The organism is Paenibacillus caseinilyticus, assembly GCF_027533645.1.
Lineage (GTDB): Bacteria > Bacillota > Bacilli > Paenibacillales > NBRC-103111 > Paenibacillus_G > Paenibacillus_G caseinilyticus.
The window spans coordinates 285,804-342,645 of the sequence record NZ_JAQAGY010000005.1 but is presented as its reverse complement, the minus strand read 5'-3'; the positions used below and the strand labels follow the sequence as shown (position 1 = coordinate 342,645).

Below are 56,842 nucleotides of genomic sequence, written 5' to 3'. Positions count from 1 at the left end.
AAGCTCCGGTCGGCCCGCTTCAGCATGGACGGGATGTCGTCGCGATCTCCGTTCCATACCGTGATGCCGAGCGAGACCGTCACGCGGATCGGCCCGCCCGCTCCCGCTTCGAACGCGTGGCCCGCAATGCGGGAGCGCAGTCGCTCCGCGAAGGCGGCTCCATCCTCCAGCCCGGTATCGGGCTGCAGTACGATGAATTCTTCTCCGCCGAAGCGGCCTGCGAGATCCGAAGGCCCGGCCGTATCGCGAAGGATCCGGCTCACCTCGGTGAGTACGATATCTCCGGTATCGTGGCCGTACGTATCGTTGATCTTTTTGAAATGATCGATGTCGAGCAGCACCACGGCGAGCTTCCTCTGGGCTGCCGCATGCCGGTACATCCACTCGTTGATGCTCCGGCGGTTGTTCAGTCCCGTCAAAAAATCCGTGCGCGCCTCCGCTTCCTTCATTGCATTGAGCTCGCCGAGCTGCCGGATCGTCCGCTCCAGCTCTTCCTTGTGGTACAGGTTCTCCCGGTGCAGCCGTTCGAGCTCCTGGTTCGAACGGGACACGATGCCGAGCAGCTTCTCATAATCCAGAATCGCCAGCACTTGACGGGCCAGGACGAGCAGCGTGGTCGCAATCATCCCAAGCCACAGCGGCGTGCGAACCATCTCCGTGAGGAGCATGCAGCCGATCAGCACACAAGCCGCAAGGTACGGCATCAGCGTCTGTACGCGGTGCTCGATCCGCACTCCCCCTTGCGGCGGCGGGACACCTGCGGGGGCAGCGGCCGGAAGCACCGAGGCCATTGCCATCAAGTGCAGCGCCAGCATCCAGATCGGATCGATCAAGTCTCCGGAGGCATAAGTGCCTGCAATATTCCGGATAAAATACAAATGGTTAGCAAGCGACCACAGCCCGACGGCCGCGATGCTGCACAGTTCGCCGAACTCCCTGCGGCCGCGCTCGCGGTAGCGGAGGTAGAACAGCAGACTCCCGGTCCATCCTCCTGCAGACAGGACCGGATACAGGAGGGAGATCACCTTGGCCCCGAGCTCGCCGTCCGGGGAATACGTCAAATGGGGAGAAAGCAGAAAATGCCATTCCAGGGTGCTCGCCACCGTCATGATGATCACCAAATCGAAGAGCACACGAAGCGTAGCCGCCTTATTCGTATGATTCTGAGAATAGACAATAGCGATAAAATAGAAGATCGGCACAGCCAGATAGAACGCATCGCCGAGCGACAGCATCGGATTATGGCCCTGCCAAGCCAAGAGGTCGCTGCCCCGCCAGATCGTCTCGGCTGCGAAGTAGAAGCAGCTTCCAATGAAGAAGAAGGTCCAGCGCCGCCGCTCTCCCTTCTCCTTGGAACGCAGCCCCTTCCAAAGGATCCACAGCGCTGCGGCCATACCGAGCGGGGAGACAATATCCGAGACCGTCCCCTTCCAGCCGGCCGGCACGGCCAGCAGCAATCCATAGTATAGCGGCGTGTATGCCGCAATAAACGTCACAACGGCTCGCAGAAAAAACGGTGACAATCTTCGGGCGTATTGAGCTTCCTTATCCATGTAGTCATCATGCCCTTCGGGTGGTCGGAATGGTCGTGTCGTCTCCATAATACTACTGTCCTTCCATACTACTGCCCTTCGTCCCGGAAAGCAATGAAAACATAGGCCATTGTACCCACTCGCCTCCATTGTAATGTCTTCCATTCCTTCAGCAGAGCCGTATGCCAAGATAAACGGCTTCGCCGTCTTTTAAGGACGATGCGCGTTTATAAGATATATAAGATGGCAGGATCGAGCCCTGGCGAGATAAATTCTTATATATCAAAAAAGCCGCAGCCCGAAAAATCCGGATTGCAGCTTGTACGGAAGGGGGGTGCCGGGATCGGCCCTAGCGCTTTTTCATACCGAAAAACTCGCAGGTTCCCCGCGGGTGGTAAGCTAATTCGGAGACGCCCGACTGGATGACGACCGTCGTCTCATCGAACCGGATGACGCATCCTCCCGCATCGATAATATGATCGTCCTTGAATACCCGGATCGGCACGCGGCGGTCCAATGCTTCCTGAAAATCCTCATCCGTCTCTAGACGGCGGTTATAGGCCATGGCTGGAATTCTCCTTATTGGGATAAAAATGGTGTGTCCCCCGCTGTCGCCGGAGGTCCCTTCACCAAAATACCATGTCCCGCCCCAAATGCCAAGCCGCGGAGGCCGCCGCATTCCCATTCCGGGTACGGAGCTGACGCAGCCTTTTTTTGGGATAGAGCTCTTGCAAATAATACGAATTCGTAGTATCCTGACAGTAGAATATATTACCATATCGTAGCAATTGGAGGATCTCATCATGGAACAGCTGTTGGAGCTATTCTTAAGGAACGGACTGCGTCCGCTGAGCCTGTTCGCCGATGCCGCCGACCTTGAGAAGAAAGTGACCCGCTCCGAGCTGACCGCGCTGCTGCTCATTCTTCTTCGGGGGGAGCTCACGATGTCCGAGCTGGCCGTTCAGCTCGGCGCCCCGCTCAGCACCTTGACCTCGCTCGCGAAGCGTCTTGAGAAGAAGGGCCTGATCGCCCGCAGGCCCTCGCCCGTCGACCAGCGGATTACGCTGGTGGACCTGACGGCGGAAGGCCGGGACATGGCTTCCCGGGCGAAGGGGATGATGGCTGCTTACCTGAAGCGCATCGAGGACATCCTGACCCCCCAGGAGATGAACCAATTCTTCACCCTCTTCATTAAGGTGGCCAAGGCAATGCAGGAAGGAGGCAGCACCGAGCACGCTGCCGACGCGAAGCCGGCCGTTCGGAAGATCTTCATAGAAGACTGATGAACCTGAAGAGGACTGAGACTTGGAGAGAAACGAACATGCTGGGAGAGGACGGAAGGGCGGCCTCTTTTTTTGCCCAATTAGTACGAAATCGTAATAATCAAAGGAGCGGATGATCATGCGCATTCTCATCTATACAGGTAAAGGCGGCGTCGGCAAGACGAGTACGGCCGCAGCCACCGCAGTGAAGCTGGCTGCCGAAGGCTGCCGCACGCTCATCATGAGCACGGACGCCGCGCACAGCCTCTCCGATTCGTTCGGGATTCCGCTCGGCAGCGAGCCCGTTCCTGTGGCGGAGAACCTCTGGGCACAGGAGATCGACTCCCTCCGGGAGACCGAGAAGCGCTGGGGTTCGGTCCAAAGCTGGCTGCAGGGCATGATGCAATGGGCGAAGCTCAGCGACATCACGACAGAGGAGATGCTCGTCTTCCCGGGACTCGAAGAGCTCTTCAGCCTCCTGCGGATCAAGGAGCATGCGGCCAGCGGCCGGTACGACTGCCTCATCGTCGACTGTGCGCCTACCGGGGAGACGATCCGGCTGCTCAGCTACCCGCAGCTCCTCGGCTGGTGGGTCGAGAAGATCTTCCCTTACGAGCGCAAGCTCGTCAAGCTCGCAAGGCCTCTCGCCAAAGCCGTGACCCGGGGCGGGCTGGAGCTGCCGAGCGACCAGGTGCTGGACTCCATCGAATCCTTCGTCCGTGAGCTGGAAGAGCTGCAGGGACTGCTCTTGGATCCGGATACCACCACGGTCCGGATCGTCATCAACCCCGAGAAGATGGTCGTTGCGGAAGCCCGGCGCACCTTCACGTACCTGAACCTGTTCGGCTTCCGCACCGATGCCGTCATCGTGAACCGCGTGCTGCCCGAAGAGGCCGGTACGGGCTACTGGGCAGCATGGCGCGAGGTCCACGGGAAGTACGAGGAGGAGATCCGCCACTGCTTCGCCCCTCTGCCCATCCTCCGTGTTCCGCTGATGCCTTCGGAGGTGCATGGACTGGAGATGCTGCGGCGGGTCGGTGAAGCGGCCTTCGCAGGTCACGACCCCCGCGGGGTGCTCTACCAGGGGCGGATTCAGGAACTGCGCACCGAGAACGGGGAGCGGTTCCTCGATATTGCCCTGCCCTTCGCCGCCAAGGAAGAGCTGCAGCTCAGCCAGAAGGGCGATGAGCTGACGATACAGGCGGGTCCGTACAAACGCAAAGTGCTGCTGCCCCGCATGCTGCTTGGCTGCCCGATCGCCGGTGCGCGGTTTGCAGGCGAGAAGCTCTCGATCCGCTTCGGCGAGAGAGCCGCCGACCATTAAGACAAGGAGGTGATACTTATGCGCCGAACACCGATATCCGCCCGCCTGCTGGATAAGCTGATGGATGTTCAGGAGGAGTTGTTCCATGAAGCTCTTCCCGAGAAGGCCCGCTCCCACTTTCGCTCCGCGAGGCGGGAAGCCCTGCTCGGCCTCCGGGCCCTGCTCGACGAAGCCATCGAACAGACGCAGGAAACGACCGATTCTAAAAATGCGCCCGAGAACCGCGGCGGGAGCAGCAAGATTGCGATAGACGAGTGAGTAAGAGCCCTGACTTAGAAACTTGAGAGAGACGGTGATCTTATGTTGACGACCGCTTCACCCGCCCGGCCTGCCCGAGGGACGCTTCGCTATTATTCCTTTGCCTCCTGGCTGTTCGTGCTGCTCGGCCTGCTGCACAATGTCGTATTCGTTCTCCGCTCCTCGATGAATCCCGCGGTCCGGGTACAGAATCCGGTCATCCAAAGCATGGAGGATTATAAGATCGAATTGTTCGGCACGCACACCATGCTGCAGTTCTATGAGGGCTTCAGCCTGACCATGGGCTGCCTCTTCCTTCTGCTGGGCTTCATGAACGTGCTCGTCTCCCGCTCCCTTCCGCTTCCTGCCCTGAGAAGCGCCGCCCTGTTCAACGCATTCGCCTGCCTCGTCCTTACCGCGCTGTCCCTGGTCTATTTTCACCTACTCGCCACCTCCTTCCTTCTGCTGTCCCTGCTGGGGTATGCGCTGTTCTATATAATGACGCGTGGCAGGGCGGCCCGCAGCTGAAGAAGGCTGCGCGCTGGAGAGCGGGCCTGGGCACCGAAGGAATGGACATCGAGGCCAAGAGGCTGCGGTTCCGCATCCTGAGCCCCAAGAGAGACTGAACCCGCTTCAAACAGCAGCAAGCCCGTCCTGCCGGGGTGGCGGAACGGGCTTGTTTGCTTGTCATATGGACTTCAGGCTATATGGCGGCAGGCAGCGCCTAACTTTCGTTCATTAGGCAGCGGGCGCAATCAACCTTCCCAGCCCGTACGGGTAACCTCCGCATAGAAGCGGTGGAACTCCTCGATGTTCAACTGCTGGGCGGCATCGGACAGGGCGGTAGCCGGGTCCGGGTGAACTTCCACCATGATACCGTCGGCGCCGGCAGCTATCGCGGCTTTGGCGCATGGGGCAAGGATGTCTTTGCGCCCCGTGGAATGGGTCACATCGACGAGCACCGGCAGGTGGCTCTCCTGCTTGAGGATCGGCACCGCCGAGATATCGAGCGTATTGCGCGTCGCTCTCTCGTAGGTACGGATGCCCCGCTCGATGAGCATGACCTGCGTGTTCCCGCCGGCGACGATGTATTCCGCCGCATGCAGGAACTCGTCGATCGTAGCCGCCAGGCCGCGCTTCAGCAGGATCGGGATGCGCACCTCGCCCGCCGCTTTCAGCAGCTCGAAGTTCTGCATGTTCCGTGCTCCGATCTGGATGACGTCGATGTATTCGGAAGCAATCCCGATATGGGCCGGGTCGACGATCTCGCTGATCGTCTTCAGGCCGAACTCGCTTGCGACTTCCTTGAGGATCTTGAGCCCTTCGATCCCTAGCCCCTGAAAATCATACGGCGACGTCCGAGGCTTGAACGCGCCTCCGCGCATCACCGATACCCCTGCTTCCTTCAGCGCGGCCGCCACCTGGCGCACCTGTTCGTAGCTCTCGACCGAGCATGGGCCCGCTACCATCACCGGGCGGCCGCCCCCTACCGCCGCATCGCCCAGCTGGACGATGGTGCTTTCCTGCTGCTTCTTGCGCGACACGAGAAGCTGCTTCTTATGACCCGTCTGCTGCAGGTCCAGCGAAGCCTGGAAGATCTGCTTGAACAGATGGCGGACCGTCTCATGGGTGAACGGTCCCTTATTGCGGGAGACGAGCTCCTCCAGCATCGCTTTCTCCCGGACGGGATCGAACTTCGGTACGCCCTGCTTTTCCTTCTCCTGGCCGATCTCCTGGACGATCCTCGCCCGTTCCGACAGCAGCTCCAGCATGACCCCGTTGATCTCGTCCAGTCTTCCTCTTAGCTCATCCAGCCTCGTTTGTCCCATTGTACCTGAACACTCCTTCGCTCTCTACTCGGATTTTTATGAAAACACAAAAACTCCCCGCCGCAAGGGACGAGGAGCCGTGGTACCACCCTTATTAGAAAGAGCCTTCTGCCGCCCGCCGGACGGAAAGAGCTTCCTTCTCACTTTCAGCCCTTTAACGCAGGGATACGGAGTAACCTAGACGCTTGCCGCAGAGGGCGCACGCTTCAGAAACCGGCTCGGGAGTGAACTTCGGCGGATGGCTGTCGATCGGGTGCTCTCAGTCTCCGGCACGCCGTCCCTGTCATGAACCCATTCCGCTTACTCTTTCCTTCATTGCCTGTAGGATTATTCGCTGTTGACATCGTTCGTGTTGATTTGATCGAATTGTAACCCGGACTCAGACAGCGCGCAAGAACTTGGTTTAACGCAGGTTTGCTTCATAGCAGTGAAGGATTATAGGAATACATGGATATCGGAGAGCGATGAACCGCGGTGCGGCTGGGTTCCGCCCCGGAGCAGTGGTATACTGGAGGCAGCATCGATTACGCGGAAAGCAGGAATGAAGTTATTATGAACGACTCACTCGTCTGGCTGGCCTTTGCCGCCGCATGTATCGTCTTCTATCTCATCAACCGGATCTACCGCCGGAGCGGGCGGCTCGGGCAGGCGGTCAGGGAACTGCAGCGGCTGACTGGCCGCGTGCGGCAGGAAGAAGCCTCCTCGGAGGACCTGGCCGAGTGGAACCGGTGGCTGCAGGCCCTCGAAGCATACCCGTCGGATTATAACCGGCTCAATCAGGACATCGATTTTACCGGAGCGTTCACCGCCTATCTGCAGGCGCATGCTCCCCACGATCCGCGACTTCCTGCCCTGGAAGAAGCGGCGCGGCATCCGAAGGACACGATCTGGGGCATCCGCATTCCGGGGGACAAACGATGAAGCTCAGCGTATTGGATCTGGTCCCCCTTGCACCCGGCGCAGGCAGCGCGGAAGCACTCGGACAAGCCTTGCGGCTCGCGCAGACCGCCGAGCAGCTGGGCTATCACCGCTATTGGGCGGCCGAGCACCATGACCTGCCGAACCTGGCCTGCACCGCGCCGGAAGTGCTCCTTGCGCATATCGGCGCACAGACAAGCTCCATCCGACTCGGCACCGGCGCCCTGCTGCTGCCGCACTATAAGGCAATGAAGGTGGCCGAGACGTTCCACCTGCTCGCCTCCCTCTACCCCGGGCGCATCGACCTCGGCCTCGGCCGGGCCCCGGGCGGGTCCGCCCACGCGGCGATCGCGCTCAGCGGCAATTTCCTGGAGGGTGTCCGTCAGCTGCCGGACACCCTCCGCAGCCTGCTCCAACTGCTCGAAGGCCGCTTCCGGGTGGAGAACGAGCCGGTCACCGCCCGTCCGGTGCCGGACCTCCCTCCCGAAGTCTGGCTGCTCGGCACGAACAGCAAGAGCGCGGCCTTGGCGGCCGAACACGGGACCGGCTATGTGTTCGGCCAGTTCATGAGCGACCAGGATGCCGCTCCGGCGCTGGCCGCCTACCGCCAGGCTTACCGGCCTTCGAAGCTAGCTCCGGCTCCACGGGCGATCGTGGCGGTGGGCGTCGTCTGCGCTGAGACCGAAGCGCAGGCGCTGCGCCTTGCGGCCGAGGGCCGCACAGCTCTCCAGCCGCAGGGGCCCGGCGAAGGCGGTGCGGAAGAAGCCGAGGCGGACCCGGCAGCCGGGCGCAAGCTGATCGCCGGCACCCCCGCGCAGGTCAAAGCCCGCCTGCAGGCCCTGGCAGAGCAGAGCGGAGCAGACGAGCTGATCATCGTCACGCATGTGGCGGATTACGAGCAGCGGCTCCGTTCTTATGCGCTGCTGGCCCAGGCGGTGTGGGGGTAAGCCCCGGCACAGCTTACATCAAGCCGGCCCACGCCGGTTCGCGCACATCCTGCCAGCGCTGGCGGATCTCACGCATCTCCGCTTCGGGGAGCGGGCCCTTCGCGGCCATCTCCGCATTGCTGCGCAGATGCTCTTCTTTCGTCGTCCCGACGATGGCCGTGTGCACACCCGGCACCGATAGCGTGAAGCTCAGCGCGGTCTCGAGAATCGCTTCCGGCCCGCGCTCCAGGAACGGATAATTCAGCTTGTCCAGCCGCTCTCTGTACTCGCCCGGATTGTTCGGCTCGTCCTCCGCCCGGTTCCAGGCCACATTCGCCACCGGTCGCTTCGCGATCACGCCGAGTCCGTTCCTCGCTGCGCGTCCAAGCGTCAACTCGATCGCCTCTTGATCGGCGAAGTTGACCGACGTCTCGATGGCATCGAACAGGCCGAGGTCCAGCGCATACAGCATATCTGTGCTGTCCCCGCTGTAACCGATGTAGCGGACGAGCCCGTCGCGCTTGAGCTTTTTGACCTCCTCCACGAGGCCTCCCTGACGGAGCACCGCTTCCGTACAGCTGTGGATCAGGATCAGATCGAGATAATCCGTCTGCAGCCGCTTCAAGCTCCTCTCCACACTGGGCCGTACATTCCTCGGATCCCAGTCCGGATACTGCAGGCCGACCGAGGTGCCCTCGCCGCATTTGCTGAACAGATAATAGTCCGGCCTCCGGTGGGAGACTGCCTGCCCGATCAGCTCCTCGCTGCTCTTGTAACTCGCCGAAGTATCGATGACGTTGATCCCAAGCTCGAGGGCCGCGTTCAACAGCTTCTGCGCTTCTTCGAGCGGGGTGTTCTCCAGCCCGATCATCGCTCCGCCGAAGCCGAGCACCGACACGTTCATATCCGTTTTGCCGAATGTTCGCTGTTCCATGGGTTAGCTCCTCCTCCAATGGGTTGTCCCTACTTACTTACCCGTCCGGAAGCCATTGGAAGCTGAACGAACGTCCTCCGCCAGGCAGACAGAGCATCGGTCCCGTTGAACTCCGGGGCATATCGGCCCGATGACCATCCGTTTACACGCCCCCACCAGCGGTGTAATCCTAAGCATAAACCCTAGTGGGAGGCGGTATGCTTATGAAAACGAAGGACGAACGCGCCCGAAAGATCATCCTCCTGATCGCCATCCTGATCCTCTTGTACATCCATGAAGTATTGTATCCGCGGCAGATCGAGGAGAGAAAAGCCGGCATCCCTCCGGTGATCGAGGCCCGTGGCGGTCAAGTGGTCCGGATTGATCGGGTTACGAAGAAGTTCAGCCCGTTCCAGACGCTCAGCGGAACCGAGAGGGGCAACGTATACTTTGAAGTCTTCTACACCAAGAACGGGAAGCTCTACACCGCTTACTACCGTGCCAAGGGGATCAAGAGGCGCGGTAACGCACAGCCCGAACAATGGGTCTTCCCCCAAGACGATACGGACAGCGCGTCCCTGCCGCCCGTTACGGCGCCGCCCCATTCTTCCCCCTAAGGAGATGTTCAACCGATGCTGACCCTGTTCTTCTGGCCGCTCGTCATTCTCTCCGTCCTCCTGTCTCTGTCCGGTCTGATCCGGCGCTCTCCCGCCCTGCTGTACACCGCCGCGCTATGCATTGTTCCCACCTGTCTTTATCTGGCCGCTACCCCGAGATTCTTCGCGTGGGGCCTGCTGTTCCCCCTCGGTTATGCGGGAGCCGCCCGAATACTCCGCTCTGCAGCGGCCCGCCGGGTAGTCGCCGTGCTGTTCGTTCTTCCCGTCTATGGCCTGTTCGGCTGGCTCGGTTATGTAGTCACACATCCGTGATCCGCCAACATGTCATGCCCAGTCCTGCTCTATCGTACAGAAAGGCTATAAACGAATCTCTCCCCTGCCCCACCGGCCGTTGGACCGGTCGACTTTTTTAGCAGAAACGTGTCTCCTGTTTTATTCGTACTTCCCGCGGCTTGAAGCACGCCTTCTTCTCTGATCCCGCGGGGGCTGAACGTCTTACCATATTTTCCTATGCAAAATAGGCTGGAGCTGAAACATTTCCACCCTTACTCCCGTTTACTTATATGGAATTAAATGGCTAACTATTTCATTGTAAATGGAGGTACCTGCATGAGAACTGGTTTGTTGAAGAGCCGGCTGCTGCGTTACTCTGCTGTAGTAACAGCCGCTGCCATATTGGCCATCCCTGCGGGGACGTCCTCTTACGTCCAAGCCGCCGCCCGTGTCGAAGCGGCACAACCCAAGATTGTCCAAGCCATTGCCGCTCCCCTAGCACTCGATGACCAAGGGAATGTGTGGGGTAAGGCCCTTCGATCCGTCTCGGTCAAAGACGGATTTCATCGTTCCCTGTTAATGAGAGGTAAAGGATTGGATCAGGTGAAGAGCGTAGCTTACGGAAGAGGAAATACAGTGGCTTTGAGGGAAGACGGAACCGTCTGGACCATCGAAACCGAGGACCCGAACGTTTCGAAAGAGCCTGTCTACGTATCACTTGGAGATCAGGTGTCCGGACTGCATGGAATCGAGAAGGTCATTCTCTATGGAATGCTCGGTCTGGCGGTGGATCAAGAGGGGAAGGTGTGGATGTTTGAGTCGGCTCCTCGGTGGGTCCGAAACAGTATCCCTTTAATGAAAGCCCAACAGCTTCAAGGCCTGGATTCGATCAAGGACCTCGCCTTCGGATCCACGGGAGTGTCCTTCTTGCGTGAGGATGGAAACGTATGGATCATCGAATACCCCAAGAGTCAGTACGGCTTCATTTTGAATGAAAATGCGATTCTCTCGACCGCCCCCAAGCAAATAAAAGAACTGAAAGGGATCGTGAAGCTTGATACCGACTCCGCCCTGGCCAAGGATGGCACCGTATGGGTATGGGGAACCGGCGTGCTCGCGACCAAACAAAAAAACAGTTTTGACACCGCGGTTTCCCCATATCAGCTGCCCGGTTTATCGGAAGTGACGGATTTCGATAACGGAGGCAAGCATGCCCTGTTCGTAAAGAAGGATGGTTCCGTCTGGGGGCTTGGCTATTTCACCCTAAGGATGGGAGCCCTGGGCGGGGAACATCCGGAAGTATGGAAGGACCTCGCCCGAATAGAGGGATTGACGGATGTCGTGTCCGTGTCCGTCAACGATGAACGCGACGGAGTCGAGGTGGATGCTGCCGTCAAGAAAGACGGCACGCTGTGGTTATGGGGTATCGACGATTCTGCGACCTTTCACCCCAAACCGCTCCAGGTCGACTTTCGAACAAATTAAACTCTCAAAAGCCTGCTCCCTTAACGGGGCGGGCTTATGTTGATCTTGATATTACGGCTCCAGCTCTTCTTTGATAATGAATAATTCAACAGATAACTCCTTGAAAGCACCTCGTTTGGGGTTGTATTCTAAATCCATGATACGTTTTTTTATTGACTCACCATCTTCATCAAATTCGCTTTCATAGAAGCCATCAATTAATTTTCTTTTTGTTTTTAGGCTCGATTCCACATTCGCTCTCCTCCCTCATAATAAGGGTCATTAAATTGGACCATATCATCTTCCTCATAGCAGATATCGCAAATATCGTACGAACCAGGCGGCTCCTAATCTAATGTTTTATATTCCACAACATGGACAATAATACTTTTCCTTCATATAACATTCCCCTAGTCAGCCAGGTTCAGTTTAACTTGGAGCTGCTGCCGGAAGCCGCGGCCGCAGTTCATATCCTCTTTCAGATCCGGCCCGGCCTCCCAGGATGGATCACTCCGGAAAGTCGGCGCTTCACGAACCGAAGAGCCCCTTCACCAAGTGGTGAAGGGGCTCGGTCCATTCTATTCTATGAAGCTGAGGCTACAGCGACTTGCGGTAGATCGCCAGCACATCGTCGCGGTCCAGCTTCTGGAAGAAGCCGAACGGTCCGTAGACCATCGCTTTGTCCGCCATCTCCTCGAGCCGGTCGTCGCCGATCTCGTAGTCGGCCAGACGGCTCGGCGCGCCGATGGACGTCCAGAACGTGCGGAGCGCCGCGATGCCTTCCAGCGCGGTCTCCCGGTCGGACTTGCCGGCGGGGTCGACGCCGAACACATTCACAGCCATCTGCTTGAACCGGCTTACGCCGCTGTCCAGCACATGCTCCATCCAGTTCGGGAATAGGATCGCGAGACCGCCGCCGTGCGGAATGTCGTAGACCGCGCTGACCGCATGCTCGATGTTGTGCGTAGCCCAGTCGCCGCGCACCCCCATCGCCAGGACGCCGTTCAGCGCCATCGTGCCGCTGTAGAGAATCGTCTCCCGGTGCTCGAAGCTCGACAGATCCTGGAGCAGCTTCGGCGCCGTCCCGATCACCGTGCGGAGGATCGTCTCGCAGAAGCCGTCCTGTACCGGCGTGTTGCCCGTGTGGTTGAAGTAGGTCTCGAACACGTGGGACATGATGTCCACCATACCGTAGACCGTCTGGTCCCGCGGCACGGAGAAGGTGAACTCCGGATCGAGGATCGAGAAGCGCGGGAAGGCATGCGGGGAACCCCAGCCGAACTTCTCCTTCGTCTCCCAGTTCGTGATGACCGAGCCCGAGTTCATCTCGGAACCGGTCGCCGCCAGCGTCAGCACGGTGCCGAACGGCAGCGCATCCTGGGCCGCCGCCTTGCGCGTGATGATCTCCCACACGTCGCCCGCGTACTTCGCCCCGACCGCGATCGCCTTCGTGCAGTCGATTACGCTGCCTCCGCCTACGGCGAGAATGAAGCTCACGCCTTCGCTGCGGCAGATCTCGACGCCCTTGTGCACCGTAGTCAGCCGCGGATTCGGCTCGACGCCGCTCAGCTCGTGCACCTTCGCGCCGATCTCCTTCAGATGTCCGATGACCTTGTCGTACAGGCCGCTGCGCTTAATGCTGCCCCCGCCATACACGACGAGAACCGTGCTGCCTTGCGGGATTTGCGTGCGGAGCTGCTCCAGTGTGTCTTTGCCGAAGATCAGCTTCGTAGGGTTGTGGAATGTGAATGTGTTCATGATGATCTCTCCCTATTCTTCAAATTGTATGGCAGTGCCTGTGACTTCCAGTCCGTACCGCCGGAGCACCTCTTCGGTCAAGCCTTCGCCTCCGAAGGAGTCCAGCGGGGAGATCTCGATCTCCCGGCCTTCGAGCGCTGCCGGGTCGACTCCTGCCGCCAGGAGCCACCGCTTATGCAGACCCAGCACCAGCTCCCTCGCTGTGGCCGGGCTGTCCGCGCCCTCCTTGTTCTTGACCGGAGCGAATTCCCTCTCCCGCTCCATGCGCAGCACGGTCATCTCCTCCATCAGAGGGAAGAAGTCAAAGATAAACCGTTCGAACTTATACGCGTTAGGTTCCTGAGGAGTGTACGGTTCTCCGGCCTCATCCAAGGTTCTTATCTTCTTGTGGGCCGCATGGTACGGCAGGTCCGTCTCCGCATGCTTCTCGATGAAATCCGTGCGGAACAAGTGGATCGAGATATTGCCGAGGCCGTACACATACCGGCTGCGGCTGTCCCGCTCGTACATCAGATCAGGCGGCACGTCGGTGTATTCCACTACGGCGGGCCGCCCGTTCCTCCGGCATAGAATGCCCACCTTCTCCTCCGGGTACGACTTCTCGACGACTTTCGTCGCGACCGGATGATTGTAATGCGCAGCCACGCCGACGAACGCCGGGTCTGCGATCGCGATCAGCGCATTGTCTACGTTGTAGTAGAACAGCCACTCTACGCCGCGGCGCTTCAGGTCCTCCAGGGCGCCCGACTGCTTCAGGGAGGCGAACACTTCGCCGTTGCCGCTCGGCGCGAAGGAGATCTCGTCCTTCGCGGAGAGGAGCACGCGGCCCTCTTCATCCAGCGCAGGCAGAACCCCCTGCCGGAAGAACACGATATCCTCTCTGGGATAACCAAAATAGCTGTGCGACTCGAAGAATCGTACCGTATCCCCGTGATTCTCGGGGCTGGTCATGATATACCACGGCAGGGTACGCTCCGCCAGGCGGGAGAGCCGCAGCATCCGCTCCGCCTGAAGCTGGAACAAGGACTTGCCCGACGGCAGCCCGATATCGTACGTGCCTTTGGGGCCTTCGTGGCCCAGCCGGCTTCCCTGCCCGCCCGCGACGACGAGCGCCCCTACCTGGCCTTGGCGCAGCGCCTCCCAGCCGGCGGCTTCGAACTGACGCTGCTGTGCCTCGCTGTAGTCCACCCAGTGGACTGCTTCGATGGGCTCCATCGTTCCTGTCAGCTCCGGGGGCTGTCCCACTCCGGCGAACAGACGGGCCATCCGGTCCATATCCAAGCGGGAGATCTGCTCCAGCAGCTTCGCCTTCCCCTCTTCGGGCAGCTCGGCATAATAACGGAGCAGATGCTCCTGCCCGGCAGCCTCCGCCCGCGCCTTCAATGCTTCATAGCTTGTACTCATGCGTCCTTCCTCCTATCAGTGCCCGGAATAGGCCTTGGCGTGAAACCCGCCCATTAGCCGGAACAGCGTCTCCCCGTCCCGGCGGAGCAGCTCCGCCGAGGAATCGAAGGCGTACACCATCGCCTGATACGGCTCCGGCACCCATATATATTGATGAACATAGTCCCCTACCCGCTGAAACCCGTTCTTCTCCCAAAAAGAGGAACGTCTGCGGTTCACCGGGGTCTCTTCGCATTCAATCTCAATGACAATGCCCTCGAGTCCCTGATCCTGGGCCCATGCCTTGATTTCATTCAAGAACCGGTGCCCCATACCTCCGCTGCGCACCGCTTCCCCTACCGCTATATAATCGATGAGCAGAGCCCGGATCTCCGCCAGCTTGCCGGTGAGGGCCATGGCTGCTACCGCCTCCCGCTCCCTCCCCGCATGAAGGAAGCCTCCGCCTTTCTCGACGGCACTCCGTATAACACGGACCGGCTTGCGGCCATGCGGCGGGAAGCCTTCGTGGTACACCGGCTCCATCTGGTCCCACAGCTTCTGGTCCCATTGCCCTCGCGTGATGAATTCCATTGAGCAGCCCCCTCCCCTGTCATCATACCAGAATTGCGGGACGGAACCCAAACCGGCGGAGGATCCGCCCAAGGCTTGCAGGCTTATCTCCTTCCCGGCCAGCCTTCCGGGAAGCCGCCATCTTCATTCGTTCTTCATGAAATGTTCATGATCGGGTCATGACGCGGAAGAAGGGCATCGGTATAATGAGAACATAGTCACTTTTTGTACACCTGGATATTCAACAGAGCCACACCAAACCATGCACCCTTAGGAGGAACTTGTTATGTATAAATCCATCGTCATCGGCACCGGCCCCTCCGGCCTGACTGCCGCGATCTATCTTGCCCGCGCCAACCTGAGCCCGCTTGTCATCGAAGGACCGGAGCCGGGCGGCCAGCTCACGACCACGACCGAAGTAGAGAACTTCCCGGGCTTCCCGGACGGCATCATGGGCCCAGAGCTCATGGCCAACATGCGCAAGCAGGCTGAACGCTTCGGCGCCGAGTTCAAGACCGGCTGGGTCAACTCCGTCGACATGTCCCAGCGTCCGTTCAAGCTTCAAGTGGAAGGCATCGGCGAGCTCGTTTCCGAGACGATCATCATCTCTACCGGCGCATCCGCGAAGCTGCTCGGCATCACCAACGAGAAGGAAAGCATCGGACGCGGCGTATCCACGTGCGCTACCTGTGACGGATTCTTCTTCCGCAACAAAAAGATTATCGTGGTCGGCGGCGGCGACTCCGCCATGGAAGAAGCGGATTTCCTGACCCGCTTCGCATCCGAAGTTACGCTGGTCAACCGCCGTACGGAGCTCCGCGCTTCGAAGATTATGCAGGACCGTGCGCGCAAGAACCCGAAGATCTCCTGGGCGCTGAACAACACGCCGCTTGAAGTCATCTCCGGCGACAGAGGCGTAACGGGACTCAAGGTCAAGAACAACGAGACCGGTGCGGAAGAGATCCTGGAGACCGACGGCATCTTCGTCGCGATCGGCCACACGCCGAACACCGGCTTCCTGAACGGCCAGATCACGACCGACGAGATCGGCTACATCCAGGTAACACCGGGCACCACGATGACCAACGTACCGGGCGTATTCGCCTGCGGCGACGTGCAGGACAACAAGTACCGCCAGGCGATCACCGCGGCGGGCAGCGGCTGCATGGCGGCCCTCGAGTGCGAGAAATTCCTCGAAGGCCACATGGTGCATGACTGGAGCCAGACGCTGAACGCATAAGAAGGGTTTATCATCTCTGATGAGAATCCGTGCTGGAACGACAAAGGGAGACTGCCGGGAGGCAGTCTCTCTTTGTCGTTCCTGGCTGAGCGGAGAAGGCCTAGCTTGCTGCATGGCCAGGGAGGGCAGCAAGCAGCCCGGCCGGCTGCGGCCTCGTGCAATACTCCTCCGGTCACTGGAGCACAGCACCCATAGGGGAGAAGCTGTTCACCCTCATCCCCGGCTGGAGGAAGGTGAACGATCAGACCTGAGTCCCCCCCCCCCCCCCGGCTCGGCCCGCCGCAGGCTTACTCGGCTCCCCGGAAGTACCCGGTCCACTCCGCCCGGGCAAGCGCGTGCTCTTTCAATGCCGGGTCGAGGTCTTCAAAGAATACGGGAGCGGCAGGGAGCTCCACCTTCTCCGTATCGAGCGCGTACACCACGATCCGGTACGGATGGTCTCCCGAATGCGGAGGCGGCCCCATGCCGAAGTAAGGGTTGGTCTCCTCTCCTTCCCGGATCGCACCTGCGACGCCCTCTTCCAGGCCCCGGGAGGACGCCGGCAGATTCAGCACGCTCCAGTGAATCCAGTTGTCCGCAATGGGATGCAGATCGTACATCACGACGGCAAAGGACTTCGTGCCCTGCGGCGCTCCCTCCCACTGCAGTGGAGGATTCACGTCCCGCCCGTCCGCCGATGCCCCGTGCGCAAACCGTGCGGGCATATCGCCATAGGCGCCGAAGGCCGGCGATCCCGCCGTGAAGCCGCTGCGGCCCGGCGGTACGGACTCCAGTGTCAGCGTCCGGCTGGCCAGGTCCCACCCGAACCCGGTGCCGAGGGCGGCGGGGATAGCGCGCACAGGCACCAGCAGGCTTCCGCCGCGGTTCACCGCCGGAATATCGTATGTATACGCGATTCCGTCGATCCCGATCTCCTCTTCGCCCGGCCGAACCACAACCGTGCGCGTCCCCCCGCCGGCCTCTGCCGATGCCGATGCCGTCCCTGAGGCCCCGTCCCAGGTCACCTTGGCCCCGAGCGCCTCGAAGACGGTCCGGAACGGGACAAGAATCCTCGAGTCCACCATCTCACCCTGTACGGGCAGTTCCTTGCCGTCCAGCTTCACCGTAACAGGCGAATTCCACTGCAGATAGCTGCCGACATTCTTCATAACATCCCGCTCCTTGGCGGGGGCGGCGGCATTCGCCGCGCCAGCGGTCAACATCAGGGACATGGCGGCCGCAGCAGCAGCCCACCGGCAGATCATAACACTTCTTCTCATCTTCTTCGCTCCTCCATCCCGGAATGTTCAAGCGGCACCTCTTCCGGTATAATAAGAGCAGCATACCGGATGACGGCCGAGTCATCTTTAGGATTGTAATTAAATTTAATACGTTCGTTGTATTTTATGTTACAACCAATTGTTGCCTTTGTCAATAGGAGGTGGGCTTTTTTTGCTGTCGATCGAGAAACAAATCCTGTTCCTGCTCTCCCGGTCCGCATCCATGGACACGCAGGAGCTCATCCGGATCTATGAACGCCGGGACTATTCCGCCCCTGTCATACGCAACGCCCTGTCGCACCTGAAGAAGAACGGCTATGCCGTATCGCCCTCCCGCTCCGTGTACGGGATTACGGAAGCCGGCCGGGCCTTCATCCGGTCCATTAACCGCAAGCCGCTGCTCTACGACAAGCCCTGGGACGGCCAGTGGCACCTCGTGATGCTCGAAATTCCCGAAGCGGAGCGGCGCAAGCGGGACGCCTTCCGCGCCGATATCCGCCAGACCGGCTTCGGCCTGCTGTACCACAGCGTCTATATCTCACCCTGGGATTATGGTGAAGAGGTGCAGGAGCTGCTCGTCAAGCACGGCGTGACGGACCAAGCCGCGCTGTTCCACGGCGAGATGCAGGGAAGGGCCGTCACCCCCGCGGATGCCTCGGGGATCTGGGAGCTGACGGCGGCGGACCGCGAATACCGGGAGAAGGGCGCCTGGTACGCGGAAGAAGGCCGGCCGGCCGCCGACCGGCTGCTCGCACAGGGAGAAGCTGCGGATCCGCTGGATCTCTTCACGTTCTTCCTGAAGCTCGGCGAAGTCCTAAGCGGCCTGTATCTCGCCGATCCGATGCTGCCGCCGGCCCTGCTGCCGCCGGACTGGCTGGGCCGACGCGTGCTGCAGGAGATGCGCGGCACACTGCAGCGGATTACCGAAGCCATTCCCGCCGACTCCTCCTACGCCCGGTTTTTGTAGGGACAGAGCTCTTACCGGCCTGCGGCATGTTCCCCTGCATGCAGGCAGGAGCGAAGCGGCACGGTTTCCGCAGCGGATAGAAGCCATACCCGCCTTGTCCTGACATTATTTTGGCAAAAATTAGATTAGACGACAAATTCAGAGGGATTTGTAACCGAATTGAAATGTTCCGTTCATGTTCCCATAATATTGTTGTTCTATACTAAATCTCGACCCCCTTTTTAATATATAAACCCTTTAGACCCGCAGCCCGTTGCTGTGGGTCTCTTTTTTTGCCGGGGCAGCGGTGCGTTTCGGAGGAAAGCCCCTTGTCCAAATAACCGTATAACTTATCACTTGAAAAGGAGAATCTCCCTCCCATGGATACCCTCATCTATACGGCTCTCGCCTGCGCCTATCTCCTGCTGATCGCCTCCGGTCTGCAGCGCCTTCGGGAACGGGGAGGATTATCTTACTCCTCCATCCCCCTTCTCGTCACTCTCGGGCTCTTCTACGATAACGGCATCATCGCGGCAGGAGAGTGGATCGGCGAAGGACGCCCTCTCCGGTTCCTTAGCGAATTCCGCTACTGGACGCATGCCCTGTTCACTCCCTCCTTGGTGCTGTTCGCTTGGGATACGCTCCGACGTGCGGGCATCTCCCGGGCCCATACCCTGTGGAGTGAAGCCACCGCCTGGCTCGTGACCTTGGGACTGGCCGCTTACCAAACCATAACGGCGGTGCTGCCAGAGGTGGCGAGCCTGGCCCCGCTGCGCGAGTACGGGATACTGCGCTATGTGCCGCAGGCCGAGGGCGGCGGCCCGCTGATGGTCATCGCCGTGGCAGGATTACTGCTCGCTGCCGGCATGATCCTTGCCTTCCGGCAGCGGTGGGTCTGGATGGCGGCCGGGACCGCCGTCTTGTTCGCCGGCCGCCTGATCCCGATGCCGCTGGAGAGCTCAGCGCTGACGAACGTATTCGAGCTCATCCTCATCATAGCGCTGTGGGCAACGGCAAGGCATCAGGACCGCTGCCCGGGACGGACGGCCTGGTAATCCCGCCCCTTCCTATCCCGCTTCTCAACATATCCCCGCCGGGTGATCCGAGGCCGGCTTCGGGCAAGGCTGGTTAACCCATCCTCTCTGCGAGCACACCAAAAAGCCCGTAAGCTCATATGCCGCCGGCATGAACTTACGGGCTGATGTTCTGTTATAGATAAGGCTCGACGATCTTCCGGATCCGCTCCAGTCCTTCCCACATATCACCGGGGCCGTCGTAGATCAGAACGATAGCACCGTTATAGCCGGAAGCCTTCACCGTATCCAGACAGCGGAGATACTCTTCCAGGTCGGGCCGGCCCTCGCCGTCATACTGCGCTTTGGCATGCACAGAGACACTGCCGGGGATGGTCGCAGCCAGTTCTTCGTATTTGGCCGGCAGCTTGAAGTTCCCGAAGTCGGAGATGAGGCCGACCTCCCCGCCGGCCTCGGCGAGCAGCTTCTGGCAGCTCTCCGCCGTAGAAGTCAGGGCCTTGAAGTTCTCCGTCACGACGCGTACGCCATGCTCCGAGCCATACGCCGCCAGGCTCTTCAGCGTCCGCGCCGAGAGTCGGATCGCCTCTTCGTCGGCAGGGGGCGCTTCCCCCGCGATGATACGGATCTGCTTCGCCCCGGCGAGGGAAGCGATGCCGATCCAGTGGCGGATGAACCCGAGATCGGCCTCGCGCCGCTTCTCGTCCTCCGCCGTCAGGTCGCCGTAATCGAGCAGGAGCGTATCGAACGAGATGCCCGCAGCGGCGAACGCTTCCCGCAGCCGGCCGAGATAGGCCGGGTCCGTCGCAGGGAAGTGGAAGTGGCACACCTCCAGCGCCTCATACCCCCTTCTCGCGGCTTCCCGCGGCAATTCGAGGAGGCTCAGCACTTCGGGCTGTTCCTCCTCGTGCGTAACATGCGTGCCGGATTGCTCCTCCCACTGCGTCCAGCGCAGCGGTCCAAGCAGGCGGTGCAGACTCCAGGTGCTTACAGACAGATAAGACATCGTCAAAGGCCTCCCTATGCGAATCATACGTTGGGTTCATCATCCTAGTTATTCCACGTACGCCTGGGATTTCCTGCCGGACTTGTCAGCTCCCCGGGCAGGCCATTGTTTTCCATTCTTTGGTTTTTCTCCGCTGGGCATTGTGGTACGATGGGGACAAGGAGGGAGATCTGACCATGAAAGCACTCGTACTGCCGGCACCCGGCAAGCCGGACACGCTGCAGATCGCCGAGCTGCTGCTGCCGCTGCCAGCACCGGGACGCCGGGTCTCGAAGACGTGCCCGATGCGCTCACACGGATGCCAGAGCACCCTATCCCTGGAGAGATGGCCGCGGACTTATCCCCCTCATTCCGAAACTTGCGACCCAAAGGAGGAAAATGCCATGAAAGAGATTACCTTAGGACCCCTTGAAGAGTTCTCCCGCTTCCCCGCCGAGGTGGAAGTCGAATCGAAAGCCTATTATGTGCTGCAAGAGTTCGATAAGTACCATCTCGTCTCCCGTACCTGTCCGCATGCAGGTGCCCAGGTCGAAGCCGAGGATGGCGAACTGGTCTGTCCGCTGCACGGCTGGACCTTCAGCGAGCATAACGGCGCCTGTCTGAATGTGCCGGTCAAGCCCCTGGCCTCGTACCCCGTTACTGTACGGAACGGGCAGCTCATCGCCCGGATGGAAGAATAACCTGCGGGGGCCCGGCATCCCAGCGGCAGCCGGGTTCCTTGTTCCCCCAAGCCAACCTCACCGTACAGGAGGAAGCCGTATATGAGCCAGCCTATCGCAGTCTTGGTCGTCCACGGGATGGGACAGGAACGCAACCCCTTCGCCGAAGAAATGAAAGCGCTGCTCGCCGAAAGGTATGGCCTGCAGGCAGACCGTCCAGATGCCGCCTCCCACCTCTGTATCGAACCCGTACAGTGGTCCCATGTCTTCGAATCCAGGGAGCAGAAGCTCTTCGACCAGCTTGTCGCCGCAGAGAACCTCCGGTATCAAGGATTACGGCGGTTCGTTATCCACTATCTCGCGGACGCGATCGCCTATCAACCGGTGGAGACGGCCGAGCATAATTATGACGCCGTCCATCACACGATTACCGAGGCGCTCCGGCGGCTGGCCGACACCTGCGGGCCGACTGCTCCGCTCTGCGTGATCGCCCACAGCCTCGGGGCTGTGATTGCGAGCAACTATTTCTACGATCTGCAGTACGAAGTGAGACAGCCGGAGGCGGCGGCTTCTCAGCTGGAGAGAGGCCGCACGCTGGCCCTCTTCTATTCCATGGGCACGACACTCCCCTTATGGAGCCTGAGGTACCGGGATTTCAACCGGCCGATCTCCGTTCCGTCCCAGGGACTGCGCGGCCTGCACCCTGGCGTGAAGGGCGAATGGGTGAATTTCTATGATAAGGACGACATCCTCGGCTATCCGCTGCGTGCCATAGACCCCGCCTACCGGGAGGCCGTGGCCGAAGATGTCGAGGTTCGGATCAGCGACTGGCTGAGGGGCTGGAATCCCCTGTGCCACAGCGAATACCGCAAAAGCCCCGAGGTCCTCGGACGCATCGCCTTGGGGCTGGCACGAACCTGGCGCGAGGCGAACGGCCTGGGCGAATAACTAGGAGAAGGGAAGTAGAGATCCGTCCCGGCCCCCACTCCCCTTCTCTGCTGCGGCGCGGATGGCAGCGCCCCGCGACTGCCTGTCATTCGCGCCGCAGCGCAGCAAAGCTGCCCTCCCTAGCGGGAGAGGCAGCTTTGCTGCGCTTGCAGGCTCTATGCGGATGCAGCAGCGTGGTCAGCGGGCATACCGTTACTACCCCCGCCTAAGCCCTAGACTTCTCCGCAACCGGGAGATATCCAGGGGTTGAACTTGGAGGCCGGGTATGGATTAGTCTTCTTCGCGCTTCTTCAAACGGCGCGGATCCACATCGTTATCCACATCCAGGTCGTCATCGAACTTATCTTCGAATGCATCCGAGATCAGATCCCACTTCACGATCTTAAAGTTCTGGTTGATCACGGCACCATCCTGCATGTTCTCATCGTCTTGGGCGATGAAGATACCGTTCGGATACTTGCTTCCCAGACCAAAGCTAAGCACATCGATACCGTCTGTACCGCTCGTTCCATCTACCGTTGTCCCGTCCCCGATCGCGAAGCTTCCTTCATATTCGTTATCATCATCCCGGTCATAGACCGCATACGTGCTGTTTCCTTGGGAGGAAGCAATCAGGTATCCGTCCCCGTCCTTACCGTAGTACATCGTCAGCCCTTCGATATCCGCCGTCAGGTTGCCTCCATCCGCTGCAGCGATCATGCGGGGAGCTTGATCGCTGTTCGGTTCGGCGCTGTATTTCCAGATCCCTACATCTTCTTCGCCGATATAGAGGTTGCCATATTCATCATCGGCTGCCATACCTTCCGCCTGGGAGCTCAGTTTGAACTCGCGGACTTTCTTGCCGTTTACTTTGCCGCTGCCGTTATCGTACAGTTCATACTGCTCGAATTCGCCTTCTTTCCCTACCACCAACGCATAGAATTTACCGGTACGCAGGCTGTGGTAGAGGCTGAAGCCATATACCTCGCTCATGTCCGAATGGATCGGCGTTCCGATAATGGACGTCAATGCTCCGGTCTCACGGTCGATTGCGAAGATGTCCAGCGTGTTGGCAGTGCGGTTCGAAGCGCCGGCAATATCAATCTTTTTCCCGGCTAGAGGAAAATCGTACCTGACATCAATATTGTTCATTTGGCCCAGCTCATAGGAGTACAGCTGCTTGCCGTTCAGGTCGTATACAAGAATGCCATTATCCTTGTTGGTTGCAATGATCCGGCTCTTGCTGCGGTCCGTCGGATGAACCCAGATCGACGGGTCATCGGCTGCATCGCTTCCGGAAGACACGGCTTGCGTTTCGACAGAAGCTTTCACGACGGCGGCCGGGGCCGCTGCCAAGCTGGCCATCGGGCTCCAGGCCAGTACAGCGACCGAAGAAAGGGCTACCGACAAGGGGAGTTTAGTCCATATTTTCATTAATTATTTCTCTCCTATCTATCTCTATTTAACAACTTGTAGATCATAACGCGATTATGTAAAGGGAAGATCAATGGAATATGGAGTTTTAGTAAAGATGGGATAATTATACATCTGGGTTTCTGTAAAAACAGCCGTGAAATCAACGAAGCCGCTCCGGGCACACCGGAACGGCTCATGAGTATTCATCTTAAACTAACATTCGCCGCTACGCAGCAAAGCTGCCCTCCCTACCGGGAGCGGCAGCTTCGTCTTGTCCGAAGGCCTATGGAGCCTGCCCCGACCGCATTGCCGGTCAAGATCAGCTATGTTCATGTGCAGGGGAATCGCTCCGTTGATCAAGCAGCGCCGCAAGCTTCTTCGAAACCATACTGCGCCACGCTTTGGTCAGCAGCAGGTGCATCTCCTGCGGCTCGACCAGGCTCCTGGGCGGTCATTCTCAAGCGAATCCCCCTCCACCGGCCTTACTTGAACTGCCGCCTTACTTCAAGAGCTTCAAGAACTCGCGCATGAACCCTGGCAGATCGGGCCACGCATGGCCGGTCACGAGTTTCCCGTCCACATGCAGCGGATCCTTGGCGTATGTGGCGCCAAGCTGCTCCACATCCAGGCGGCAGGCCGTATAAGCGGTCAGCGTCCGGCCCTCGAAGAAGCTCGTATCCTTCAGCGCGGAGAACACCTGCGCCGCATGGCAGATCGCGCCGACCGGCTTGTCCGCTTCGAAGAAGTGGCGCAGGATGCGCGGCAGGTTCTCATCCGAGCGGATGTACTCCGGCGCCCGGCCTCCCGGAATGATCAGCCCGTCGTAATCCTCCGGATTCACATCCGCGAAGCCGATATTCGACGGCAGCAGATGCCCCGGCTTCTCCGTGTAGGTGTCCCACCCTTCCACAAAATCATGGACGACCGTATGCAGTACCTTTTTGGTCGGCGAGGCAATCACCGGCTCGTAGCCTTCCTCCTGGATCCGAAAGTACGGGTAATACACTTCCAGCACTTCGCACGCATCGCCGGTCACAATCAGGATCTTCTTGGACATGGGATCACTCCTCAGTATGGTTATGGAAAAGTCTGGAGTACGTTCCTCTCCATTATGAGGAACCCGCCTAGCGTTGTAAATAGGTGGAAAATGTCGAAGGACTGAGCTTACCGTGCAGAGGCATGCCCGCCAGTCCTAGTAGTACTGGCAGATGTTTCGAAATTCCCGAATAAAGCACGGATAGTTCGGTCAAGTATGTTGGCGATTATCTTCCCGGCATTAATGAACCTGGCTCTATACCTATGTAGACCTACACCTTTTATTACGGTTACCTAGTTTATATTAATGGTTATAGGATTCATCCTAACCTTGTACGTTATCCGGTCTCCGTCTTTCCCGTAAGTGCCGTCTCCAAGCTGTCCATAAGTAGCATCTCCCCAAGCATAAATCAATCCACTGTCATCAACTGCAAATGAATGGTAAGCACCGGTCTCTATGTTTATTATATTCCTCCCCACATTATTTCTAAGAGGAACCTTGGAATCCTTCGTTGAACCATTTCCAAGCTGGCCATACTCATTCCATCCCCATGCATACACCTCACCATTTTCCGTCAAGGCTGTAGAATGTTTAAATCCGGCTGAGACAAGCTTCACTTTTCCATACAACCCATTTAACTTCACTGGCTCAGTCCGATTTCGATTTTCCTTTAATTGACCGTCTTTTTCATACTCATTACTACTCCCATCACCAATCTGACCATTAGAATTGTAACCCCAAGCCCAAATGGCCCCATCACGGTCTAAAGCTAAAGAGTGATTATCACCAGCTGCAATGTTTGTAATGTTGTCCAAGTTTTTTACGAGATTTGGTATATTGCTTTTTACTATCTTCCCGTTTCCTAACTGGCCAAATTCATCTCTCCCCCAAGCCCATACCTTACCGTCCTTAGCTAGAGCCAATGAATGATGCCCCCCAGCTTTAATGGCAACTATATTATTCAAAGACTCAACCTTCATCGGTATGGAACGATCCTGGTTCGTGCCATCCCCGAGCTGCCCATATATATTTTCTCCCCAGGACCATACTGCCCCTGATTGGTCTAGGGCAAGTGAATGGTACTCGCCTGTGCTGACCTGAGTAATACCCTGCAACCCATTAATCTGGACGGGTTTAGTAATGTTCTTTTCACCTTCGGTAATTTGACCCTTTGCATTATATCCCCAGCCCCATACAGTCCCTTCTTGAGTAATAGCCAAGGAGTGGTCCGAATCACTGGCTAAAGAAACAATATCATGTAGTTCATTTACTTTAGCGAAAAACGAGCTGTCCTTCCCGGTACCATTTCCAAGTTGTCCAATATTATTTCGTCCAGTTGTCCAAACCGTTCCGTCCGATTTTAAAATAGTGGATACGTAACCCCCGGCATTGACTTTTACCACATCATGACTTCCACTTTTGGGGGATAATGCATCATCTTGAACTGCCTGCTGGCTGCATCCTGTTAAGATAAACAAGATCATTGACCACTTTATCCTTTTCATATTTAGCGCCCTCTTTGGTGTGGAATATATAAATATTGTCTGCACTATATTACCATGTTGTGCCGGACCTGCGAAGATACTGCTAATTGGATTCCATTAAAATAAATGCCAAAGAGGACCCTCCTTGTATGGGAGGATCCTGAAAAGTACGGGGACGTGCTGCGGGGAGGAAATGCGAGGGAATCCTATCGACCGTTGTTCAATATACGCCCTGCCGTATGCTACACGCCGCCGGCCATGGCGACGGGAAGCTCTTCGCGAAGCCACTGCATCTCTTCGGCGAGCACCCGGGCCGGGTCGGGGCCGAACCATTCGAGAGAGGCGTAGTGATCCGTCTCGCGGATCGCCTCCAGGATCGGCCGGTAGTCGACCACTCCTTCACGGAGCGGAACCATGCCGGTCCGGCTGCCGCTCGGGGCATACACATTATGCGGAGCGAAGACGCCGAGACGGCTCCGGTCGGCGATGTTTTTCATATGATAGTGCATCACCCAAGGCTCCAGCCTCTTCAGGCCCTCGAGCGGATCGGTCCCCCCCTCCCAGACATGTAGGAAGTCGAGGTTGATCTTCAGCGCCGGATGGTTCACCATGCGCAGCAAGTCCAGCGCCGAATCGACGGTGTCGGTGAGGGTGCCCGGATGCGTCTCGAGCAGCAGGTACACTCCCTGCTCCTGGCACAGTTCGCATAAGCGGTGCAGGTTCTCCGCATAGAGCGGGCGCTCTTCAGCCGGAACGTCAAGGCTGCCGAGCTGTCCGGCGAACGTACGGATGCGCGGGGTACCGAACCACCGGGCGAGGGAGATGAGGCGCTGGCACTTGTCCAGCACGGCCTTGTGATCCGCCTGGGGCGAGATGTCCAGATAGTCGCTGACCATCGAGATCCCCATGCCGGAGGCATGCAGCCGCTGCAGGTGATCCCACGCCGTGACGCGTTCGTTCTCGTAGAGCTGGTGGGCATGGGTTCCCCACAGCTCGATCCCGTCGAACTGCAAGCGGGAGGCCAGACGGACCAGATCGCCGAAGGAGACGAGCTGGTGGCGGAATGAAATCGTGCAGAGGGAGGTTTTCATAAAGTCACACCTTTCCTGTAGTAAGCTCCGCTCCGGCCGCCGGGGCGGCGAAGTGTGCGATGAACGGCCGGCACAGCGGCATCCATGCTTCGTAAGGCGTGTCGCCCGGCATGGCCAGGAGCGACAGCGGCGTATGCGAGGCGAAGACGCCGGAGCGCACGGCCGGCGTGTACAGCGCCGGCGAGCCGGCAAGCGGCCGCTGGAACACGGCGGTGTCGGTGGTGTCCGCAGGTCCTTCGCCCGCTTGGCTAACCGGCCCGTCCGACGCTTGGCCGCTTGGCCCCGCGTCTGAAGCTGGCCCGCCCGCAGGTACGCCTGCCGGGCCTAAGCCCGCGCTACTGCCGTCAGCCAGTCCTGCGGCTGTCGGCACGGCGGCATGGCCTGGCGCGACCGTTCCACGCGCCGCTGCCGGCAAGACGCTCCCGCGCAGCAGGCTCTCCCGCTCCGCCAGCCTTGCCGCCAGCTGCGGCATGACCTGCGCCGGGGCATAACGCCCGAGCCCGGCCAGGGCCTCGGCCCGCATCGCGGCAAGGCGCTGCTCGTCCCGCAGCAGGCCGAGCAGCTTGGCGGCAGCCTCCGCCGGGTCGATCTGCGGGCACGGACCGGACCAGCCGACGCCGACCAGTACGGCGTCCCGGCCGTCCTCCACAAGCTCGCGGAAGCCGTCCCACGCGGTGCAGAGCACCGGCAGGCCCCAGGCTTTGGCCTCGATCAGGTTGTAGCCGAACGTCTCGCCGGGATCGGTCGAGAAGTTCAAGAGCACGTCGGCCGAGCGGAACAGCGCGTCCTTCGCCTCCCCCGACACCGGGCCGGTGAAGGTGACGCTCATCTGCAGACCGTAAGCCTCTACCTTCTCCTCCAGGAGAGAACGGTAGGCTGCGATCTGCTCCGGCGTGCGGCCCGTGTACTCCCCGGCGATGCTCAGATGCACGTCCGGGTATGCTTCTTTCACGGCATGGAACACGTCCAGCAGCACATGGACGTTCTTCACGTCCTCGAGCCGGCCCATGCAGAGCAGCTGCTTCACGCGGTTCGCCTCCGTCCGCAGCGGCTTGGCAGGTTCCGTGCGGATGCACAGCGGAGCGCGGAACGCCTCCGAGTAAGCCGGCGACAGCGACAGGAGCGCCTCCTTCGCCGTATCTGTCGCGCAGAGCAGCGTGTCGCCCGCCCGCAGCAGGGGCGCGATGGCCAGCCACTGCTTCATCCACCACTCGGAGCCGACCGAATGGGCGAGGAAGAAGAGGTTCAGCGGCACATCCGCGCTATTGCGGGCCAAGAGCAGATACGGGATCAGCGGCGGCAGGTTGGCGTACAGCGTACTTACGCCGTACTGGGCGCAGATCGCCGCCAAGGCCTCCCCCTTCGCTTCCGCCTTCGCGAGGAAGCCCGCCGGGTCCCGCGACGGATCGCCGCCGGCCCACTTCATCAGCTTCAGCGGGGGGATCGGCACGAGCTCGGCGTACTCGCCAAGCGCGCCGACCCACTGGCTGTCGATGGCCCGCTCGTTCACCCGTCCGGCTTGGCCGCCGATATAGCCGATGCGCAGCCCGCTAGACATGGCCCACCCCGGCCGGCTCGGCTGCCCTGCCTTCCATCGCTTCGCACCACATGCCGAATTGGCGCTGCAGCTCGCCTTTGATGCGGAATTCGATCTCATCCGCCTTATCGATCGTCTCGAAGAGCTGGGGGAGGATCGACCTGCGGCCGGTCATGGATAGTTTGACAGCCAAATATTGTGCATGGTTAAAGGCTGCCACGAGGTCGCGGATCTCCTGGCACCAGCCCTCATAATTCTGCTTCGGCAGCTTCAGCGTGTCGTCGAAGAACATCAGGGCGTAATCATAGCTGTACTTGCGGATCACAAGAATGTTCAGCTGCTTCACCGCCCGGGTCAGCAGAGGCAGGTCCCACCCGTGGTTCCCCTCCGCCATATCGATGACCAGCCGGCGCAGACGCGAGACCAGTTCATTATCCTCCGGGTGGAACGTCGCGAGGAAATGGTCGCGAACCGTCGCGAACGACGGCTCTTGCACGGTCTGCGCATCCACATAGAAGCCTCCGCCGAACTCGTTGCCGAGGATCGCCTCGATCACCCGGTCCCGGCTCACGTTCCCCTCCCACCGGAAGTCGGGGTCGAACATGAACCATTCGTCCTCGTTCTCGGTCTTGGAGATCATGAGGTAGTGGGGAAACGGCTTCTGCTGGAACTTGTTCTCCCGCTCCGGCATCAACGACATGTCGATCTGCACGATAAGATACCGGTGCTCCGGCCTGTTCTCGAGCAGATCGAGGAAGACGTTCAGGTTCTCCTCCCGGCTGCGGGCGGCATCGTACCACTCGTACACCTTCAGGCCGAAGAACTGTTCGTAGGTGTTCAGGAAGGCATCATGCCCGATCCGGTCCGAGAAATAGGTGATCTCCCCTTCGTCCGTAATGTCGAAGTCCGAGTCCCAGATCCCGAAGTAGTACGAGCGGTAATCGACGCTGCTGCGCCGTTTGACGATCTCGCAGAGGCAGGAGATCAGGCAGTGGACCTTGATCATACGCCCTGCCCCGCCGCATTCAGCGGCTGCAGGTCCTCCATGAAGTCCAGCAATGCGCCGACCGTATCCAGCCCCTGGAAGTCCAGTTCCTCTTCCGGCACCGCCAGCTTCAAATCCTCTTCTATGTACACGATCAGCTGCAGCAGCCGCACCGAGTCCACATAGAGATCGGCGTTCAGCCGAAGCGAATCTTCAAGGATCTCCCGCTTGGCCGTGTCCGGCAGCTCCAGTTTCTCGGTCAGAATGCGCTGCAATCCCTCTCTTAATTCCTCACGGTTCATCGGGCCGCATCCTCCATTTCCAGCCGTTTGCGGCTGATTTTGCCTGTCGGGTTCTTCGGTATGGCTGTTACGAATTCAATGTCGGCAGGCACCTTGTAAGCAGGCAGCCGCTGCAGGCACATATCCCGCACGGCATCCGCGGATACGCGGCCCGATGCCACGATCCGGGCCTTCACAATCTCGCCCATCACCGGATGGCGTCCCCGGTAGACGACCGCTTCGGCCACCCCCGGCATGCCGAGCAGCACCTCTTCGACCTCCAGCGGGAATACTTTGAGCCCCGACACATTAATGACGTCATCGACCCGCGACAGCAGGTGGATATGCCCCGATGGGGCGATATACCCGAGGTCCCCGGTCACAATGCGTCCGGTGCCGCCGGCGACGGCGAGCTCCGACGGCTGCGCCTCTTCCCGGCTGTCCAGCTCCAGCTTCCAGTGCCGCAGCGGCAGCCCCATATCCGTCGCGGATTCCATCCGCGGGGAGATCGAGATGCAGCCGGCTTCCGAGCAGCCGTACTGCTGCAGCAGCGTATCCGCCAGCCCGCTTAGCTTCGCGAACAGCGGAGCCGGTATCGGCGCGCCGGAGGTCATCAGCTTGTGGAACCGCAGCCCCTCCAGGCTGAAGCCCGTCAGCATGTGGTAGAGCGTGGGCACGCCGTACACGATATGCTTCGGCGTATCGCGGATGACGCTCAGCGCGAACTTCGGGTTCTTGTTCGTCACGATGACCGGGCTCACGCCCCGCTCGAGGGTTGCCAGCACGCCGCACAGGAGACCGTAGGAGTGCGTCACCGACGCCAGCACTACGGGCGTCTCTCCGGCCTCAGCCGGAATCGCTTCGTTATAGGCGGCGATTTCCTCCGCCACCGCGCTCCAGGGGCGCCGGATGAGCTTGGGGCCGCCGGTCGTCCCGGAGCTGAAGCTGTAGAGCGACGGCTCCTCTTGCGCAGCCGCCGCATCCGGCAGCACCTGGCACTGCTCCGGCGTGCCGAAGACGAGCGCATAAGCTCCCGCCTGGCGTGCCGAGGCCAAGGCTGTCTCCAGCGGCGTATCCGCTGCCAGCAGCAGCACCGAGCCGCCCCGCTCGCGCAGGAAGAGCACCAGCGTGACCACGTCGGCCGGGGAGCTCAGACACAGCGCATAGAGCCGGCCCGCTGGGCGGCCAAAATGTTCCAGCGCCCCGTAAGCAGCGAGACGCCCGCTGGCATCTGATGCAGAGAAGCGTTCACGGTTCACGGTAAACATCATGTTCCTCCTTTGTTGACTATGTTGACTATGTTGACTATGTTGCCATGTTGCCATTGTTGATCGTATGGACAATGAGGATCAGACGCCCGACGTCTGCAGCTCCCCGCCGGCCGTCTCGCGCTCCCGAACATGGTACAGCGGGTTCGGTACGTCATGGCTGCATCCCCCCCGCTCTTCGGCGGGAACGAGCCGGCGCTTCGTCAGCTGCTCGACCCGGGTCTCCGGCACGAACAGATTCAGCGTCCGGAACCGCTCCTCATACTGCGGGAAGCGGATACGGTAGCTCTCCAGCATGTCGGCCGCCAGCGTCCAGAAGCGGGATTCCTCATAGCCATACCGGTCCGCCAGCGTCAGTGCCAGCTCTCCGAGATTGATGAAGAACAAGGCTCCGAGCGTCAGCCCCCTGACCGTGGACAGACTGCCTGCTTCGAACGAGGTACCAGGACCCGCATCCCGGTAGATCTCATGGACCGACGGGAAGTCCGGACAGCGCTCCGGCTCCCGCAGGAAGTCGCGGGTGTAGAGCACATCCTCGTGAAAATCCTTCAATGCCGCCCGGACCGGCATGCCGCCCCGGTGCACCAGCACCATGTTCTGCGCATGCGATTCGAGCGCGATGCCGTGGGCCACCGCCAGGTGAACGACCGGCAGCACACATGTCTTGAACAGCCGGCGCAGCCAGCTCTCGACGCCGATGGACTCGAGCCACGGGGCGATGAACAGCGAGCCGTCGAGCTCCCGAGAGCACAGCGCGTGGAAAGGCACAGCTTCCTCTCCCGGTTCGAGATAGCGGTGCACGCTCTCGCGCCAGATACAGCCGAGCGAGCCTGCGGAGCCGCCTGAACGCGATCCGTCTCCGGCCTCAAGCGGAGGGTCATACGACACGCCGGCGAACTCGCCGAGCAGGATCAGCCTCGTCTCCTCCCGCAGATACGGGTCGGAGGCGGCAATGCCCTTCAGCCAGCCGGTGATCGGCGGGGCCGTCACGACGAAGTGCGGCAGCAGCTCGCGCGACGAGGACGTATTGATGAGGTCCATCGACAGCTTGGCGTAAGCCTTGCGCGGGTTCGTACGGTTCGAGAGCGTGCGGATCGACTGCTGCGGCACGTACAGATCCCCTGCCGTCCCGAGCGGTACGATCCGGCCGTCGCGGATATCCCGGAAGAAGCGCCCGGCCGTATGCCGGCGCCACTGCCACGGGTGCACCGGCAGGAACACGTAAGCCTCCGGCAAGAGCCCTTGCCTCCGCAGCTCCGTACGGAACGTCTCGAGCTGGGGAGCCCCAAGCTCCGCAGCGACCAGGTCGTCGTAATTCTCTCCGGGGGACACGGCTACCCGGGTACAGTCCCGCTGCACCGCCACCCACTGCAGCTGCAGCGAAGGCTTGAACTCCGGCCCGTAAGCCAGCTGGTCGGCGTAGTCGAACCCGACGCGCGACTTGTAGGCCGGATGGTAGGGATGGCCGTCCATCGCGTCGCCTTCCAGGTCGTCGTAGGCTTTGCCCCGCAGCATGTTCCAGCTCTGCGTCCGCCGGTACTGGGCGAGCGTATCGTTGAGCAGCGTGCCTTCCATCTCGCCCACGAACGAGCGCAGCTTCTCGGGGCTGAAGCCCTTGATCGGCCCGAGCACCTCTTCCACGAAGCCGGCCAGGCTGGCCGCTTCTTCCTCTCGGCCTCCGCCGATGCGCAGCACGGGCTCATCGCCCAGCCGAATGCGGCCGAACGTCAAGCTGCGCCGGCCCCTGCATCGGTACGCGACGGGCAGCCCCGACGCGTCCCTGCCATGCAGGGTGAAGCGCATGTGCCCCGCCTCCTCGGCCGTATCCGCTGTCACTACGCCCTCGTAGAGGAGCGATTCGACCAGCTGGCGCAGCACCCGCCGGCGCACCCCGACATAGACGGGTGAGCGCAGCGCCTCGCCCAGCGTTCTAAGACCTTGCTCTGTTTCCATCATGGACTGGATTCCTCCTGAATGGCTTGTATGGATATCGACCCGGCCCGCTGCCTGCCGGGCAGCCCGGGGTTAGGGTCGGTTCAGTGCCGCCGCCCGTCCCCTCAGCAGGAAGACGAACAGGGCCAGATTCAAGATGCAGATGGCCGCGCTGCTGATGAACGGGACCGCCAATCCTGCGCCCGCTACCAAGGCAGACGCCAACAGGGGCGAAGCCAGCTCTCCCATGTTCTGGAACGAGACCATTACGCTGTAGTGGAACGACAGGTACGGCCCGCTGCTGTGCTGGAACAGGAGCACGTCGAGCGAGGCCATCGTGATGGCGAGGAACAGGCCGTACATCAGGCGGCCGAGCACGAGCAGGAAGAGCGAATCCGCTTCGCCCTGCAGGTACAAGCCCCCGGCCATGACGGCGACGCCGAGCATATAGACATTCGTCAGCTTCTCCGGTACGCACAGGCGCTTGATGAGCGGCATCGCCGCCACCGCCATCGCATTCGGGATCAGGAAGAGCAGACTGAGCCCACCTGCCCCAAGCCCGAACGATTCCTGAGAGTATTGGGTGAAAAAGGGCCGGATCAGGTTATTCGCCACCGTCAGCGTGAAGAAGACACTGCCGAGCACGAGCAAAAAACCGCTCCACCGGCGCAATCCGCCGGCCTTCTTCTCCCCCTCGGGCTGTCCATCCCTCTCCCGGCCTCTGAAGCCCCGAAGCGCCCAGACGCAGAGCCCCAGCTGAACGATGTCCACCGCTGCAGCCGCATAGAACAGGCTCAGCGGGTTCTCCATCGTCATCATACGCGCGCCGGCCACCGTGGACAGGATGATCGCCAGATGGTAGACCGCATGGAACTTGCTTGCTGTCGCCGCATTGCTCCCGTTCCCCGACAAAGAGACCATCAGCGGGTAGATCAGCATGTAGCTGCTTTTGAAGAGGAGCAGGAGCACGGTGAAGGCAAGGAACGCGCCCGCCGTATCGGCCGTGGCCATCATCGCCGTGAACACCGCGGTCCCGGCCTGGCCGAAGAACAGCAGCCGCTTCGGATCGAACCGGCGCGAGAGCAGCCCCCACAGCGGGGAACACAGCACCACCGTCAGCCGGCAGATGAAGATGTACCAGCCGGTATAAGCTAAACCGTCAATGCCGAACACCTTGCTGAAGAACTGCGGATAGAACGGCGACAGCAGCACCTCGGTGAACAAGCCGAGGAATACGCAGCCGAGCAGGGCGTACTGTGCCCGCGCTATACGCGAGTCGGAGGGCTGGGCGCCCAGGACCGGTGCCGTCATAGCGCGCCGGTTCCTCCTGCCGCAGCCCCTGCAAGCAGAACATCCGTGCTGCGTTCCGCGCTGGCGGTTCCGGCAGCAGCCTGAGCGGTTTGATCTGACCGGGCTGCTGCGTTCCCCGTTTTTTCAAGCCCCCTGTCCGTGCCCGCGGTTCCCACCGCTTCCGCACTTACGCCGAACTGCTGGAATACAGTGCGCTCCTGCAGACGGTATACTTCCCGGCCCGCCAGCGCATTCACGATCGCACTGCTGCGGTAGGCGCCGAGCCCAAGGTCCGGCGCACCGATGCCGTGCGTGTGGAGCTCGCCGTTCTGCACGTAGATGCGGCTGCCGAGCTCCTGCGTCAGCGTCAGACTGTAATCCGCCTCCACCCCGTAGCGCCCTTCTTCGTCCCAGGCGATGATATCGCTCAGCGACTTCAGGAAGCGGGGCACCGGGTGCGCATAGCCGGTCGCGAGCACGACCATGTCGCTCTCGTGGCTGAAAGCCGTGCCCTGCTCGCGGTGGCGGCAGTGCAGCCGGTATCCGCTGCCCGCAGGCTCCATCGCTTCGACCTCGGCGTTCGCGAGCAGCCGTACATCCGGCTGGGCACCGCCTACGCTTGCCTCGTATAGGGCATCGTAGACGTCGGCGATCGTCTGCGCCGAGATGCCTTTGTAGAGCAGCCCTTGGCGCGAGCGGATCTCATCCCGCTTCGCCTGTGGGAGCCCGTAGAAGTACCGCGTGTAGTCGGGGGAGAAGTGCTCCAGCCCGAGCTTCGAATACTCCATCGGGAAGAAGCCGGAGGACCGCGTGAACCAGTCGAGCCGGTAGCCGCACGCTTCCTGCTCCTTCAGCAGCTCGAGGAACACTTCGGCCGCGCTTTGGCCTGAGCCGATGACCGTCACCGAGCGGGCTTCCCGCAGACGGTGGCGTTGACTCAAGAAGTCCGCCGAGTGGAACACATTCTCGCCCAGCATCGGGCGCAGGGCGGCAGGCACCGAAGGCACGCTGCCGACGCCGAGCACGAGATGACGTGTGAATACCGTCTGCGCCGTGCCCGTATTGTGGTCGTACACTTCCACTTCAAGCAGGCTCTCCGCCTCTCCCCCCGGGGCCGGAATAACCCGGCGCACGTCCGTCACTTCACACCCGAACCGGCAGGACGGCAGACGCTCCGACGCCCAGCGGCAGTAATGGTCGTATTCCCGGCGCGGGATATGGAACTTCTCGAGGAAGTAGAAGTGGTACAGTCTCCCCTGCTCATGCAGATAGTTCAGGAACGACAGTGGATGCGTCGGATCGGCCATCGTGACGAGGTCCGCGAAGAACGGGACCTGCAGCGTCGTGCCATCGATGAGCATCCCCGAATGCCAGCCGAACTGCGCCTTGCGCTCGAAGAATACCGCATCGATCTCCGGTGCCTTCTGCAGCAGGGCGGCCAGGCCGAGATTGAACGGCCCGATGCCTATGCCGACGACATCATGCACCTGTTGTCCCCCATATGTTTTTCCAGTCTGTGCCGTTGTCCCCGTGTTACCCATGTTCCCAGCTCCGATCGAAGCGGCTCCGTTCGCAGAACATGAGAGCCCCCGTTTTGTCCGGCAGGTCGACATGCTTCTCGAACGCAAATCCGCATTGTTCAAACACATGAATCATCTTGCTGTTGCGCGCATCCGGCTCGGCGATGATGCGGTCCGTCTCGCCCCGCTCGAATTGAAAAGCGGCCATTGCCTGCAGCAGCGGCAGCGCGTAGCCCTTGCCGAGATACTCCGGAGGACCGATCAGCAGATGAATCCCCTGATCCCCCGGCTGCGCGTCGTAGTACTTCCCGACGATATCCCGGTCGCACCAGTAAGCTTCCCAGTAGCTCATCGGCACCCCGTCCAGCTCCCCGATATAGAGGGTCTGGTGGGTATCCGCGAGGAATGCCTCGAGATGGGCCCGGTACGCTTCACGGGAGATGTTCAGATTCCAGAACGGAATCACGTGAGGCTGGTGCTGCCAATCCAGCAGCCGTTCGAAGTCCTCTTCTAGCGATACCGGACGGAACGAAATCCGTCTGCCGATCGCCGGATGCACGGTCTCGTAGACCGCGGCCGGATCAGCCGGGTACGAGGAGCTGCTCTGCGGTGCCTTGGCGGTCAAGCTCGCCAACCTCCTTCACGAGCGGGTTGTCGATCTCCACATAGACGGACTGCGCTTCGAGCGAGCCGACGAGTTCGTCCATATCGAACAGGCGCGTAAGCAGGTTCGCCTTGCACGGCAGCTTCTCGCTATGCAGCAGCGTCTGGAGGAACACGGACGGTTCGCGGTTCATCGGGACGAAGGAGGCGAGTGCCGCACGCAGCTCGGCGAGCAGCATGCGCTCATCGGCCAGTCCCGCGGTACCGAAGCCGTTGATAAGGCCGAACATGTGGTTGAAAATGAGATAGTACCGGAATCGCTCATCCGCCACCTCGTCGCTGCATACCGTCTGGCTCTTCGCCCCGATGCCCGGCAGCTCCCGCTCCAGCAGCTCTTTGGTCGAGGAACAGAAGTAATAGCCCTGGTTGTCCCGGTAATAGAACTTGTGCGGGTAGCCGCCCTGCAGTACCACGACGCTGTTCTGCTGGTGCGCTTCGAGCGCGATGCCGTGCGTCATGTACAGCCAGACCATCGGCTTCAGCGACATCCCGAGATAGAGGCGGAACCAATCCCGGCTGACCTCTTCGGTCGTCCGTCCCTCTCTCTCCGCCAGTTCGCGGATTACGTTCGAGAGGCGGGACGCTTCACCCGGCAGCGGATCCTGCACGAGACCGGCCACCAGCGTCGCGCCCTGTGCCGCTTCCCCGCGGAACGGATTGTCGCGCAGCACGAGCTCGAAGCCGGATTCTTCCTGGCCCTCCATGCGCAGCGTAAGGTAAGCCGGGTCGCCCACGATATCGAACGGCGGGTATTCCTCGCGCACCCGGCCTACGCCCGTGCCCATCAGCCGCTGCACTTCGACGCCGCGCTCCAGCTCCTTGAACAGGTTTACGCGCAGCGAGTTCGTGATCTTCACCGGAATCGAGAACTTCAGCATGAAGCGGGAGTCCGGACGGTACACCGTGCGCAGCGAAGACGTCGCATAGTACTCGCTGCCGATCTCCCCGAGATCCTCGAGCAGCCCGGCGGCAATCCAGGCACGCACGCCCGGACGGCGGAGCAGCTCCTGCCCCTGCAGCGGATGGACCGGGATCAGCACATGCTCTCCGCCTGCGGTCTGCTCCGCGAGCCAGGCCGGGTCGACCAGCGGGTCGCTCCGCAGCTCTTCCAGCAGCAGCTCTTCAGCCGAGCGCTCCAGCACGGAATCCTGCGCCACAAGGCTGCGGTGGGCACGGAAATAATGCAGCGGGAACGATCCCCGCAGCTCCGGCGAATACCGTGCCTGCTCCCCGTCAGGCACGCCTTGGCGGCTCTTCGGCGTCGGATGGATCAGGTGCCCGTACAAGAGCGACTGCTCCGCGTCCAGGAACGTGAAGTCCGTACCGTACAGCGCCTCCGCGTCACCCTCGCGGCCCTCTACGAATTCCTGCATGAGACGCGTGCTCTGGATGACGCGCAGTACCAGCTCATCGGGCTCCGACACATGGCCTTGGGACAGGCCCAGTTCTTTGATCAGCAGCACGGTGATCGTCAGATAGTCTCCCTGAATCCAGGATGCATCTCCGCCCGTGCGGTAGTATATAGGAAACTGGAACAGATGGCGCCCCGTCGGCGATGTGTAACGTACGCCGCAGCGCAGGATGATGCCCTGCCGATCCAGCGGGATGCTGAGGTAGAGCCCGGTCTGACTCTCCATCTCTTCCACGCCTTCGCCTCGCAGCGCTATCGCCTCCGCCGTCTCCCAGACGCCCGACTCCGTCTCGCGCAGATAACAGTTGAGCAGGCTCTGCAGCGCCATGCGGTCTGCCGCAGCTCCAATTTCCGGACGATTCCCCTTGTTCATCACATAGCCCTCGCTTTCGTACTCGTTCCATTGGATGGTTCCATGTTCACGCTCTCCGTATACTTCCTAGCGGCCCGGCTTCCGGTATCTGGACGGTCCAGCATGATGCCGATCCGCTTCACTTCTTCGAGAATCCCCGCGGTATGCACCGGGGTCGTCCTTGGGTTCAGCAGGGTAAACTTCAAGCATACCCTTCCCCCGACCCGGGTCCGCGCCACGACCGCACGGCCTTCGGCCAGCAGCTGCGCCCGGATCTCCGTATGGAGGCGGTCCGACCGCAGGCCCGCTTCTTCCTCCGTCTCGCCCGGCGAGGCCGGGGGCACATAACGGAACACCACCGCGTTCATCTCCGGCTCCCCGATCAGCTCGAGCTGGGGATCCTGGCGGATCAACCGGGCCGTGGCCCGGGCCGTCTCCACCGTGGAGTCGATCATCTCCCCGAACGTCCGGCGGCCGAGATACTGCAGCGACATATACAGCTTCAGCGAGTCGAAGCGGCGCGTCGTCTGCACGGACTTCGTCACGAGGTTCGGGATCCCGTGATCCTCGTCCTCTTCCGGGTTGAGATAGTCGGCGTTGAGCCGGATAGAGTCAAAATACCGCCGCTCCTTAAGCAGGAACGCCCCGCAGGAGATCGGCTGGTAGAACATTTTGTGAAAATCGACCGTGATCGAATCCGCGAGCTCCAGCCCGCGCAGCCGTACGGCATGCGTATCGCTGAGCACGAGCCCGCCCCCGTAGGCGGCGTCGGCATGCAGCCACAGCCCGTAGGTCCGGGCCAAGGCCGCCAGCTCGCGCAGCGGATCGATGCTGCCGAAGTCCGTCGTGCCCGCCGTCGCTACGAGGGCGAACGGCAGCAGCCCCTCAGCCGTGAGGGCGGCAAGCGTATCCCTGGCGGCATCCGGGCGCATCCGGTGCCGGCAGTCGACCGGCACCGTCACGACCGCCTGCTCGCCGAGGCCCAGCAGGGCGGCGGACTGCTTCACCGTGAAGTGCGCCGCCTCCGAGCAGAGGATGCGCATGCGGGAAGCTTCCGGCGGCAGCCCCTGCCGCTGGATATCCCAGCCCCACTGCCGCTTCGCGAAGTGATTGCGGGCGAGCAGCAGCCCCATGAAGTTGGACTGCGTGCCGCCGCTGGTGAACACCCCGTCGCTGCCGGGGTCGTACCCGAAGATCCCGCACAGCCATGCGGTGATCCGCTCCTCTAACAGCGTGCCCGACATGCTCTGGTCCCAGGAGTCCATCGACTGGTTCGTCCCCGAGACCAGCGCTTCGGCGGCCAAGGAGACAGAGAGCGGCGGGCAGTGCAGATGCGCGATGCATGCGGGATCGGTGACCACGGCAGAGTGCCGCACCACCGTAGTGCCGATGCGCTCTATCAAAGCATCGAGCGGTGCCCCGTCCTCCGGACACACCGGGAACTCGCGGTATACGCGGAGCAGACTCTGCGGATCGGCTCCGCTGTAAGGGCCGGGAGCCGACGCAAAGTCGCGGATAAGCACATCCATCGCGCGGGTCATCGCCTGGCGGTATTCCTCCTGGCTGTCCGTGCTTCCGTTCAGGAACAGCCTGTCATAGACCGAGCTCATCCGCAGACCTCCTGCAGTACGCCGCATGAAGCTTCCGCAGCGGCCACCGCTTCCCCGAATATGCCCGTAATGGCTTCGATCTGCTCCTCCGTGATGATCAGCGGAGGCAGGAACCGCACCACGCTGCCGTGCCGTCCGCCGAGCTCGAGGATGAGGCCCCGCTCCAGGCACTCGCGCTGGATGCTCTTCGCGAGCTCCGGGTACGCCGGATAGCTGCCGAGCATATCCGCTCCGGCCGCCTTGTTCACGATCTCGGCGCCGACCATGAGGCCCTTGCCCCGCACTTCGCCGACACAGCCGGACTCCCGCTGCACCTCGCGCAGCGCGCCGAGGAGCTTCTCGCCCATCTTCGCGGCATGCTCGACCACACCCGCTTCGCGTATGTATCTCAAGGCTGCGCTTCCGGCCGCCATCGCCAGCTGGTTCCCACGGAAGGTGCCGGCATGCGCCCCCGGCTGCCACGTATCCAGCGACTCGTCATAGACGACGACCGACAGCGGCAGCGATCCGCCGACCGCCTTCGAGATGATGAGCACATCCGGCACGATGCCGGCATGCTCGAAGGCCCACATGCGGCCCGTGCGTCCGACGCCCGCCTGCACCTCGTCGACGATCATCGGAATGCCGCGCTCGCGGGTAATCCGGCGGATCTCCCGCAGCCAAGGCTCGGGTGCCGGAATCACGCCGCCTTCCCCCTGCACGGCTTCGAGGATGATCCCCGCCGGCGGCAGAATTCCGCTCTCGGGATCGTCGAGCATCCGCTCGATATAACGGGAGCTGAGCCGGTGGCTGTCTTCCCCGCCTTCTCCGAACGGACATCGGTAGGCGTACGGGTACGGCAGGAAATGCACATCCGGCATGAGCCCGGACACTTCGCGCTTCGGCCCGAGGTTGCCCGTGAGGCTGAGCGCCCCGCTCGTCATCCCGTGGTAGCCGCCATGGAACGACATCATCGTGCGCCGTCCCGTCGCCGTCTTCACGAGCTTCACGGCCGCTTCGACCGCATCCGCTCCCGACGGGCCGCAGAACTGGATGCGGGCCCGTGAGGCAAATTCCGGCGGAAGAGCAGCGAAGAGTTCATCGACGAACTGTTCCTTCACCGGTGTTGTCAGATCAAGCGTATGCAGGGGCAGCCCGCTCGCCAGCACTTCCTGCATTGCTTCCACCACCACCGGGTGGTTATGTCCAAGCGCGAGCGTTCCCGCTCCCGCCAGGCAGTCATAGTAGGTCTTGCCATCCGCGTCTTTCACTGTAATCCCGTGCGCTTGCGTCAGCGCCAAGGGAAGTTTTCTAGGGTACGTCCTCGCGCTGGATTCCCGGCGCTGCTGCTGTTCCAGGTAATGGGCATTACCCAGGTTCATATCATGTCTCCCCTTTACCGTATGTATTGGGAAATTGTAACATCCCTATCATTCGACCAAATTGTAAATGATTATCATTCTCATTACAAGCCTTATTTTTTGCTACACTAATGCTTCGTTCAAGAGGCCACCTGCAGGTGAAAATGCGGGGTCTATATGTTGTTTTCATCATACAGCGGGGGATGCTGCGGCCCGCCGTTCTTCTTCCCTCCTGCACCACTCCCTGCCGATGACCTGTATGCCGCCCTCCACGTCTCTCCACCCTTCACCTCCTCATGCATTTGCAAAAAATGGGTTGACAAAACTTGGATCGTCCTCTTTAATATAAACGAGAATGATTATCATTCCGGATAAAAATACGTAGAAGATCCGACAGATTCGGGGGAGGAACCAAATCATGTTTTTCCGTAAGAGCAAACCGATTGCGGCCGCACTCTGCTTGACGCTGGCCCTCATCTCCGCGGGCTGCGGCAATACCGCCGCACCGACTGCCGGCACTGCCGACAAGGGCGAGACAAAGACAGCCCCGGCTGCCGCTCCGGCCGCAGACAGCGTACGCAAGATCAAGCACGCCATGGAAGAAACCGAGCTGAAGGGCATTCCGCAGCGCGTCGTCGTGCTGACGAACGAGAGCACCGAAGCCGCTCTGGAACTCGGAATCAAGCCGATCGGCGCCGTGAAGTCCGGCCTCGGCGACACGTGGTTCCCGCATATTAAAGACGCCATGCAGGGCGTCCAGGAGCTCGGCGACGAAACGCAGCCGAACCTGGAGCTCATCGCAGGCTTGAAGCCCGACCTCATCATCGGCAATAAAGTACGGCACGAGAAGATCTATGCCCAGCTGAAGGGCATTGCGCCGACCGTTCTGTCGACCGAGCTCTCCGGCAAGTGGAAGCAGAACTTCGCCCTCTATGCCGAAGCGCTGGGCAAGAAAGCCGAAGGCGACAAAGCCATGGCCGCTTACGACAAACATGTAGCCGCTGTGAAAGCGAAGCTCGGCTCCAAGATCTCGTCCAAAGTCTCGATCGTCCGCTTCCTGCCGGGCGCTACCCGCATCTACCAGAAGGACACGTTCGCCGGCATTATCCTGAAGGACCTTGGCTTCCTCCGTCCGGCTGCACAGGACAAAGACGCATTCATGGAGGTCATCACCAAAGAGCGGATGGCCGATATGGACGGCGACGTTATGTTCTACTTCAACGCCGACTACGACGAGAAGAAGGGCGGCACGAAGCAGGCGGACGAATGGCTGAACGACCCGCTGTTCAAGAACCTGAACGTAGCCAAGAACAACAAGTACTTCAAGGTCGACGAAATCATCTGGAACCTCTCCGGCAATATCAAAGCGGCGAATCTGCTGCTTGACGATATTTCCAAATACGCCGACAAATTCTAAGCGGCCACACCATACGCGCTTCCAAAACCGTCCGGGTTCCGGGCGGTTTTTGTTTGGATTGCATCCCCCTCCCGCCTTCCTGTTGATCCACTTTTTTCCATATACCACTCTTTTATGGTACCATTACTATGACCCATCTCCAATCGAAGGAGGCTCTCCTATGAACCACGATCCTGTCATCCTTATAGAAGATTTGCGGATGAGCTACGGCAGCCATCAGGTCCTGAAGGGCATCTCACTGCAAGTCCACCAAGGGGAAGTCATCGGGTACATCGGACCGAACGGCGCCGGCAAAAGCACGACCGTCAAGATCCTGCTCGGGCTCACCGAAGGCTTCACAGGCCGTGTCCGCGTGCTAGGCACGGAGATTGCCGCCGGGAACGCCGAGTACAAACGGAGCATCGGCTATGTTCCCGAGCTCGCGGATCTCTACGATTCGCTGACGGCCAGGGAATATCTCACCTTCACGGGCGAGCTGTACGGCCTGGATGCGGACCGGGCCGACCGCAAGGCGGCGCAGCTCATGGAGCTTCTCGGGGTGCTCGAGGTGTATGACGCCCGGATCGCTTCCTTCTCGAAGGGGATGAAGCAGAAGGTGCTGCTGATCTCAAGCCTGCTGCACAACCCGGATATTCTCTTCCTGGACGAGCCCTTGAGCGGTCTGGACGCCAACAGCGTCATGATCGTCAAGGAGCTGCTCGCCCAGCTTGCCCTGCAGGGCAAGACGATCTTCTACTCCTCCCACATCATGGATGTGGTCGAGAAGATCAGCTCCCGCATCGTGCTGCTCCATGACGGACGGATTGCCGCGGACGGCTCTTTCGAGGAGCTGCAGGCGCTGGGGCAGGATCGCTCGCTCGAGGGGATCTTCAACGAGCTGACGGGGTTCCATGAGCATAAGCGGATCGCCGAAGCGTTCGCAGGGCTCGTACGGGAGGGGTGAAGCACATGGATGAATTCATGACTCTGCGCTTACTGGACCGAATGAAGAGCGTCTTCGAACGGTTCGGCGTCGACTATCCCGCCATGCGTCTCATTCTGAAGGCCAAGCTGACGATGGACCGCCGCAGGGTGCCGGGCAGCCTTACGAATGCCAACCGCAAGGAAGGCAGCGGTGAGGACAACTACTTCCTGAAGTCGCTCGGACTCTATGCGCTCATGGGGCTGGTCATGGTTCCGTTCCTCTTCATCGGCAGCTCGTGGATGGTCCAAATGAGCATCGTCTTCTCCCTGCTCTTGTTCCTGCTCACCTCCACATTCATCTCCGACTTCTCTTCCGTCCTGCTCGATACCCGGGACCGCACCCTGCTGGCCGTCCGGCCCGTGAACCGGGCTACCCTGCATATGGCCCGCGCCGTGCATGTCATGATCTACATGTCCCTCATGACGGCGGCCACCGCCGCGGCGCCGCTGCTCGTCTCCCTCTTCGCCCGGGGCATTCCGTTCGCTCTGCTCTTCGCGGCCGAACTCGTGCTGGCGGACCTGCTCATCCTGGTTCTGACCGCGCTGCTCTATCTCCTCGTCCTGCAGTGGTTCGACGGGGAGAAGCTCAAGGATCTGATCAACATGGTGCAGATTCTGCTCTCGGTTGCGATCATGGTCGGCTACCAGCTCGTGAGCCGGGCCTTTGTCCTCGTCCCGCTGGGCCTATCCTTCGCACCCGCATGGTGGAGCCTTCTGCTCCCTCCGCTGTGGTTCGGCGCCCCGTTCGGGTGGCTGCTGCAGGGGGAGCAGCAGCCTTACCTGCCCGTGCTGTCCGCGATGGCTCTCTTCGTGCCGGCGGCCGCGCTCCTGCTCTATCTCCGCTGCATGCCGGCGTTCGAACGCCACCTGGTCAAACTGGCCTCCCATGCGGCGCCTGCACGCCGGGCAATGACGGCAGCCGGGTGGGCCTCTGTCCTGCTCTGCCGCACCCGGGAGGAGAAGGCCTTCTTCCGGTTTGCGTACCGGATGATGGGCACGGAGAGGGAGTTTAAGCTGCACGTTTATCCTTCCCTCGGCTTCTCGCTGGTCTTCCCGCTCATCTTCCCGCTGCAGAACGCACTGAGTGATGGGTGGGGCGCCATGAAGGCAGGCTCAGGATATTACACCATGTACTTCTGTGCGATGCTGATTCCCACCCTGATCCTGATGCTGGGCCACTCGGGGTCGTACAAAGGCGCATGGATCTACGGGGCCGTTCCGCTGCGGGATCATGGAGCCATCTACAAAGGGACGCTGAAGGCAGCGTTAACCAAGCTCCTGCTGCCCCTCTTCCTGCTGGAAGGGATTCTGTTCACGGCCGTCTACGGACTCCGGATCCTGCCCCACCTTGCGGCAGTTCTGCTTACCCTCTGCATGTATGCCGTCCTGTGTTACCGGGTTCTCATGAAGGGACTCCCCTTCTCGGCCCCTTTCACGGAGGCCAAGAACGGAGCTTTGAAGTCGCTGGCCATGCTGCTGCTCCTGGCCGCCTTCGCCGGTGTGCACTGGTTGTCGACCCTGTTCACCGGAGGCCTCTACCTGTATCTGGTCCTCCTGCTCGCTGCCAACTATCTGGTATGGGGCGCCCTCGGAAGGAAGCCGCCTGCAGCGGCATCCGCCGCCGGAGACGGCGTGGGGACCGGGGCCGGCTAGCGCTGGAGGCTGGTTCCCACTGCGGGGCCAAAAAAAATAGGCCATGCCTCTGCGGCATGGCCTATTTGGCCCGGTGAACCGTCAGGTTCACCTTGTTCGTCTCGCACATATAAGTAGAGAGATGCACCGGCTCGTCGTTCGCGTCGAAAGCCACCTTGACGATGCGGAACAGATTGGCTCCGACATCGCACTCCAATAACTTGGCATAGTCTTTGGTCGCGCCGATCACGCCGATGATTTTGTCGTTGCTCACAATCTCCGTCCGGTATTCCTCTGCCAAGATTTTGTAGGTCGATTCGTTCATCGCGATCTTCTTCTCGAGATCCGGAAACCGCGTCAGCGAATAATGCGCGATATCATAGAAGAGTGGGCGGTCATTGACATACATAAGCCGCTCGAGCTCCAATACCGGGCTGCCCGCCTCGATCAGCAGATGTCCGGCCACCTCTTCCCCCGCCCCGATCACCTCGCTTCTTAAGATCCGGGAGTTCGGGATCATGCCCAGTTGGTGGCTGAACTCCGAGAAACCGCTAACAGAAAGCAATTCATTGTGGAACTTATTCGATGTAACGAAGGTGCCTCTGCGGGGAATGCGCGTCAGCGTCCCTTCCTTTACCAGTTCCTCTATTGCTTTTCGTATGGTGATCCGGCTGACCTGATACGTCTCGCAGAGCTCCGCTTCGGTCGGAATCTGCTCATCCGGTTTGTATCTTCCGTGCTGAATCTCTTTCTTCAACATCTGCCGGATCTGCATATACAGCGGCTGGGGGGTCGAAGGATTCAAACTCATGCGGCATTCATCCTTATCCATCAATGATTATATAGTATGTATTATACATTGATGGCCTATCCCAGTCACCATGCGCCGAAGTATCCGATCGTCTTCGCCGCCGTCCGGCTGCCGAGCTCCAGGCATACGCCCACCGGTAGTCCTTGCCGTATGCCATATAGAAAACCGGCAATGAAAGAATCGCCCGCCCCCATCGTATCTACCACGTCCGCTTGCGCAGCCCCGCACCGGTAGTATTGCTCTCCGTCGTAGGCAAGCGAGCCCTGCTCGCCCAGGGTGGCTACGGCGATCCGCGACCCGCGACCCTGCACCTCCCTCAACAGCTGGCGGATCGTATCGTCGTCCTGGGAATAGGAGAAGAACGGATAATCGACGAAGGGCGGCAAGCCGGTCACCAGATCGTGATGAAGCCTATCCGAGAAGTCGAACGAAGTGAGCAGCCCCTTCTCTTGGAACAGGGAGAAGTACTTCTCCGCATGCCCCCAGATTCCCGAATGGATAAGCTCGTACGTTTGAATAAAGCGCATATCCTCCTCCGATAAGGATAGCTGTGCATTCACGCCCTCGTCGTAGTCCCCGAATCTCCTGTCATTCCCTTCCATTTCCACCGATGTGACGGCTGTTGCGCCCTCGACTTGCAATAAGCGGGTCGTATCGACCCCCTTCTCCCGGAGAGCCCGGATCATGATATCGCCATAGGGATCCGTACCGACCCGTCCGATATAAGCTGCCTCCGCGCCCAAGCCCTGGGCATAGACCGCCACATTCACAGGATTGCCTCCGGGATAAGCCTTCCCGCTGGCCTTGTAGACATCCATACAGTTATCGCCGACCGTAACGATTCTCATCTTGTCCCCGCCTTCCCTGATCCTGGAGAAGGGGCACTGCGAAGGAGCAGCGCCCGCATCATCTTAATACTCCATTTGGCGGTAGTATCTTCGCAGGGTCAGGGGATGATTTCTCTCCCGCTCCAGGTAGACGCTGATCCGGCTGAGCACCGACCAGTTGATGCTTACCGCAAAATGTTTTCTGAACTCTTCGCTAATGCCCGCCATCTCGAAGTCGGCCGTATCAATAACCGTAAGCTGCTTCGTAATCTTCTCACAGAACCGCTCGACCCGCTCCACCAGCGGCCTGGTTTCGTCTTCGCCCTTGAGCAGGATGACACTCGTATCTTCGAGCACCAGCTCCAGCGTGCCGTGGAAGAACTCGGCCGCATGAATCGACTTGGCATGAATCCACTGCATTTCTTCGAGGATGCACATCGCGTACGAATACGTATTGCCCCACAAGTTGCCGGAGCCCACCATCATATGATAACCGGTATCCTTATGACGAATTGCGAAGTCCTCCGCCTGCTTGTCGAAGGCCTGGACCGCCTGGAGTATGGCACGCGGCAGAAGGGCCACCTCCTCCGTGAACCGCTCATACTGCGGGAACTCCCCACGATTGTACATGAAGCGGAAGATCACCATATACAGCAGCATGAAGAACGTATCGAAGGAATGCTTCTCCGAACCTGTCGTGATGCAGTGGTCTACGATTTGGGTCAGCGGCGTACCCGGTTCCGCAACCAAGGCGATGGTGGTGGCTCCTTTTTCTTTGCAGTACGCCGCCGCCGCCACGGTCTCTTGGGTCGTGCCCGACACGGAGGTGAAGATACACACGGAATCCCGGGTCAAATGCTTGTGGTTCATCGCCATGAACTCCGCTGCAATCTCCGCATGCACATCGATCGTGGAGCTCGATTTCAGGATATATTCGTAAGGATACATCATCGCAATCGTTCCGCCGGCGCCGATCAGAAAGAGATTGCTGTACCCTCTCCCTGCAATCCCGTCCACGATCTCTTCAATCTGGCCCCGGAAAGCCAGACCCTCTTCCTCGACAAGCTTCAAGAATAGGTTTTCGTCAAAGTGTAACATCTGCAAGCCCCTCCCTATATCGGAGCAGAATCTCCGACATCTCATTTATTTGTTATGTCTTGTATTATATCTATATATAACATATCATGCAATGCTATGCCCCGACATTGGTGCCTTTCGCATCAGCTGACCGGTACTTCTTCTCCCAATAGTAGTACACCGGCAGTCCGGTTGCGATAACGATGAGTGCGGCGACCATGCCTTGGACCGGAGCCCAGGTGAACGTCCCCCATGCGAGCCAGGCCGCTCCGAGAATAGCGAGTACCGTCGTAACTCTCCATACAGGCATCCGGTAGATCGGCTGGTAGTCGTCCCGCTTGCGGCACTTGTATACCGCAGCGAAGTCGAGGATATTAATCACCAATTGAATGAGCGTAAAATAGCCGAGCAGCTCCGTCAGGTTGCTGAAGAAGACCAGGAAGCAGGCAAAGGCGACCTGGGCAAGAATCGAGAAGCTTGGCGTTTCGTACTTGGGATGCACCTTCGCAAAGCGCTGGAAGAAGAGCCCATCCTTGGCCATCGCATACTCCAGCCGGGGCTGGAACATAATGCAGGAACTTAGGGAACCCAGGATGACAATGATCGCCGTCACCGCCACGAAGGACGATGCGATGCCGGACAGCCCTGGAATATGCTTCACCGCGTCGGATACGGCGGCACTCGAGTCCAGCAATTGGGGGAACGGTAGCAGGCCCGTGACACATACCGCAAGCAGCGTATACAGAGCCAGTACGATGAGCACCGAGCTGATCAGGGCCCGGGGAAGGATCTTCCCGGGATTCTTGAACTCGCCGGCCATGAAGCAGATGGCGGCCATCCCGGTATACGCCCAAGTCGTTGCGGATACGCCGCCGATCAGGCTGGTCGGCTGGGCCCCCGGCGCGGGGACGAAAGCGAAGTTGTCCATGTTCATGTACATCAAACCGAGGACAATCACGATCAGGAAGGGAATGATCTTCACCGCCGTAATAATGACTTGAAACCGGCCCCCTTCCTTCACACTGCGGTAATGAATCGAAGTAATAGCCAAGATGATGGCCACGCCTAAGAACTTGCCTGCGATGCCGGCGAAGAACGGGAAGAAGCTGGCAAGATAAGCAACGATCGCCAAGGCCATGATCGAGATCGACGGAGGATCGAGCGCCCAGAACGTCGCCCATCCGTACAGGAAGGCCAAGGGCCTCCAGCCCGCTTTGTTCAGGTATACGTAACCGCTTCCATTTTGGGGGTAGGCCGTAGACAATTCGGCCAGTACCATCACCTGCGGAATCGCGATCAGTCCGCCGATGATCCAGGCCAGAATCGAGATCGAAGGCGTCCCCGCCGCTCTTGCCACATCCCCGGTAGAGACAAAAATCCCGGAGCCCACCGTAGTGCCGACAGCGATGGCCAGGGCGGACCAAAAACCCAATTTTCGTGTGAGTGCGCCATTGCTCATTAGAGAGTTCCTCCCAAGTAGTTAGTCAGACTCCGAGTTCCTTCCATTTGCCGATGGATCCCGCAAGGGCCTCCCTCGGATGCCGATAATACCCGGGCCCCATAATCTCCAGTGTGTACGCTCCCTCGTAGCCGCCGCTTCGAAGGCTCTCCAGGTACTCCCTCCACTTCAGTACTCCGGGCCAGATGCGCATCGGACCGCCCGTCTCCGTCGATCAGGTGAACATGGCACACCTTGGGGAGGAGAGCGAAGTAATCTTCAGGCACTTCGCCGGCCAGCTGCATAGCCACGGTGTCCAGCATGCCCTGCAGCGCCGGAGAACCGATCTCGTCGATCATGCGCCTCACCCCCCGGACGTCCGTAATCAGATTCGACTCGAATGGGGTCAGCGGCTCCAGGGCCAGGGTCAAGCCTTCCTGCTCGGCAATCCGGCATAGCTGGAAGATGGATTCGCGCGCATACTTCCACGACTCCTCCGGCGCTGCCGCAAAGTCCCCTATGCCGGATGTGATCAGCATGGTATCGGTCCCGAGCTCCAGGGCGGCATACAGATTTTCCATGAAATACTCCACGCTCTTGTGCCGCCAATGCGCATCGGACGCCGCGATATTGTAAGGATAAATGCATTGCTCCGGCGTGTAGCACACGATCTTCATCCCTCTTGCACGCACTTGTTTCCTGACGCTTCTCATATTTCCGAGGATACTGCGATACACATACAAGTGAGGCTCGCCGGCCCATAGCTCGATATGGTCAACGCCCAACTCACTCATGGCATCCATGAAGTGCGCAAAGGGTACATGTCTGAATGTAATATTCATTCCTGCCGCTTTCAATGGCTTCACCCCCTTTCCGTGAAAACGCTTTTAATTGTTATGTCTTGTATTGTAACTAATAGTTACATATATTTCAATCCTTATTTTTCTTTGATGTAAAAATGGGACTTGGCCCGAGTGTAAAGGGATATCCGCTTCCTGCCGCGCCCGGCTGTACAACAAAAAAACGGGACCGGCTGCAATCAGCCGATCCCGTTCCTTGTCTTACCCGCCCCGCTGTCGCGCTACCCGTCGATCGTCACAGCCTCCGCCTGCCGGTTCAGCTCCCGGATCCGCTTATCGAGCTCCCGGTACGCCACCGCGTAGCCGTCCGCCTGCTTCTGCAGCTCGTCGATGCCCGCCGCCGGCACGATCTTCGCCCCCGCTGGGGCGCCGCCGGGGGCCTGCTCGGCCCGGGCGGCATCGATGACGCTCTGCACGACCGTCCGGCGCATCGCCAGGATGTCCCGCTCCGCCAGCACGGCGGCCAGGGAAGCGTCCCCGCGGTACGCCGTCCCCGCATCCGCCCCGTGGATGCCGGTGATCAGCGACTCCAGGCGGTCGAGCGTCTGCGTCAGTTCCCCGAGCAGCTCCTCCGGCTTCTCGCCGGGAAGCTCCCCTTCCGGTACCTTGGTACTGCGGGCCAGCCGTACCTTGAGCTGCTCGATGCGCTTCAGGCAGTCGTCCCGCAGCGTCAGCGCTTCTGCCAGTTTCATAAGAATCCCTCCTCTCCTGTCAGGTCTATACCTCTTAGACGTTGTTCCACTATTTTCCACTTCAAATTATAATCCTTTTATCGCCGCCATCGGCTTGCACTTCGCCACCACACCCGCAAGACCCGCTCCGACGACGCTGTCGATGATCTGGTCCACGTCCTTGTAAGCCTGCGGGCATTCATCGAGAATCGCAGCCAATGACCGGTGGTTAATTAGAATCTCATCCTCGGTGCCGACCTTCATCGATTGTTCGAACTCATCCACCGTCACCGCCTCCTTCGTCGCCCGGCGGGACCGCAGCCGGCCGGCGCCGTGGCAGATCGAGTAGAAGTTCTTGATCCCCTCGTCCCGTCCTACCATGATGTAGGAGGAGGTCCCCATCGATCCGGGGATCAGAGCCGGATGCCCTGTGGCCATGTAGGCCGGCGTGTTCATGTAGTGCTTCGGCGGCAGTGCCCGCGTCGCGCCTTTGCGGTGGACGAGCATGCCTTGGTTCCGGTGGAACTCCTTCAGCGCATAGTTGTGCATGAGGTCATAGAGAACAGGCATCTCCAAGGCTTCGCCGAACACCTCGCGGAACGCTTCCTGTACGCCGAAGGCGATCATGTGCCGGTTGCATACCGCAAAGTTCAGCGCCGAGTTCATCAGGTTCAGGTACGTCTGCCCTTCTCTGCTGCCGATCGGCGCATAGATGACGTTCGGGTCGGGGTTCGATACGCCCCAGACGTGCATCGAGGCTTTGATGACCTGCGTGTACTCGCGCCCGAGCATCGCTCCCCAAGCCCGCGAGCCCGAGTGGATCATGACGACAACCTGGCCGTCGAACAATCCCCAAGCCGATGCGGTGTCCCGGTGCTCCTCCGCAATCTCAAGGTACTGGATCTCGCAGAAGTGGTTCCCGCTGCCGAGCGTACCGAGCTGTCCGTGCGCATTCTTCCGGATGCCCGCGGGCAGGTCCGCCAGCGCCGCCGGGTCAAAGGGAAACTCCGCCTGCTCCACATGCGTCAGCCACTGCTCCCCCGGCACATACCGCTCCGGCAGGCCCTTCAGGCCGTGCTGCACGACTTCCATCAAGTCGATGTCCGCATAGTTTGAATTCTTCCGCTCGCTCGTCGGCACATACTTCTCGATCGCCCGGATCAGGGCCCGGCGGACGCCTTTGTCCTGAATGTCCCGCTTATGCAGCGGAGTCGTATGCACCCGCATCCCGCAGCCGATATCGACCCCGACGATCGACGGGGAGACGAAGCCGTCCTTCAGCCCCCAGACCGCCGTGGTCCCGATACAGGTGCCGATGCCGATGTGGGCATCCGGCGTGTAGCTCATATGCACGCTTCTCGAGATGCGCAGGTTGTTGTCGGCCATCTCGTAGACGCGGTCTTCAAAGGTGGGGAATACCTCATCGTTCGCGAAGACGTGCAGGCTGCCGTGCGCCAGCTCGATCTCGTGATGATTGTTCCCGTGCTGCTTGTGATTCCAGTTCATGTTCCTCGTACTCCTTCGATGTGATTTCTCAATGTGATTTCTTCATTCTTCCGGCTCCCGCATGCGTCCCGGGCGTTATCCCGAAGCAGCCCTACCGGGCGATTTGGTATACCGGTTCGCATAAGCGGAGGCCCCGTACGAATCCGGTTTGACGCGAACGGCATACCTACCCATGGCCTTCACCCGCTCCACCATCTCCGGGAGATAGAGGGAGGTCTTGTTCTTCGCCGGATGCGTCCCCGCATCAATATCGATGAACGTGCGCAGCGAGGCTCCCTGGTACACATAGGGCAGCAGCAGATCCTCCAGCTTCTCTACCGCCTGCAGCTCCTCCAGGCACCAGGCTGCTTCCTGCGAGAGCGACGTCTCCAGGCTCAGCTTCTCTTTCACCGAAGTGAGCTCCCTCGGGAGCACGACGGTCCGGCAGCAGGCCCAGGCGCCGCGTCCCCGGCGGTGAAGAATGATCCCGGTCACCAGCTTGGTGTGGCCGCGGTGTACTTGGCTGTCGCTGCCGATCACGAGGTCATATGCGGCACGGGGGTCCTGTGCGGCGAACCGCAGCATGCGGTCCAGCACATCGGCAGGGGCGAGCCCCTGCTCCGTCAGATTGTGAAAGCGGAGCGGGTCCGCCATCGATGTTCGCATCTTTCGAGTTCTCATCATGGTCACCTGTACATTCGTACATTGTCATCCTTTCGCGTATATTGATTCACATTTTTTGCTTTCACGATTTAAAGCGCTAAACTACGGAATTCCAAAAAAGCTGCCTCTCCCCGCTCCCCTATCCCCCGTTTGGTCCGGAGGCACAAGAAATCTGCGGTGAATCGGCAGCTGCCTTCTTTCGGTCATCCTTCCCCGCCTTGGTTACAAGGTAGGTGAAGTCTGGCCCTCCCCAAGATCGGGAGGGGCATCCGAAGTGGTGCATCTGCCTCTGCTGCTATCATTCCAGCTCATCCCTTGTTCGTCTAAGCGCAGCGATCCCAGGGACTGCGTACCTGATCTCCGCAGAAGCTGCTCACGATGCAGTGTCTGCGCTGCCGGACGTTCCGGGTAAGATTCGCCGTTGAATGTAGATTCAAAATTCTTCATGATGTCCTCTCCTTTCCTGGGGATATAAGGCTTGCGATCGATAGAGCGGGTGCAGGGAACAAGATAAACGGCTTCGCCGTCCTTTCAGGACGTTGCGCGTTTATGAGATATATAAGAATACAGGATCGAGCCCTGGCGAGATATAAATTCTTATATATTAAAAAAAGCTGCGACGCGCCTTCTTCCTCTCCCTCTCCGGGCAAAAGAAAAAGGCTGCGGTCCGCAGCCTCACACATACCGGTCGTGCTTAAGCGTGTCCCGTGTAAACCGGACACCGCGACGGTATAGGAATGCTGCGTGGAGGATGAAGCTTCCAGCTCTCCTCATGAGACGGTAACTGAGTAGCATTGATCAGATCCTTCGGTTCCCGCGGTTGATTCGTTCTCATGGGCTTCATCCTCCTTCTTCGCTTCGGTTTCTTCGGCATCCGTTGACGCCTGCCTGCTAACTTGCTGCTCATCGTAGCACGCTGATCAGCCGGGTGTCAACCACATTTTTATAAATTTAGATTTTTTTACTAAAATAATCTGATCAAGGATACAAAAAAACGGCTGCCTCCGGCAGTCTCCCCAGTTGTTATCACGGGGAGAGCGTGCCGATCAGCAGCCGTAAGGAGCGGATTCCTTCCCAGGTTACCTGAGAGGTAACCCGAAATCCCTGTTCGGCGGCCGGCAGGCATCAGGCTGCGATGGCAAATCAAAGTAACGGTGCTGGGATTCCAAACTCCGCCCATACTTCTCCGGATTATTCGTGGACGTCATTGCCGTCATTCCCCATCCGATCCTTGCCTTCATCGTGCCGCACTCCCTTCCGGTTTCGGTATCCTCGGTATTCCCAAGTTATGTTGTTCCCAAGCTTAACGGGTCTCTTCCCCTCTTGTCAAGAGGGTGTTCACTTGGACTGGATCTCATCCGTTCTAAACTTCATTGGAGCCGCCCATGATGCCCAGCACCTTGCCGATGCTGTCCTGCACGAGGTAATTCGCCACGCTGTCATACGGTGTGGCCGACTTATTGATGAAGACCAGCTTGCTGCCGGTATAGTAGCGGATGAGTCCTGCCGCCGGATGCACCCGCAGCGACGTCCCCGCCACGATCAGCATGTCCGCCGCCGTGATGGCCTCTACCGCTTCCCTCAGCACCTCTTCGTCGAGGCCCTCCTGGTACAGCACCACATCCGGCTTGATGATCCCGCCGCAGGTGTCACAGCGGGGGACAGTCTCTTCTGCGTCCAGCACCGCCTGCAGACCGAAGAACTTGCGGCAGTCCATACAATAGTTGCGGTGGATGGAGCCGTGCAGCTCGAGCACTCTCCGGCTGCCCGCCATCTGATGCAGCCCGTCGATATTCTGAGTCACCACGGCCTGGAGACGCCCTTCCTGCTCCAGGCCGGCCAGCGCCCGATGCGCCTGGTTAGGCTTCGCCTCCGCATGAACCATATGGGCACGGTAGAAGCGGTAGAATTCCTGAGGATCCGACAGGAAGAAGTCCCGGCTCAGTATCTCCTCCGGCGCATGGCGGCTTCCCTTCTGTGTCTCGAACAACCCCTGCGCCGACCTGAAGTCCGGAATCCCGCTTTCCGTGGACGTCCCCGCCCCGCCGAAGAACACGATCGATGAGCTTTCCGCAACCAGCTTACGAAGTTCCTTATACTCCTCCATAGTTCCTTCCTCCTTCCGCATGATGGGTCAGGCTGCTCTCCCCAGTATACCAGATGCTTCCACCGGCTGCTTCTGCCTGGAGCGGAGACGGAGCGCCCCAGACAGCCGAAGCGACAAAAGCCCGCCCGCTCTCCTAGAGGAACGGAGGACGGGCGGGCAGGAGGCTTCATAATAGCTTATGGATAACTTATGGATGGGAACGGTATGGCGGAGTCCGACTCCGCAGGCCGGCTGCTGCTTCCCCTCTTTATACGCTGAAGATCACTTCGTTCAGCGTTGCGCGGATGCGCTCGAGGCGGCCGGATTCGTTGCGGATCGGGTTGTTCTGCAGCGCGTACTGCTCGAGGGACGCCAGCGTCGCCTTACCCGATACGATCTCGGCGCCGATCCCTTCGTTGAAGCTGCGGTAGCGGTGATCGATGATATCGTCGAGAATACGCTCTTCTACCAGCTTCGCTGCAGCCTTCAGGCCGCGGGCGTAGGAGTCCATGCCGGCGATGTGCGCGTAGAACAGGTCCTCGTCTTCGAAGGAGCCGCGGCGCACTTTGGCGTCGAAGTTCACGCCGCCCTTGCCCAGGCCGCCGTTCTTCAGCACTTCGAACAGCGTCAGGGTAGCGGAGTACAGATCCGTCGGGAACTCGTCGGTATCCCAGCCGAGGAGCGTGTCGCCCTGGTTCGCGTCGAGGGAACCGAGCATGCCGTTGATGCGTGCCACGTGCAGCTCGTGCTCGAACGTATGGCCGGCCAGCGTCGCATGGTTCGCTTCCAGGTTCAGCTTGAAGTGCTCCTTCAGGCCATAGTTCTGCAGGAACGCGATCGTCGTGGCCGCATCGAAGTCGTACTGGTGCTTCGTCGGCTCCTTCGGCTTCGGCTCGATGAGGAACTGGGCGTCGAAGCCGATTTCCTTGGCATAATCCACCGCCATATGCAGCAGGCGGGCCAGGTTATCCAGCTCCAGCTTCATGTTCGTGTTGAGCAGGGTCTCATAGCCTTCGCGGCCGCCCCAGAACACATAGTTCTCCGCGCCGAGCTCAAGGCCCACTTCGAGGCCCTTCTTCACTTGGGCTGCCGCGTAAGCGAATACATCCGCATTATTCGTCGTGCCGGCGCCATGGACGAACCGCGGGTTCGAGAACATGTTCGCCGTATTCCACAGCAGTTTTTTGCCGCTGGACTGCATGTATTCCTTCGTCATAGCGACGATGACGTCCAGGTTCTTGTTCGTCTCCTGCAGCGTCTCGCCTTCCGGCGCGATATCGCGGTCATGGAAACAGAAGAACGGCGCGCCGATCTTGTCCAGGAACTCGAAGTTCGCTTCCACCCGTTTCTTCGCCTGGTCGAGGCCGCTGTAGCTGTCCCAGGAGCGGACCATCGTACCTACGCCGAACGGGTCGGTGCCGTTGGCCGTGTACGTATGCCAGTAAGCGATTGCAAAGCGCAGATGCTCCTCCATCGTTTTGCCGAGCACCACTTCTTCGGGATTGTAATGCTTGAAGGCAAACGGATTGTCGGACGTACGGCCCTCATAGGCAATCTTCGGTACATTCTTAAAAATACTCACAAGTAAGTCCTCCTCGGGTTAGGCTTAGAATTTGTGCCGC

Annotated in this window: 52 protein-coding genes and 2 pseudogenes (1 of these 54 running past the window's edge); 17 read left to right on the top strand and 37 right to left on the bottom strand. The window is 60.1% G+C overall.

Translation table 11 applies throughout. From position 1 onward, the window contains the following. Together O9H32_RS10695 and O9H32_RS10690 are read right to left on the bottom strand one after the other, a co-directional pair. Positions 1-1,523, bottom strand: the 5' portion of a protein-coding gene (locus tag O9H32_RS10695; RefSeq protein WP_269866036.1) for a GGDEF domain-containing protein. It extends 46 nt beyond the left edge of the window; only the first 1,523 of its 1,569 coding nucleotides appear in the window; its start codon is at positions 1,521-1,523; its stop codon lies beyond the left edge, outside the window. Between the two features lie 358 nt (positions 1,524-1,881). Beyond that, a complete protein-coding gene (locus O9H32_RS10690; RefSeq protein ID WP_269866035.1) occupies positions 1,882-2,097 on the bottom strand; it encodes a hypothetical protein in 216 nt (71 codons plus the stop codon). Positions 2,098-2,335: 238 nt separating this feature from the next. Here O9H32_RS10690 and O9H32_RS10685 point away from each other — a divergent pair, with 238 nt between their 5' ends. The 4 genes from O9H32_RS10685 (at position 2,336) to O9H32_RS10670 (ending at position 4,883) form a co-directional block, all read left to right on the top strand. Further along, a complete protein-coding gene (locus tag O9H32_RS10685; RefSeq protein ID WP_269866034.1) occupies positions 2,336-2,815 on the top strand; it encodes a MarR family winged helix-turn-helix transcriptional regulator in 480 nt (159 codons plus the stop codon). Positions 2,816-2,933: 118 nt separating this feature from the next. Further along, positions 2,934-4,118 (top strand): ArsA family ATPase, encoded by a 1,185-nt coding sequence (locus tag O9H32_RS10680; RefSeq protein WP_269866033.1) that lies wholly within the window; start codon positions 2,934-2,936, stop codon positions 4,116-4,118. A gap of 18 nt (positions 4,119-4,136) precedes the next feature. Further along, complete coding sequence (locus tag O9H32_RS10675; protein ID WP_269866032.1) at positions 4,137-4,376, top strand: hypothetical protein; 240 nt, start codon at positions 4,137-4,139, stop codon at positions 4,374-4,376. Between the two features lie 42 nt (positions 4,377-4,418). Next, positions 4,419-4,883: an LIC_13387 family protein gene (locus O9H32_RS10670; RefSeq protein ID WP_269866031.1), complete on the top strand. Its 465-nt coding sequence runs from the start codon at positions 4,419-4,421 to the stop codon at positions 4,881-4,883. Between the two features lie 227 nt (positions 4,884-5,110). Here O9H32_RS10670 and O9H32_RS10665 read toward each other — a convergent pair whose 3' ends face one another. Beyond that, complete coding sequence (locus O9H32_RS10665; protein ID WP_269866030.1) at positions 5,111-6,184, bottom strand: bifunctional 3-deoxy-7-phosphoheptulonate synthase/chorismate mutase; 1,074 nt, start codon at positions 6,182-6,184, stop codon at positions 5,111-5,113. Between the two features lie 552 nt (positions 6,185-6,736). Here O9H32_RS10665 and O9H32_RS10660 point away from each other — a divergent pair. Together O9H32_RS10660 and O9H32_RS10655 are read left to right on the top strand one after the other, a co-directional pair. Next, positions 6,737-7,105 (top strand): hypothetical protein, encoded by a 369-nt coding sequence (locus tag O9H32_RS10660; RefSeq protein WP_269866029.1) that lies wholly within the window; start codon positions 6,737-6,739, stop codon positions 7,103-7,105. After that, complete coding sequence (locus tag O9H32_RS10655; RefSeq protein ID WP_269866028.1) at positions 7,102-8,049, top strand: MsnO8 family LLM class oxidoreductase; 948 nt, start codon at positions 7,102-7,104, stop codon at positions 8,047-8,049. Before O9H32_RS10660 ends, O9H32_RS10655 begins: the two co-directional genes overlap by 4 nt. A gap of 13 nt (positions 8,050-8,062) precedes the next feature. Here O9H32_RS10655 and O9H32_RS10650 read toward each other — a convergent pair whose 3' ends face one another. Beyond that, positions 8,063-8,962, bottom strand: a complete 900-nt coding sequence (locus tag O9H32_RS10650) for an aldo/keto reductase (RefSeq protein WP_269866027.1) — start codon at positions 8,960-8,962, stop codon at positions 8,063-8,065. Between the two features lie 203 nt (positions 8,963-9,165). Between O9H32_RS10650 and O9H32_RS10645 the strand changes: the two genes are divergently transcribed. The 3 genes from O9H32_RS10645 to O9H32_RS10635 all read left to right on the top strand — a co-directional run bounded on the left by O9H32_RS10645 (position 9,166) and on the right by O9H32_RS10635 (position 11,316). Further along, the gene (locus tag O9H32_RS10645) at positions 9,166-9,558 is read left to right on the top strand and encodes a hypothetical protein (protein ID WP_269866026.1); all 393 of its coding nucleotides are present in this window, start codon (positions 9,166-9,168) and stop codon (positions 9,556-9,558) included. Positions 9,559-9,573: 15 nt separating this feature from the next. Further along, positions 9,574-9,870 carry a hypothetical protein gene (locus O9H32_RS10640; protein ID WP_269866025.1) on the top strand — a complete coding sequence of 99 codons (297 nt, stop codon included), beginning with the start codon at positions 9,574-9,576 and terminating at the stop codon, positions 9,868-9,870. Between the two features lie 297 nt (positions 9,871-10,167). Then, a complete protein-coding gene (locus tag O9H32_RS10635; protein ID WP_269866024.1) occupies positions 10,168-11,316 on the top strand; it encodes an RCC1 domain-containing protein in 1,149 nt (382 codons plus the stop codon). A gap of 51 nt (positions 11,317-11,367) precedes the next feature. Here O9H32_RS10635 and O9H32_RS10630 read toward each other — a convergent pair whose 3' ends face one another. From O9H32_RS10630 to O9H32_RS10610, 5 genes and pseudogenes are all read right to left on the bottom strand, one after another. After that, complete coding sequence (locus tag O9H32_RS10630) at positions 11,368-11,547, bottom strand: hypothetical protein (RefSeq protein ID WP_269866023.1); 180 nt, start codon at positions 11,545-11,547, stop codon at positions 11,368-11,370. 8 nt (positions 11,548-11,555) lie between these two features. Next, positions 11,556-11,694: pseudogene (locus O9H32_RS10625) on the bottom strand (CPCC family cysteine-rich protein); the annotation flags it as partial. Between the two features lie 198 nt (positions 11,695-11,892). Beyond that, on the bottom strand, positions 11,893-13,053 hold the full coding sequence (locus O9H32_RS10620; protein WP_269866022.1) for an iron-containing alcohol dehydrogenase: 1,161 nt from the start codon (positions 13,051-13,053) through the stop codon (positions 11,893-11,895). 12 nt (positions 13,054-13,065) lie between these two features. Next, entirely contained in the window at positions 13,066-14,457 is a 1,392-nt protein-coding gene (locus tag O9H32_RS10615) for a UDPGP type 1 family protein (protein WP_269866021.1), read from the bottom strand. Between the two features lie 15 nt (positions 14,458-14,472). Then, a complete protein-coding gene (locus O9H32_RS10610) occupies positions 14,473-15,027 on the bottom strand; it encodes a GNAT family N-acetyltransferase (protein ID WP_269866020.1) in 555 nt (184 codons plus the stop codon). Between the two features lie 265 nt (positions 15,028-15,292). On the opposite strand from O9H32_RS10610, the gene trxB reads away from it, so the two are divergent. Beyond that, positions 15,293-16,246, top strand: a complete 954-nt coding sequence (gene trxB, locus O9H32_RS10605) for a thioredoxin-disulfide reductase (protein ID WP_269866019.1) — start codon at positions 15,293-15,295, stop codon at positions 16,244-16,246. A 287-nt stretch (positions 16,247-16,533) separates the two neighbouring features. On the opposite strand, the gene O9H32_RS10600 is transcribed toward trxB, so the two are convergent. Then, positions 16,534-17,505, bottom strand: coding sequence for a YbhB/YbcL family Raf kinase inhibitor-like protein (locus tag O9H32_RS10600; RefSeq protein ID WP_269866018.1), 972 nt, complete (start codon positions 17,503-17,505; stop codon positions 16,534-16,536). Positions 17,506-17,677: 172 nt separating this feature from the next. Here O9H32_RS10600 and O9H32_RS10595 point away from each other — a divergent pair, with 172 nt between their 5' ends. Together O9H32_RS10595 and O9H32_RS10590 are read left to right on the top strand one after the other, a co-directional pair. After that, positions 17,678-18,472 carry a PaaX family transcriptional regulator C-terminal domain-containing protein gene (locus O9H32_RS10595; protein ID WP_269866017.1) on the top strand — a complete coding sequence of 265 codons (795 nt, stop codon included), beginning with the start codon at positions 17,678-17,680 and terminating at the stop codon, positions 18,470-18,472. Positions 18,473-18,831: 359 nt separating this feature from the next. After that, entirely contained in the window at positions 18,832-19,506 is a 675-nt protein-coding gene (locus O9H32_RS10590) for a hypothetical protein (RefSeq protein ID WP_269866016.1), read from the top strand. A gap of 154 nt (positions 19,507-19,660) precedes the next feature. Here the strand turns inward: O9H32_RS10590 and O9H32_RS10585 are convergent, their stop codons facing one another. After that, complete coding sequence (locus O9H32_RS10585) at positions 19,661-20,488, bottom strand: sugar phosphate isomerase/epimerase family protein (RefSeq protein WP_269866015.1); 828 nt, start codon at positions 20,486-20,488, stop codon at positions 19,661-19,663. A 176-nt stretch (positions 20,489-20,664) separates the two neighbouring features. Here O9H32_RS10585 and O9H32_RS10580 point away from each other — a divergent pair, with 176 nt between their 5' ends. Both O9H32_RS10580 and O9H32_RS10575 read left to right on the top strand, forming a co-directional pair. Further along, positions 20,665-21,168: a Rieske (2Fe-2S) protein gene (locus O9H32_RS10580; protein WP_269866014.1), complete on the top strand. Its 504-nt coding sequence runs from the start codon at positions 20,665-20,667 to the stop codon at positions 21,166-21,168. Positions 21,169-21,249: 81 nt separating this feature from the next. After that, complete coding sequence (locus tag O9H32_RS10575) at positions 21,250-22,095, top strand: chemotaxis protein (protein WP_269866013.1); 846 nt, start codon at positions 21,250-21,252, stop codon at positions 22,093-22,095. Positions 22,096-22,365: 270 nt separating this feature from the next. On the opposite strand, the gene O9H32_RS10570 is transcribed toward O9H32_RS10575, so the two are convergent. From O9H32_RS10570 to O9H32_RS10500, 15 genes are all read right to left on the bottom strand, one after another. Further along, complete coding sequence (locus O9H32_RS10570) at positions 22,366-23,508, bottom strand: phytase (protein ID WP_269866012.1); 1,143 nt, start codon at positions 23,506-23,508, stop codon at positions 22,366-22,368. A gap of 481 nt (positions 23,509-23,989) precedes the next feature. Next, positions 23,990-24,547 (bottom strand): DJ-1/PfpI family protein, encoded by a 558-nt coding sequence (locus O9H32_RS10565; RefSeq protein WP_269866011.1) that lies wholly within the window; start codon positions 24,545-24,547, stop codon positions 23,990-23,992. 272 nt (positions 24,548-24,819) lie between these two features. Next, on the bottom strand, positions 24,820-26,031 hold the full coding sequence (locus tag O9H32_RS10560; RefSeq protein ID WP_269866009.1) for an RCC1 domain-containing protein: 1,212 nt from the start codon (positions 26,029-26,031) through the stop codon (positions 24,820-24,822). Positions 26,032-26,252: 221 nt separating this feature from the next. Then, positions 26,253-27,101 carry a sugar phosphate isomerase/epimerase family protein gene (locus O9H32_RS10555; protein ID WP_269866008.1) on the bottom strand — a complete coding sequence of 283 codons (849 nt, stop codon included), beginning with the start codon at positions 27,099-27,101 and terminating at the stop codon, positions 26,253-26,255. 4 nt (positions 27,102-27,105) lie between these two features. Then, positions 27,106-28,659, bottom strand: a complete 1,554-nt coding sequence (locus O9H32_RS10550) for a glycosyltransferase family 4 protein (protein ID WP_269866007.1) — start codon at positions 28,657-28,659, stop codon at positions 27,106-27,108. Beyond that, positions 28,652-29,644: a DUF6005 family protein gene (locus O9H32_RS10545; protein ID WP_269866006.1), complete on the bottom strand. Its 993-nt coding sequence runs from the start codon at positions 29,642-29,644 to the stop codon at positions 28,652-28,654. Before O9H32_RS10545 ends, O9H32_RS10550 begins: the two co-directional genes overlap by 8 nt. Next, positions 29,641-29,925: a petrobactin biosynthesis protein AsbD gene (asbD, locus tag O9H32_RS10540; RefSeq protein ID WP_269866005.1), complete on the bottom strand. Its 285-nt coding sequence runs from the start codon at positions 29,923-29,925 to the stop codon at positions 29,641-29,643. The genes O9H32_RS10545 and asbD overlap by 4 nt, the downstream gene beginning before the upstream one ends. Next, a complete protein-coding gene (locus O9H32_RS10535) occupies positions 29,922-31,172 on the bottom strand; it encodes an AMP-binding protein (RefSeq protein WP_269866004.1) in 1,251 nt (416 codons plus the stop codon). Before O9H32_RS10535 ends, asbD begins: the two co-directional genes overlap by 4 nt. Positions 31,173-31,253: 81 nt before the next feature. Continuing rightward, positions 31,254-33,128, bottom strand: a complete 1,875-nt coding sequence (locus O9H32_RS10530; RefSeq protein WP_269866003.1) for an IucA/IucC family protein — start codon at positions 33,126-33,128, stop codon at positions 31,254-31,256. A gap of 69 nt (positions 33,129-33,197) precedes the next feature. Next, positions 33,198-34,415, bottom strand: coding sequence for an MFS transporter (locus O9H32_RS10525; protein ID WP_269866002.1), 1,218 nt, complete (start codon positions 34,413-34,415; stop codon positions 33,198-33,200). Next, positions 34,412-35,935: a lysine N(6)-hydroxylase/L-ornithine N(5)-oxygenase family protein gene (locus tag O9H32_RS10520; RefSeq protein ID WP_269866001.1), complete on the bottom strand. Its 1,524-nt coding sequence runs from the start codon at positions 35,933-35,935 to the stop codon at positions 34,412-34,414. The genes O9H32_RS10525 and O9H32_RS10520 overlap by 4 nt, the downstream gene beginning before the upstream one ends. Then, positions 35,928-36,539 (bottom strand): GNAT family N-acetyltransferase, encoded by a 612-nt coding sequence (locus O9H32_RS10515; RefSeq protein ID WP_269866000.1) that lies wholly within the window; start codon positions 36,537-36,539, stop codon positions 35,928-35,930. The genes O9H32_RS10520 and O9H32_RS10515 overlap by 8 nt, the downstream gene beginning before the upstream one ends. Further along, positions 36,496-38,361, bottom strand: coding sequence for an IucA/IucC family protein (locus tag O9H32_RS10510; RefSeq protein WP_269865999.1), 1,866 nt, complete (start codon positions 38,359-38,361; stop codon positions 36,496-36,498). The genes O9H32_RS10515 and O9H32_RS10510 overlap by 44 nt, the downstream gene beginning before the upstream one ends. Further along, positions 38,361-39,950, bottom strand: coding sequence for a pyridoxal phosphate-dependent decarboxylase family protein (locus tag O9H32_RS10505; protein ID WP_269865998.1), 1,590 nt, complete (start codon positions 39,948-39,950; stop codon positions 38,361-38,363). Before O9H32_RS10505 ends, O9H32_RS10510 begins: the two co-directional genes overlap by 1 nt. After that, positions 39,947-41,311 carry a diaminobutyrate--2-oxoglutarate transaminase gene (locus O9H32_RS10500; RefSeq protein ID WP_269865997.1) on the bottom strand — a complete coding sequence of 455 codons (1,365 nt, stop codon included), beginning with the start codon at positions 41,309-41,311 and terminating at the stop codon, positions 39,947-39,949. Before O9H32_RS10500 ends, O9H32_RS10505 begins: the two co-directional genes overlap by 4 nt. A gap of 397 nt (positions 41,312-41,708) precedes the next feature. Here O9H32_RS10500 and O9H32_RS10495 point away from each other — a divergent pair, with 397 nt between their 5' ends. The 3 genes from O9H32_RS10495 (at position 41,709) to O9H32_RS10485 (ending at position 45,323) form a co-directional block, all read left to right on the top strand. Further along, a complete protein-coding gene (locus O9H32_RS10495; protein ID WP_269865996.1) occupies positions 41,709-42,707 on the top strand; it encodes an ABC transporter substrate-binding protein in 999 nt (332 codons plus the stop codon). A gap of 160 nt (positions 42,708-42,867) precedes the next feature. Further along, positions 42,868-43,650, top strand: a complete 783-nt coding sequence (locus O9H32_RS10490; RefSeq protein WP_269865995.1) for an ABC transporter ATP-binding protein — start codon at positions 42,868-42,870, stop codon at positions 43,648-43,650. 5 nt (positions 43,651-43,655) lie between these two features. Further along, entirely contained in the window at positions 43,656-45,323 is a 1,668-nt protein-coding gene (locus O9H32_RS10485) for a hypothetical protein (RefSeq protein ID WP_269865994.1), read from the top strand. 61 nt (positions 45,324-45,384) lie between these two features. Here the strand turns inward: O9H32_RS10485 and O9H32_RS10480 are convergent, their stop codons facing one another. From O9H32_RS10480 to xylA, 11 genes and pseudogenes are all read right to left on the bottom strand, one after another. Beyond that, complete coding sequence (locus O9H32_RS10480; protein WP_269865993.1) at positions 45,385-46,113, bottom strand: GntR family transcriptional regulator; 729 nt, start codon at positions 46,111-46,113, stop codon at positions 45,385-45,387. A 65-nt stretch (positions 46,114-46,178) separates the two neighbouring features. Beyond that, a complete protein-coding gene (gene frlD / locus O9H32_RS10475; RefSeq protein WP_269865992.1) occupies positions 46,179-46,961 on the bottom strand; it encodes a fructoselysine 6-kinase in 783 nt (260 codons plus the stop codon). 63 nt (positions 46,962-47,024) lie between these two features. Next, positions 47,025-48,038 carry an SIS domain-containing protein gene (locus tag O9H32_RS10470; RefSeq protein ID WP_269865991.1) on the bottom strand — a complete coding sequence of 338 codons (1,014 nt, stop codon included), beginning with the start codon at positions 48,036-48,038 and terminating at the stop codon, positions 47,025-47,027. A gap of 94 nt (positions 48,039-48,132) precedes the next feature. After that, complete coding sequence (locus O9H32_RS10465) at positions 48,133-49,476, bottom strand: amino acid permease (protein ID WP_269865990.1); 1,344 nt, start codon at positions 49,474-49,476, stop codon at positions 48,133-48,135. A gap of 25 nt (positions 49,477-49,501) precedes the next feature. Continuing rightward, positions 49,502-50,312: pseudogene (locus O9H32_RS10460) on the bottom strand (TIM barrel protein). Between the two features lie 224 nt (positions 50,313-50,536). Next, positions 50,537-51,007, bottom strand: coding sequence for a DIP1984 family protein (locus tag O9H32_RS10455; RefSeq protein WP_269865989.1), 471 nt, complete (start codon positions 51,005-51,007; stop codon positions 50,537-50,539). A 66-nt stretch (positions 51,008-51,073) separates the two neighbouring features. Beyond that, entirely contained in the window at positions 51,074-52,492 is a 1,419-nt protein-coding gene (locus O9H32_RS10450) for an RtcB family protein (protein ID WP_269865988.1), read from the bottom strand. Positions 52,493-52,567: 75 nt separating this feature from the next. Next, positions 52,568-53,137 carry a ribonuclease H-like YkuK family protein gene (locus O9H32_RS10445; protein WP_269865987.1) on the bottom strand — a complete coding sequence of 190 codons (570 nt, stop codon included), beginning with the start codon at positions 53,135-53,137 and terminating at the stop codon, positions 52,568-52,570. A gap of 219 nt (positions 53,138-53,356) precedes the next feature. Further along, positions 53,357-53,581, bottom strand: a complete 225-nt coding sequence (locus O9H32_RS10440; protein ID WP_269865986.1) for a hypothetical protein — start codon at positions 53,579-53,581, stop codon at positions 53,357-53,359. A gap of 916 nt (positions 53,582-54,497) precedes the next feature. Further along, positions 54,498-55,241 carry an NAD-dependent protein deacylase gene (locus O9H32_RS10435; protein ID WP_269865985.1) on the bottom strand — a complete coding sequence of 248 codons (744 nt, stop codon included), beginning with the start codon at positions 55,239-55,241 and terminating at the stop codon, positions 54,498-54,500. Positions 55,242-55,488: 247 nt separating this feature from the next. Continuing rightward, complete coding sequence (gene xylA / locus O9H32_RS10430) at positions 55,489-56,802, bottom strand: xylose isomerase (RefSeq protein WP_269865984.1); 1,314 nt, start codon at positions 56,800-56,802, stop codon at positions 55,489-55,491. Positions 56,803-56,842 lie beyond the last annotated feature (40 nt).

Coding starts and splice junctions, on each gene's coding strand:
- O9H32_RS10600 (WP_269866018.1), bottom strand. CDS start 17,505: ATGAGAAGAAGTGTTATGATCTGCCGGTGGGCTGCTGCTGCGGCCGCC.
- O9H32_RS10500 (WP_269865997.1), bottom strand. CDS start 41,311: ATGAACCTGGGTAATGCCCATTACCTGGAACAGCAGCAGCGCCGGGAA.
- O9H32_RS10680 (WP_269866033.1), top strand. CDS start 2,934: ATGCGCATTCTCATCTATACAGGTAAAGGCGGCGTCGGCAAGACGAGT.
- O9H32_RS10670 (WP_269866031.1), top strand. CDS start 4,419: ATGTTGACGACCGCTTCACCCGCCCGGCCTGCCCGAGGGACGCTTCGC.
- O9H32_RS10575 (WP_269866013.1), top strand. CDS start 21,250: ATGAGCCAGCCTATCGCAGTCTTGGTCGTCCACGGGATGGGACAGGAA.
- O9H32_RS10650 (WP_269866027.1), bottom strand. CDS start 8,962: ATGGAACAGCGAACATTCGGCAAAACGGATATGAACGTGTCGGTGCTC.
- O9H32_RS10525 (WP_269866002.1), bottom strand. CDS start 34,415: ATGACGGCACCGGTCCTGGGCGCCCAGCCCTCCGACTCGCGTATAGCG.
- O9H32_RS10440 (WP_269865986.1), bottom strand. CDS start 53,581: ATGAAGAATTTTGAATCTACATTCAACGGCGAATCTTACCCGGAACGT.
- O9H32_RS10490 (WP_269865995.1), top strand. CDS start 42,868: ATGAACCACGATCCTGTCATCCTTATAGAAGATTTGCGGATGAGCTAC.
- O9H32_RS10645 (WP_269866026.1), top strand. CDS start 9,166: ATGAAAACGAAGGACGAACGCGCCCGAAAGATCATCCTCCTGATCGCC.
- O9H32_RS10545 (WP_269866006.1), bottom strand. CDS start 29,644: ATGATCAAGGTCCACTGCCTGATCTCCTGCCTCTGCGAGATCGTCAAA.
- O9H32_RS10615 (WP_269866021.1), bottom strand. CDS start 14,457: ATGAGTACAAGCTATGAAGCATTGAAGGCGCGGGCGGAGGCTGCCGGG.
- O9H32_RS10510 (WP_269865999.1), bottom strand. CDS start 38,361: ATGAACAAGGGGAATCGTCCGGAAATTGGAGCTGCGGCAGACCGCATG.
- asbD (WP_269866005.1), bottom strand. CDS start 29,925: ATGAACCGTGAGGAATTAAGAGAGGGATTGCAGCGCATTCTGACCGAG.
- O9H32_RS10560 (WP_269866009.1), bottom strand. CDS start 26,031: ATGAAAAGGATAAAGTGGTCAATGATCTTGTTTATCTTAACAGGATGC.
- O9H32_RS10620 (WP_269866022.1), bottom strand. CDS start 13,053: ATGAACACATTCACATTCCACAACCCTACGAAGCTGATCTTCGGCAAA.
- O9H32_RS10450 (WP_269865988.1), bottom strand. CDS start 52,492: ATGAACTGGAATCACAAGCAGCACGGGAACAATCATCACGAGATCGAG.
- O9H32_RS10550 (WP_269866007.1), bottom strand. CDS start 28,659: ATGTCTAGCGGGCTGCGCATCGGCTATATCGGCGGCCAAGCCGGACGG.
- O9H32_RS10570 (WP_269866012.1), bottom strand. CDS start 23,508: ATGAAAATATGGACTAAACTCCCCTTGTCGGTAGCCCTTTCTTCGGTC.
- O9H32_RS10555 (WP_269866008.1), bottom strand. CDS start 27,101: ATGAAAACCTCCCTCTGCACGATTTCATTCCGCCACCAGCTCGTCTCC.
- O9H32_RS10590 (WP_269866016.1), top strand. CDS start 18,832: ATGGATACCCTCATCTATACGGCTCTCGCCTGCGCCTATCTCCTGCTG.
- O9H32_RS10495 (WP_269865996.1), top strand. CDS start 41,709: ATGTTTTTCCGTAAGAGCAAACCGATTGCGGCCGCACTCTGCTTGACG.
- O9H32_RS10530 (WP_269866003.1), bottom strand. CDS start 33,128: ATGATGGAAACAGAGCAAGGTCTTAGAACGCTGGGCGAGGCGCTGCGC.
- O9H32_RS10535 (WP_269866004.1), bottom strand. CDS start 31,172: ATGTTTACCGTGAACCGTGAACGCTTCTCTGCATCAGATGCCAGCGGG.
- O9H32_RS10470 (WP_269865991.1), bottom strand. CDS start 48,038: ATGTTACACTTTGACGAAAACCTATTCTTGAAGCTTGTCGAGGAAGAG.
- frlD (WP_269865992.1), bottom strand. CDS start 46,961: ATGAGAATCGTTACGGTCGGCGATAACTGTATGGATGTCTACAAGGCC.
- O9H32_RS10585 (WP_269866015.1), bottom strand. CDS start 20,488: ATGTCTTATCTGTCTGTAAGCACCTGGAGTCTGCACCGCCTGCTTGGA.
- O9H32_RS10685 (WP_269866034.1), top strand. CDS start 2,336: ATGGAACAGCTGTTGGAGCTATTCTTAAGGAACGGACTGCGTCCGCTG.
- O9H32_RS10665 (WP_269866030.1), bottom strand. CDS start 6,184: ATGGGACAAACGAGGCTGGATGAGCTAAGAGGAAGACTGGACGAGATC.
- O9H32_RS10675 (WP_269866032.1), top strand. CDS start 4,137: ATGCGCCGAACACCGATATCCGCCCGCCTGCTGGATAAGCTGATGGAT.
- O9H32_RS10445 (WP_269865987.1), bottom strand. CDS start 53,137: ATGCGAACATCGATGGCGGACCCGCTCCGCTTTCACAATCTGACGGAG.
- O9H32_RS10635 (WP_269866024.1), top strand. CDS start 10,168: ATGAGAACTGGTTTGTTGAAGAGCCGGCTGCTGCGTTACTCTGCTGTA.
- O9H32_RS10455 (WP_269865989.1), bottom strand. CDS start 51,007: ATGAAACTGGCAGAAGCGCTGACGCTGCGGGACGACTGCCTGAAGCGC.
- O9H32_RS10480 (WP_269865993.1), bottom strand. CDS start 46,113: ATGAGTTTGAATCCTTCGACCCCCCAGCCGCTGTATATGCAGATCCGG.
- trxB (WP_269866019.1), top strand. CDS start 15,293: ATGTATAAATCCATCGTCATCGGCACCGGCCCCTCCGGCCTGACTGCC.
- O9H32_RS10580 (WP_269866014.1), top strand. CDS start 20,665: ATGAAAGCACTCGTACTGCCGGCACCCGGCAAGCCGGACACGCTGCAG.
- O9H32_RS10610 (WP_269866020.1), bottom strand. CDS start 15,027: ATGGAATTCATCACGCGAGGGCAATGGGACCAGAAGCTGTGGGACCAG.
- O9H32_RS10640 (WP_269866025.1), top strand. CDS start 9,574: ATGCTGACCCTGTTCTTCTGGCCGCTCGTCATTCTCTCCGTCCTCCTG.
- O9H32_RS10690 (WP_269866035.1), bottom strand. CDS start 2,097: ATGGCCTATAACCGCCGTCTAGAGACGGATGAGGATTTTCAGGAAGCA.
- O9H32_RS10485 (WP_269865994.1), top strand. CDS start 43,656: ATGGATGAATTCATGACTCTGCGCTTACTGGACCGAATGAAGAGCGTC.
- O9H32_RS10660 (WP_269866029.1), top strand. CDS start 6,737: ATGAACGACTCACTCGTCTGGCTGGCCTTTGCCGCCGCATGTATCGTC.
- O9H32_RS10465 (WP_269865990.1), bottom strand. CDS start 49,476: ATGAGCAATGGCGCACTCACACGAAAATTGGGTTTTTGGTCCGCCCTG.
- O9H32_RS10520 (WP_269866001.1), bottom strand. CDS start 35,935: ATGGGTAACACGGGGACAACGGCACAGACTGGAAAAACATATGGGGGA.
- O9H32_RS10655 (WP_269866028.1), top strand. CDS start 7,102: ATGAAGCTCAGCGTATTGGATCTGGTCCCCCTTGCACCCGGCGCAGGC.
- O9H32_RS10505 (WP_269865998.1), bottom strand. CDS start 39,950: ATGAGCTCGGTCTATGACAGGCTGTTCCTGAACGGAAGCACGGACAGC.
- O9H32_RS10435 (WP_269865985.1), bottom strand. CDS start 55,241: ATGGAGGAGTATAAGGAACTTCGTAAGCTGGTTGCGGAAAGCTCATCG.
- O9H32_RS10565 (WP_269866011.1), bottom strand. CDS start 24,547: ATGTCCAAGAAGATCCTGATTGTGACCGGCGATGCGTGCGAAGTGCTG.